Below are 53,250 nucleotides of genomic sequence, written 5' to 3' on the forward strand. Positions count from 1 at the left end.
CGGACGGCGCCGGCTTCCTGTTCGTGCCCGAGGGCGGCCTGCTGCCGGACGGCGAGTTCAGCATCACGCTGCGCACCGATGGCGGCAGCTTCATCAGCGTGGACGGCGAGGTGCTGGACGGCAACGACGACGGCCAGCCGGGCAGCGCCTTCAAGGCCCGCATGAGCGTCAAGCGTCCGGCCCTGCTGGGCCAGGCGCCGCTCGATCCGGCGCCCGGCGCGCTCGAGGCGGCCTGGTTCGCCACCGGCGGGCTCGGCGGCGCGGCCATGCTGGCCCTGGACGGCCGCCCGCGCCGCGACGATGCCGCCGACATCCGCCTGCGCCTGGAGCCCGGCCGCGTCGGGACGCCCACGGCCGGCGAGGACGAGCCCGCCGCCGGCTGGCTGGCCGCCTGGCTGGACGACAAGCCGGCCGCGGTCAACCGCTGGCGCATCGAACCCTGAACCTTCCCCTCGCTTCAGCCGATCCCAAGAACACCGGAGGACCTGATGATCATGTTCGAACCCCGCAAGCTCGCCGCCCGGCAGCGCACCCTGCTGTCGCTGCTGACCGCCGCGGCCGCGCTCGCCGTCACCGCCGCCCGGGCCGATACGCTGAGCGAGATCTACCTGCAGGTCCGCGCCAACGACCCGGTCTTCGGCGCCGCCCGGGCCCAGGCCGCGGCCGGCCGCGAAAAGGAGGCCCAGGGCCGCGCCGGCCTGCTGCCCAATGTCAGCGCCGGCGCCAGCCTGCAGCGCGTCGAGGAGCATTCGAGCTATGTCGAGGGCAATAAGCGCAGCTACTCGAACAAGCCCTGGAACCTGACCCTGAACCAGCCGCTGCTGCGCCTGGCCAATGTCAAGACCTACCAGCAGGGCGTGCTGCAGGCCGCGCTGGCCGACCAGCAGCTGCGCCTGGCCGAGCAGGAGCTGCTGCTGCGCACGGCCAAGGCCTATTTCGATGTGCTGCAGGCGCAGGACGCGATGACGGCGATGACGGCGCAGCTGGAGGCCTTTGCCCAGCAGCTGGCCCAGTCCAAGCGCAGTTTCGACGTCGGCCTGTCCAGCATCACCGAGCTGAACGAGGCGCAGACCCGCCACGACCTCGGCTTCGCCCAGGAGATCGCCGCGCGCAACGATCTGGAGGTCCGCCGCCGCACGCTGGAAAAGCTGCTCGGCCGCGAGCTGCCGCCGCTGGCGCCGGTCGATCCCGCTGCGCCGATCAATGTGCTGAGCCCCGCCGAGATCAAGCAGTTGCTGGAGCGCGCCCCGTTCGATGCGCTGCAGGTCGGCGCCGGCGAACTGGCCGAACAGGTGGCCGAGCTGGAAGTCGGCCGCCAGCGCGCCGCCCATGCGCCGACGGTCGATCTGGTGCTGCGCGCCGACGAGCGCAATGCCTCGGTCTATATCTCGCCGGGCAATTCGCGCAACTACACGGCCGGGCTGGAGCTGAATGTGCCGATCTTCCAGGGCGGCGCGATCTCGTCCTACACGCGCGAGGCCGAGGCCAATCTGGAGCGTGCCCGCCAGCAATTGCTGGACGCCCGCGCCCAGGCCACGCTGGAGGCCCGCCAGGCCTATCTGGGCGTGCAATCGGGCTCGGCCCTGTCCGCCTCGCTGCGCCAGGCGCAGGCCTCGGGCGAGACCCAGGTCAAGTCGACCACGCGCGGCTTCGAGGTCGGCACGCGCACCCGCGTGGACGTGCTGAACACCGTGCAGCAGCTCTATGCGACGCGTAAGGATCTGTCCGCCGCGCGCTACCAGACGCTGATGTCCAGCCTGCAGCTGAAGGCCGCGGCCGGCGCGCTCAGCGAGGGTGATCTGCGCGCGCTGGACCAGCTGCTGCTGCGCAACGCGCCGCAATGAGCGCCCCGGCGCCCTTGCCGCCGGGGACAGATCGTATTGATTTCAGGCGGCGCCAGCCCGTATAAGGGACGGGTCGCCCCCTCGCGGAATCCATGTCGCCCCTGCCTCCTCAGTCCGCCCAGACCGCCCTGCCCGCCGATGCCTGGCAGCTGCTTGCCCAGGCCCGCAGCGGCGACCAGCTTGCCCAGGCCTGGCTGACCGTGCTGTGCCAGGCCTTGCTGAAGGCCCGTGCCGGCCTGGTGCTGATGGCCCAGCCCGACGGCGCCTACGCGCCCGTGGCCGCCCTGCCGCCGGCGCGCGAGCTGCACTATCTGGCCGATATCGCCACCGAAGCCCTGCGCCAGCGCGCCGGCGTGCTGCGCCACAACGAAGCGGGCGAGGCCTTGCTGGCCTATCCGCTGACCTTGGCCGCCAGCCTGGCCGGCGCGGTCGTGCTGGACCTGGGCCCGGCCGATGCGGCGGCCGCCGAACGGGCGCGCCAGCTGACGCATTGGGGCGCCGGCTGGCTGATGGACCTGATGCGCCGGCTCGACCAGGCGCGCAGCGAGGCCGATGCGCGTCGCGCCCGCTTCCTGCTCGACACCGTGCTGGCGCTGCAGAACGAGGCCGGCACGCGCGAGGCCGCGATCGCGTTGGTGCATGCGGTCGGCCGCGAACTCGACTGCCGCCAGGTGCAGCTGGCGCTGGCCGAGGGCGGCAAGAAGACGCTGCGCCGGCTGGCCGTCTCGCATGCGGCCGTGTCCGACGACCGCAGCCGGCAGGCGGTGCAGGCGCTGCAGGCAATGCACGAGGCCTATGACCAGGGCCGGCCCCTGGTCTGGCCCGAGGCCCCGGCGGCCGACGGCGGGGCCGCCAGGATCACTGCCGGCCATGCGCGTTATGCCAGCGAAGCCGGCGCCAAGGCGCTGTGCGGCCTGCCGCTGACGGCCGCGCACGAGACGGTCGGCGTGCTGCTGCTGGAGCGCGACACGCCCTTCACGGCCGAGGAAGTCGAACTGCTCGAGGCGCTGGGCGCCGCCGTCGGCCCCTTGCTGCTCTTGCAGGGCGAGGCCGGCCAGGGCGTCGCCGGTCGCGCGCTGCGCTCGCTGCGCCGCGGCCTGGGCCGGGTCACCGACAGCTCGCATCCGGCGCTGAAGCTGGGCCTGGGCGCCGCCGCCCTGCTGCTTGTGCTGCTGGCCGTGGTGCCGGTGCCCTACCGCGTCACGGCCGGCGCCCTCGTCGAGGGGGCCCAGCAGCGCGCCGCCGTCGCGCCCTTCGAGGGCTATGTGCGCGAGGCGCCGGCCCGTGCCGGCGATACGGTCAAGGCCGGCCAGCTGCTGGCGCGGCTGGAGGACAAGGACCTGCTGCTGGAGAAGACGCGCTGGGAGTCCGAGCTGGACGTGGCCCTGCGCAAGGAGCGCGAGGCGATGGCACGCAGCAACCGCGTCGATCAGCGCCAGGCGGCCGCCCAGGCCAACCAGGCGCGCGCCCAGCTGGAGCTGGCCGGTTCCAAGCTGGAGCGCGTCGCCATCACCGCGCCCTTCGACGGCATCGTCGTCAAGGGCGATCTGTCGCAGCAGCTGGGCTCGCCGGTCGAACAGGGCAAGGTGCTGTTCGAGATCGCACCGCTGAATGCCTGGCGGGTGATCCTGAAGGTCGACGAGCGCGATATCGGCCGCGTCCAGACCGGCGCCGCCGGCACCTTGGTGCTGGCCAGCCTGCCCGGCCAGGACTGGCCCTTCACCGTCAAGAAGATCACGCCGGTCTCGGTGCCCGAGGACGGCCGCAACCAGTTCCGCGTCGAGGCCGAGCTGGGCGGCGAGGCGCCCAAGCTGAGCCCGAATATGGAGGGCGTCGGCAAGATCGAGGTCGGCCGGGCCAGTCTGCTCTGGGCATGGACCCATCCGCTGCTGGACTGGGCGCGCCTGGCCTGGTGGAAGCTGCTGCCATGAGCACGCGCGCGCTGCTGGCGCCGTACTGGTACCGGGTCGCGGCGCTGCGGCCGCGGCTGCGCGGCCATGTGCGCCTGCATCGGCACGAGTACCGGGGTCAGGTCTGGCATGTGTTCGAGGACCGCGCCAGCGGCCGCCACCACCGCTTCAATGCCCAGGCCTGGGGCGTCATCGGCCTGTTCGATGGCCGGCGCAGCCTGGACGAGATCTGGGCGCTGCTGTCGCGCGAGGTCAGCGACGCGACCCCGACCCAGGCCGACATCGTCAAGCTGCTGGGCCAGCTGCATGCGGCCGATCTGCTGCTCGGCGATGTCACGCCGGACACGGCCGAACTGTTCGAGCGGCGCGGCAAGCACGAGCGCAAGAAGTGGATGGGCCGGCTGGCCAACCCGATCTCGATGCGCTTCCCGCTCGTCGATCCGGACCGCCTGCTCGAGCGCCTGGCCGCCGCGCTGCGACCGCTGGGCGGACGCCTGATCCTGCTGGCCTGGCTGGCCGCCGTGCTGCCGGCGCTGCTGATGCTGCCCGCGCACTGGCGCGCGCTGACGCACAACTTCAGCGATCAATGGCTGGCCTCGGGCCAGCTGCTGATGCTGGCCGTGCTGTTCCCGCTGGTGAAGATCGCCCACGAACTGGGCCATGGCCTGGCCTGCAAATGGCTGGGCGGCGAGGTGCACGAGGCCGGCCTGCTGCTGCTGGCCTTCTACCCGGTGCCCTATGTGGACGTGACGAACTCGGCCGCCTTCGCCGGCAAATGGCAGCGTGCCCTGGTCGGTGCGGCCGGCATGCTGACCGAGCTCTTCATTGCCGCGCTGGCCTTCTATGCCTGGCTGGCGCTGGAGCCCGGCGTGGGCCGCGGCATCGCCCATGGCGTGGCGGTGCTGGCCAGCGTGACGACCCTGTTCTTCAATGCCAACCCGCTCTTGCGCTACGACGGCTATTACATCCTCGGTGACCTGATCGAGATCCCCAATCTGGGCCCGCGGGCGCGCCAGTACTGGCTGCAGCGGGTCGAGCAGCGCGTCTTCGGCGTGCAGCCCGAGGAGCCGATGAGCGTCACGCCCGGCGAGCGGCGCTGGTTCCTCGCCTACCAGCCGCTGTCGGCCGTCTACCGGCTGATGGTGTCGCTGGGCATCGCCCTCTTCGTCGCCCAGCGCTTCTTCTTCATCGGCGTGGCGCTGGCGGCGGTGAGCCTGGCCCAGGGCTTCGTCTGGCCGCTCGCCAAGGCGGTGCAGGCGCTGCTGACGGCGCCGCGCTTTGCCGCGCGCGGCCGGCGCGTGCGCCGGGTGCTGGGCGGCGGCGCCCTGCTCGCCGAACTGCTGCTCTTCGTCCTGCCGCTGCCCTATCACACCCATGCCGAGGGCGTGCTGTGGCTGCCCGAGCGCGCGATCGTGCGCGCGGCCACCGCCGGCTTCGTGCAGCAGGTGCTGGCCGAGCCGGGCCAGGCGCTGGCCGCCGGCCAGGCGGTGGTGCAGACGGTGGAACCGGCGCTGGAGGCAAGGCTGCAGGCGCAGGCGGCCAAGGTCGAGGAGACCGAGGCCCAGGTCGACGCCGCCTGGATCGCCTCGCAGGCCCATGCCCAGCAGCTGCTGAAGGACCTGGAGCGCGAGCGCGCCGCACTGGCCCGGCTGCAGGACGAGGCCGATCAGCTGACCCTGCGCGCCGGGGCGGCCGGCACCCTGCTGATGGACCGGCCCAGCGACCTGCCGGGCCGCTGGCTGCGCAAGGGCGAGGTGCTCGGCTATCTGCGCACCGGCGATGCGCCGCTGGTGCGCGTCGTCGTGCCGCAGTCCGACGTCGATCCGATCCGGCTGTCCACCGGCAAGGTCGAGCTGCGGCTGCCGCAGGCGACCGGGACGGTCTGGACGGCCTCCCTGCTGCGCGGCGTGCCGGCGGCCAGCCGCCAGCTGCCCAGCGCGGTGCTCGGCAGCCGCGGCGGCGGCCAGTTCATGACCGACCCGCAGGACGAGCAGGGCCTGCGCACCCTGGAATCGGTGTTCGAGTTCGAGCTGCTGCTGCCCAGCGAGGTGCCGCACGACTTCCTCGGCAGCCGCGTCCATGTGCGCTTCGAGCATCCGGCCGAGCCCATCGGCCTGCGTGCCTGGCGCGCGCTGCGTCGGGCCTTTCTGTCGACCTTGCATGTCTAGCGCCCTGCGACTGGCCCGCGGGGCCTTCCCCGAACGCGAGGACCGCGCGCCCTCGGCGGCCGACGCCTGGGCGCTGGAGCTGCTGGGCCGGCTGCGGCGCGGCCTGGCAGCGCCGGCTGCGCGCGAAGTCGCCCGGCTGGGCACCCTGCTGGCCGAGCAGGGCCCGCGCCTGCGCGCGCTGGACGAGGCGGCGCTGCTGGCCGAGCTGCGCGCGCTCGCGCCGGCCGCCGTGCGCGAGCTCGACACGCCCACGCTGCGCCGGGCGCTGCTCGCGATGGCCGAGCTGGCACGGCGCGCGCTGGGCCTGCTGCCCTACCCGGGCCAGCTGTTCGGCGCGATGACCCTGCTGCGCGGCCAACTGGCCGAGATGCAGACCGGCGAGGGCAAGACGCTGACGGCGGGCCTGGCCGCCTGCCTGGCCGGCCTCGCCGGCCTGCCGGTCCATGTGGTGACGGTCAACGACTACCTGGCCGGCCGCGATGCCGACAAGAACCGCGCGCTGTTCCAACGCGCCGGGCTGACGGTTGGTGTCGTCGCCCATGGCGTCGAAGCGGGGCAGCGCGCGCTGGCCTATGCCTGCGACATTTGCTACTGCACGAACAAGGAGCTGGTGTTCGACTATCTGCGCGACCGCGTCGCCATGGGCGGCCGCGCCAGCGCGGCGCAGCTGCGCGCGCGCCGCCTGGTCGGCGGGCCGGCGCGGCAGGGCGCCAGGCCGGCACAGCCGCTGCTGCGCGGCCTGCACTTCGCCATCGTCGACGAGGCCGACAGCATCTTCATCGACGAGGCCCGCACTCCGCTGATCCTGGCCATGCAGGCCGGCGAGGTCGATCATGCGGCCGCCCATGCGCAGGCGCTGGCGCTGGTGGCCGCCTTCGAGTGCGATGTCCATTACCGGCTCGACGCCGCGCGACGCGAGCTGCACCTGAGCGACGCCGGCCGCGCGGCGCTGGCCGCGGCCACGGCCGGCCTCGGCGCGCCCTGGACCGCCTCCCACCAGCGCGAGCACCTGGGCACGCAGGCGCTGCGCGCGCTGCATCTGTTCAGGCGCGACGAGCAGTACCTGGTCGACGCCGAGGGCAAGGTGCAGATCATCGACGAGTACACCGGACGCGTGCTGCCCGGTCGGACCTGGGAGCAGGGCCTGCACCAGATGATCGAGGCCAAGGAAGGGGTCGAGCTGAGCCAGCAGACGAGCACCCAGGCGCGCATCACCTACCAGCGCTTCTTCTGCCGCTATCTGCGCCTGTCCGGCATGAGCGGCACCGCGCGCGAGATGGCCGGCGAGTTTGCTGCCGTGTTCCGCCTGGCCACGGTGACCATTCCGACGCACCGGCCGAGCCGGCGCATCACGCTCGCGCCGCGCCTGCTGCCCGACGAGACGGCCAAATGGGCGGCGGTGGCCGAGTTCGTCGCCGAGCGCCACCGCGCCGGCCAGCCGGTGCTGGTCGGCACGCGCTCGGTGCGGTCCTCCGAGACCCTGGGCGCCCTGCTCTCGGCGCGTGGCCTGCCGCACCAGTTGCTGAACGCGCGCCAGGACGCCGCCGAGGCCGAGATCATCGCCGCGGCCGGCCGGCGCGGCGCGATCACGGTGGCCACCAATATGGCCGGCCGCGGCACCGACATCGGCCTGGGCGAAGGCGTGGCCGAGCTCGGCGGACTCTGCGTGGTGCTGACCGAATACCACGAGTCGCCGCGCATCGACCGCCAGCTGATCGGCCGCTGCGCGCGCCAGGGCGACCCCGGCAGCGCCATCGCCATCGTCGCGCTGGACGACGAACTGCTGCGCCAGCATGGCGGCAGCGAGGCCCGCCTGCTCGGCTGGGCCCTGGCCGGCGGCGCGGCCACCGTGCAGCGACTGCTGCAGCGCAGCCGCGCCGCCGCCCAGGCGCGGGCCGAGCGTCTGCATGCCCGCACCCGGCGCGAGACCATGCGCCAGGATCATCAACTCGACCGCATGACCGCCTTCTCCGGCGATCCCACATGAAACCGATGCCCGTCCGCCCCGCTGCTGCCGCACCTGCCGCACTTGCCGCCCTGACCCTGCTGCTGGCCGGCGTCCCTGCCCGCAGCGCCGAGCCCGGCTACACCTGCCTGATCGAGCCGATGCAGCGGGTCGAGCTGCGCAGCCCGGTCGAGGGGCGCATCGACGCGATCCATGTCGAGCGCGGCATGGAGGTCAAGAAGGGCCAGGTGCTGGTCGAGCTGGACACCGCCGTCGAGCGGGCCGCGCTGGAGGCGGCGCGCTTTCGCACCGTCATGCATGGCCAGGTGCAGAGCGCCGACAGCCGCCTCGCCGCCGCCAAGGAGAAGTTCCAGCGCCGCGACGCCCTGGTCAAGGAGCGCTATATCGCCACCCAGGACCGCGACGACTCGCTGGCCGAGATGCGCGTTGCCGAGGCCAATCTGGTCGAGGCGCAGGACAACCAGCGCCTGGCCGCGCTCGAGCAGCGCCGCCTGAGCGAGACCGTCGAGCAGCGCCGCCTGCGCAGCCCGATCAGCGGCGTCGTCACCGAGCGGCTGCAGGCGGTCGGCGAGGTTGCGCTCAGCGGCGACAACTCCAAGCCGGTGCTGCGCCTGGCCCAGACCGATCCGCTGCGCGTCGAGGTGGTGCTGCCGGTGGGCATGTACGGCAAGGTCAAGCGCGGCGACAAGGTCCAGGTCGATGCCGAGGCGCCGCTCGCCGGCCGCTACACCGCCAATGTCACCATCGTCGACCGCGTCGTCGACGCCGCCAGCGGCACCTTCGGCGTGCGCCTGGAACTGCCCAATCCCAAGGGCGAGATCCCGGCCGGCATCAAGTGCCGGGCACGCTTTTCCTGAGGCTGTCGCAAGGCCGCGCTCAGGGCGACGGTGCGCGCAGCAGCTGCCGCAGATCGTCCAGCCAGGCCGCATAAGCGCCCTCGCGCTCGGGCCCGACCAGGCGCAGCAGCGCCGACGGGTGTAGGGTCACCAGCACCGGAATGCCGTCCGCGCGATCGAACCAGTGGCCGCGCGCCTGCATCACCGGCACCGGCCGGCCCAGCAGGCTGCGTGCCGCGGTGGCACCCAGCGCGACGATGGCGCGGGGCCGGATCGCGGCGATCTCGCCCTCCAGCCATTGCGAGCAGGCCTCGGCCTCGCGCTGCGCGGGCGTCTTGTGCATGCGGCGCTTGCCGCGCAGCTCGTACTTGAAATGCTTGACGGCATTGGTGATGTAGACGGCCGCGCGCTCCAGCGCCAGCTCGCGCAGCGCCTCGTCGAGCAGGCGGCCGGCCGGGCCGACAAAGGGCCGGCCGGCCAGATCTTCCTTGTCGCCCGGCTGCTCGCCGACCAGCATCCAGCGCGAGCGCGCCGGGCCCTCGCCCCAGACCGTCTGGGTGGCGGGCGCCCATAGCGGGCAGTCACGGCAGCCGGCGGCCGCCTCTTGCAACTGCCTGAGCGTCGCTCGCATGGCCTTGGGCGGCAAGCGCCGTGTCGCGGTGGACGATCGCGCCGCGCGGCCCGCGCAGCAGGCTGCCCAGCGCCAGGCCGGAGGCAAAGGCGGCATAGACCAGCAACAGGCTGGACACGTCGATGCGGCGCTCGAAGCCCGGCGTCAGCCGCTCGGGCACCAGCTTGAGGTCGACGACGGCGGCCAGCGTCGTCACCGCCGCCGCGGTGCGCAGCGCCTGACGGGCATCGGGGCGGGCCTGCGCCGGCGAGGCCTTTTCATAGAAAAAGGCCCAGAACACCGAGGACAGGTGGTGGACCACCATGCCCAGCACGGTGTAGCGCAGGCTGGAGCGGTCCTGGCCGAGCGCGCGGGACCAGAGCCAGTGCGCCGGCGCGTTCAGCGGCGCCGCGCCGCTGCCGGCATCCCGGCGGCCGCGCCAGGCCAGCACCAGGGTCGACAGCGCGCTGGCCAGGCCACCGCTGAGCGCCGCATCGTCGAGCGCTTGCTTCCAGGGTTTCATCGGACGGCTCTCCTTGCAGGGGAACGAGGTTTGCCGATGTGGGGCAAGTGCCGTTCCTACTTCAGGAGATGCCGTGGTCGTGCTGCTGACCGGCGCCACCGGTTTTCTGGGCTCGCATCTGCTGTCGGCCCTGCTCGCCGCGCGGCACCAGGTCGTCTGTGTCGTGCGGCGCCCGAGCGAGGGAGACGCCGCAGAAGGCGTCCGTTATCTGCCGGGCGACTTCGCCCGCGACCACGCGGCCGCGGACTGGCTGCCGCGCCTGGACGGCGTCGACGCGGTGATCAATGCGGTCGGCATCCTGCGCGAACAGGGCGCCCAGCGCTTCGAGGCGCTGCATCTGCGTGCGCCGTCGGCACTGTTCCAGGCCTGCGCGCAGGCCGGTGTCCAGCGGGTGCTGCAGATCTCGGCGCTGGGTGCCGACGAGCAGGCAGCCAGCGCCTACCACCTGAGCAAGAAGGCCGCCGACGAGCTGCTACTCTCGCTGCCGCTGCCCTCGGTGGCGGTGATCCAGCCCTCGCTGCTCTATGGGCCGGGCGGCGGCAGCGCGCGGCTGTTCTCGCTGCTGGCCAGCCTGCCGATCTGCCCGCTGCCCGGCCAGGGCCGGCAACAGCTGCAGCCCCTGCATATCGATGACGCGGTCGAGGCGATCCTGGCCCTGCTCGCGCGGCCCGCTGCGGGCGGTCGCATCGCCCTGGTCGGCCCGGTGCCGCTAGCCTTGCGCGATTTCCTCGCCGCGCTGCGCGCCGCGCTGGGCCTCGGCCGGCCGCGCTTCCTGCCGCTGCCCGAGCGCCTGATGGCGGTTGCCGCCCGTGTTGGCGACCGCTGGCCCGCCAGCCTGTTCGACAGCGACTCCTGGCAGATGCTGCAACGGGGCAATACCGCCGATGCGGCGGCCACCAGCGCCCTGCTCGGCCGCCCGCCGCGCGCGCCGGCGCGCTTCATCGCCGAGCGCGACGCGGCGGCGCAGCGCTCGCTGGCGCTGCTGAGCTGGCTGCTGCCGCTGCTGCGCCTGGCCATGGCGCTGGTCTGGATCGTTACCGGCATCGTCTCGCTGGGCGTCTATCCGATCCCCGCGGGCCTGGCCCTGCTCGATCGCGCCGGCGTCCCGCCGGCGCTGGCGCCGGCGATGCTGTTTGGCGCCGCCCTGCTGGACATCGCGCTGGGCATCGCCAGCCTGATGCCGGGCCCGCGCCGCTGGCTGTGGATCGCGCAGGCCGCGCTGATCCTCTTCTACACCGCCGTGATCAGCCTGCGCCTGCCCGAGTACTGGGCCCATCCCTATGGGCCGATGCTGAAGAACCTGCCGATGCTGGTGGCGCTGTGGCTGCTCCATGCGCTGGAGCCGCCGCCGGCGCGGCGACGAGGGAGCGCGCGATGAGCAACGAATACCTGATCGTCAAATGGCTGCACATCCTGTCCTCGACCTTTCTGTTCGGCACCGGCGTCGGCTCGGCCTACTACCTGTTCTTCATCAGCCTTACCCGCGATACCGCGGCGGTGGCGGCGGTGACCGCCCGCCTGGTCAAGGCCGACTGGCTGTTCACTGCCACCACCATCGTGTTCCAGCCGCTCAGCGGCCTGTACCTGATGCACCTGGCCGGCTGGCCGATCACGCAGCGCTGGATCCTCTGGTCCTTCGTGCTGCTGGCGATCGCCGCGGCCTGCTGGCTGCCGGTGGTCTGGCTGCAGATGCGCATGCGCGATCTGGCCGCCGACGCGAAGGCGAAGGCGCAGCCGCTGCCGCCGCGCTACCAGCGCCTGTTCCTGGCCTGGATCGCCCTGGGCTTCCCGGCGCTGTTCGCCTTTCTGGCGGTGTTCTACCTGATGGTGGCCAAGCCGGTCTGAAGGCCTCAGCCCTGCCAGCGGTCGCGCCGCGCGCGCAGATGCGCAAGGGCCAGCATCAGCATCGCACCGACCGCCGCCGCCAGCAGGCCGGACCAGCTGGTCTCGGCGGCGAACCAGCGCTCGGCCGGCAGCGCCAGCATGCCGCCGCACAGGGCGCCCACGCCGCCGAAGACGGCATCGGTCAGCAGATGCCGCAAGGCCAGGCTGGTCTCCCGCCAGTTGGCCAGCAGACCGATCAGCGCACCGGTGCTGGCCCATAGAACCAGGTTCATCATCGTCTCCCGCGAATGTGCGAGACACCGGGCAAGCGCAGTGCCGCGGAATTCTTGCTGTAGTTCTCGCAGACAGTCTTGCCGCTTGCTGGGGCCGATTACCCGCTGGGGTCAGGACTTGATCGCCCCCGGCACGGGGCCTGCGGATTGCCTGTTAGGCACATCGCAGGAACCCGACAAGGACCACCGATGAAAGCCCTGACCTATCACGGCGCCAAGGACGTGCGTGTGGAAAACGTCGCGGACCCCATCCTGCAGCAGGACGACGACATCATCCTGCGCATCACCGCCACCGCGATCTGCGGCTCCGACCTGCACATCTACCGCGGCAAGATCCCCGGCATGAAGGGCGGCGACATCCTGGGCCACGAGTTCATGGGCATCGTCGAGGAGACCGGCCCCGGCGTGCAGCGCATCCGCCGCGGCGAGCGCGTCGTCGTGCCCTTCACCATCTCCTGCGGCGAATGCTTCTTCTGCAGCCGCTCGCTGTTCGCCGCCTGCGAGTCGACCAATCCGGGCCGCGGCGCGATCATGAACAAGAAGGACACGCGTGCCGGCGCCGGCCTGTTCGGCTACAGCCATCTGTACGGCGGCTATCCCGGCGGCCAGGCAGAGTACGTGCGGGTGCCCAAGGCCAATGTCGGCCCGCTGCCGATTCCCGATTCGGGCCTGGCCGATCCGCAGGTGCTGTTCCTGTCGGACATCCTGCCGACCGGCTACCAGGCGGCCATCAATGCGCAGATCGTCCCCGGCTCGACGCTGGCCGTGTTCGGCGCCGGGCCGGTCGGGCTGATGGCCTGCGCCTCGGCGCGCCTGCTGGGCGCCGAGCGCATCTTCCTGGTCGACCACCATCCCTACCGGCTGGAATTCGCCGCCGCCACCTATGGCGTGATACCGATCAACTTCGACCAGGTGGACGACCCGGCGGCGCAGATCATCGACGCCACCGACTTCCGCGGCGTCGACGCGTCCATCGACGCGGTCGGCTTCGAGGCCAAGGGCAGCACGATGGAGACGGTGCTGACGACGATGAAGCTGGAGGGCTCCAGCGGCGCGGCCTTGCGCCAGGCGATCGCCGCGACGCGCCGCGGCGGCGTCATCAGCGTGCCCGGCGTCTATGCCGGCTTCATCCACGGCTTCCTGTTCGGCGACGCCTTCGAGAAGGGCCTGACTTTCAAAGGCGGCCAGACCCATGTGCAGCGCTTCATGCCCGAGCTGCTCGAGCTCATAGCCCGCGGCGAACTGCACCCGGAGGCCATCGTCAGCCATATGCTGCCGCTGGAGGAGGCGGCGCGCGGCTATGCGATCTTCAACCAGAAGCAAGAGGATTGCCGCAAGGTCGTGCTGCTGCCGCAGGCGGGCAGCGGCACGACCCCGGACCTGCCGCCGGTCTAGGGCCCATGGCGCTCGTGTCAACGCGCTTAGTTCAGCTCATCGTCCTTCCAGGCCTTCAGCCCGGCGACCGCGGCGCCGACCTGCAGGCCGTTCTTGGTCAGCGCGTACTGCTTGCCGCCGCTGAACTCGCCGGCGCCGGCCCCGGCGGTCGCGCCGCTGCCGGCCGCGCCGACGCCCGCGGCGGCCCCGGCCGAGGCGTTCCAGCCATTGGCGATGAAGTCGGCCAGCACCTTGGCATCGTTGAAGACGAACAGATAGCGGGTGTCGGAGGCGCCGATCTGCAGTCCGGCGCTGGCCTGGGCGACGCTCATATAGACGTCCTTCTTGCTCTTGTTGTCGTGCGCGATGCCCTTGCCGCCGGCACCGCCGAGTCCGAAGCTGAGCCCGTAGGTGGTGAACACCGCATAGCCGGAGGCCTTGGCGACGGCGTCCTTCAGCTTGGGATCGGCCTTGTAGAAGTCCTGCAAGGTCTGCATGGCCTTGGTCCTGACCTCGGCCTGCTTGGCCGCCTTGTCCTGCGCGAAGGCCGGGCCTGCGCCCAGCAGCGCCATCGACGAGACCAGGGCGGCGCTGAAGAGAAACTGCTTGTGAACTTGCATGGAAGCCTTTCCTCGCGGTCTTTGCGAACCGCGTCAAGACTGCCGCGCGGCGGCGATCGTCGCGGCAGCCGGGGCCTGAAGTCGTTGCGCCGCGCTGGCCCGCAGATTCTAGGAAAAGCCCAACGCCAAGGGAACCCGCTTTAGCAGGCTGTTAAACGGTGGCCGGCGGCGGCGCCCGCGGCGGATCGCGCACCGGCGCCGGCGCGCCGGGCACCGGCGGATCGCTGATCGGCGGCACCTCCGGGCTCGCCGGGGCCGGTGGCGGGTCGCCGACCGGCTGCTCCGGATCGGAGGGCGGCAGCGGCGGCTGGGCGATCGCGCTCATGGCCAGGCCGCCGCCGTCGTGCCGCGCCGCAGGCTGGCGATGAAGGCGGTCACCGTGTCGGCATCGGCACGCAGGGCCGGATCGGTCTCGCTGCGCGGTGGGCAGACGAAGAGCCGCGGATCGGCCTCGCCGCTCGGCAGCATCATCGTCAGGCCGGCCGCGCCGAGCAGGCCGCTGGCGCCGCCCAGCGCCAGGATGGGCGTGCGGCGGCGGTGCTGCTCGCGGATGAAGTCCAGCGCCGGCCGCTGCCGGGCCAGCGGCGGCGGCTCGTTCGGAGCCGCTGCCCGGCCGCGCCCCTCGCACAGCACCAGCGCATCCCAGCGCCGCGTCGGCGCCGCCTCCAGCGCCAGTTGCTCGACCGCGCGGCCCGGGCGGACCGTCGGCTCTTCCAGCGGACCGGGCCGCGCACCGACGAAGCAGGGCAAGGCACCCGCCTTCAGCAGGGCCGTGTGCACCGCATCGAGGCTGGCCATCTCGGCCCCCTCCTCCACCAGCAGCGCGACGCGCGCGGCGGCGGCAGCGGCATGAAGCGCTGGGGCAGCGGCGTGGTGAGGGCTGGTGGACATGACGATTCGAGCAGCAAGCGGCGTGCCCGAGGGCTTGCCGGCACACCGCTTGCCTGAAACGCATCTCATATTCCACTTCTGCCGTCCCCATGAGCCGACGCCTCGCCATGCATCCGCTGCTTGCCGCCTCGGCGCTGCTGCTGACGCTGCTGCCGGGCGCCGCCCTCGCCCAGGCCGCGATGCCGCCCGGCTTCGGGCCCAACCCGGTGCTGCCGGCGCCGCAGCGCTCGTTGCTGCCGACCATTCATGTGGCCGATGCGGTCGGCTGGCGCAGTGGCGACAAGCCGACGCCGGCGCCGGGCCTGGCGGTCGCCGCCTTTGCCGCCGGGCTCGAGCATCCGCGCTGGCTCTATGTGCTGCCGAATGGCGATGTGCTGGTCGCCGAGACCAATGCGCCGCCCCGGCCCGAGGACGGCCAGGGCCTGCGTGCCTGGTTCCAGAAGCTGTTCATGAAGAAGGCCGGCGCGGCGACGCCCAGCGCCAACCGCATCACCCTGCTGCGCGATGCCGATGGCGACGGCCGAGCCGAGACGCGCAGCGTCTTCGCGGAGGGGCTCAATTCGCCGCTGGGCATGGCCCTGGTCGGCAATGACTTCTATATCGCCAACACCGATGCGGTCATCCGCTACCGCTATGCCGCCGGGCAGACCCGGCTCGAAGGAGAGCCGGTGCGCATCGCCGCCCTGCCCGCCGGCCCGCGCAACCACCACTGGACCAAGAGCCTGCTCGCCAGCCCCGACGGCACGCGGCTCTATGTCGGCGTCGGTTCTAACAGCAATGTGGCCGAGAACGGCATCGAGGCCGAGGAACAGCGCGCGTCCATCCTCGAGATCGACCTGAACACCGGTGCCCAGCGCGTCTACGCCTCGGGATTGCGCAATCCGGTCGGCCTGGCCTGGGAGCCCGGCAGCGGCCAGCTCTGGGCCGTCGTCAACGAGCGCGACGAGCTGGGCAACGATCTGGTGCCGGACTATCTGAGCTCGGTGCGCGAGGGCGGCTTCTACGGCTGGCCCTACAGCTACTTCGGCAGCCATCTGGACGAGCGCGTCGAGCCGCAGCGGCCCGAGTTGGTCGCCGCCGCCCTGGTGCCCGACTATGCGCTGGGCGCGCACACGGCCTCGCTGGGCCTGGCCAGCGCCGCCGGCAACAGGCTGCCGGCCGACTTTGCGAACGGCATGTTCATCGGCCAGCATGGCTCCTGGAACCGCAAGCCGCGCAGCGGCTACCGCGTGCTCTTCGTGCCCTTTGCCGACGGCCGGCCGCAGGGCCCGCCGGTCGAGGTGCTGGGCGGCTTCCTGAACGAGCAGCGCGATGAGGCCATGGGCCGGCCGGTCGGCGTCGCCATCGACCGCCGTGGCGCCCTGCTCGTCGCCGACGATGTCGGCAATGTGATCTGGCGCGTCACCGCCCAGCGCTGAGCCGGGGCCGACGCGGGCACCGCGTTTGCCGTTGCCGGGCATCGGATCCATCCCGGGAGAAACACATGCAGACGATGAACCGCAGCAGAACGGCGCTTGCCGCCCTGAGCTCGCTGCTGATCGCCGCGGCCGGCAACGCCGTCGCCGCCGATGCGGTCTCGCATGCCGACGCCTCGTTCATGAAGGATGCGGCGCATGCCGGCCATGCCGAGGTCTCGGCCAGCAAGCTGGCGCTGAGCAAGAGCAGCGACACCCAGGTCAAGGCCTTCGCCCAGCAGATGATCGACGACCATACCAAGGCGGCCGCCGAGCTGCAGAGCCTGGCCGATGCCAAGGGCGTCAAGCTGCCGACCGAGCCCTCGATGACGCAGAAGACCAAGGAGAAGATGACGCTGTCCACCGCCGACGGTGCCAACTTCGACTACCGCTATGCCGATTCGGCCGGCGTCTCCGCCCACGAAGACACGGTCAAGCTCTTCCGCAAGGCCGCGGCCGAGGCCAAGGACGCCGATGTGCGCGCCTTTGCCAGCAAGACGCTGCCGACGCTGGAGCACCATCTGCAGATGGCCAAGGAGCTGCAGGCGGCGACCGCGATTCGGGCCGGCAAGAAATAGGCGCGTGGGCCGCAGCGCCGCATCGCGCCCGCTGCTGCAGCCGACGCTGCCGCGCTCGCGCACCGTGCTGCTGCTGGTCGACTTCATCAACCCGCTGCAGTTCGACGGCGCCGAGGCGCTGGCCCCGCCGGCGCTGCAAGCCGCGGCCGCGGCGGCCGCGCTGAAGAAGACGCTGGCCGCGCGCGGCGTGCGCGCCATCTATGTCAACGACAACTTCGGCCACTGGCAGTCCGACTTCAAGGCCCTGCTGGCCGGCTGCCGGCGCCAGGGCGGCGCGGCGGCCAAGCTGGCCCGGCTGCTGGCGCCCGGCCCCGACGACCTGACAGTGCTGAAGCCGCGGCATTCGGCCTTTCTGGCCACCCCGCTCGACCTGCTGCTGACGCAGATGCAGACGCGCGAGCTGGTGATCTGCGGGCTGGCCACCGATTTGTGCGTGATGTTCAGCGCGATGGATGCTTTTGTGCGCGGCTACCGGCTCTGGCTGCCCGAGGATTGCACGGCCGCCGAATCGCCCGCGGCCAAGGAAGCGGCGCTGCAATGGATGGCCTGCGCGCTGAAGGCGCGCAGGCGGGCCAGCCTCTAGGGCCGGGCTAGCGGCTCAGCCGCGCCAGCAGCATGCCCAGGGCCGCCGCGGTCGCCAGCGCCGCCAGCGGATGCTCGCGCACCGAACCACGCAGGCTTTCGGTCCAGTCGGCGCAGATGTCGCGCAGGTGCTCGGCCTGCTGCTGCACCGCCTGGCCGGCATTGTCCAGCCCCTGCTGCAACTGATCGACCTTGGGCCCGACCTGCTGCGCGACCTGCTCGATCTTCTGGTGCGCGCTTTCGGCCATGCGGTCGACGAAGCGGCCCGTGTTCTCGTCGCCCGCCGGCTCCGCCGGCTTGCTCGATGGAGTCGAGGCGGACGGGGAGGCCGTGGACGAGGATGGGAAGGGGGAGGTCGAGGAAGACGTGGAAGGAGACGTCGAGGAGGATGTCGCGGGAGACGTCGAGGAAGACGGCTTGGAACTCGGATCGTTGGGCATGGCAGACCTCGTGCTGGGTGGATGAAGAAGGACGGGCGCAGAAACGCTTGCCGGAAGCCGGCAATCGCCATACCGGCCGCGGCGGCTCGTGATTCGGATCCCCGGGCACGCCTGTTGCCGGTAGAGGACGCGATGGCGTGCGCGCTGCGCAGTCCGGTGCTGAGCGGGCCGGCGGCAGCAAGCAGTCCATTCACATCCATTCATTGATCGATTCGCTTTAATATTTACCGGAGGTCACCATGAACAGCAGCAGTCCTCGCAACAAGTCCCTCAAATGGTTGGTGAGCCTCGGCACGGCCGGCGTGCTGGCCGGCGCCGGCGCGCTGGTGCTGGCGCAATCGACGACGGGCAGCAGCAGCACCAGCTCGTCGACCAACTCGGCCAGCGGCCCCTCGGCCGGCAATACCTCGAACAACAGCGGCACCGATTCCGGCAATACCAACCGCCCGGTCACCTCCGGCGCGGCCACCGGCAGCCTGGGCAATACCGGCGTCAACAGCACCGGCAGCAATAGCTCGACCGGCACGGGCAGCAGCACCAGCAGCACCACGGGCACCGGCAGCACCATGGGCAGCACCGCCGGCGCCGGCGGCGATAGCGGCAGCCGCCAGCAGAACGCCAATGTCGGCAACAACAGCGGCAGCATGGGCAGCACCAACCAGATGAACGACCAGATGCGCAACAACCCGACGAGCGCCGGCCGCAGCAGCAACAACAACACGACCGGCAGCGGCTCGAGCTACAACAGCAACAGCGGCGCGAGCGGCACGGGCGGCACCGGTAGCAGCAGCACCAGCAGCAGCTACAACAGCGACAACCCGAATATGAACCGCGCGGTGCGCAGCGACCGCAACTGAGCCAAGCCGCAGCGCCATCGGGATTTCAAGGGCCGCGAGCCCGGCGAGACATTTCGCCGGGCCGCGGCCTTTGTGCGCACAGCGCCGGGGCAAACGCGTAGAGGGAGCCGCCGGGGCATTCGGTATCCTCGCGGCCACCTTATTCATCAAGCTCCCGCCGCGCTCCTGCCTAGCCAGCGCACGGACGAAGCAACGCCCGATGCCGCAACCCAAGCCCCTGCGCGCGCCCCGCAATGGCCGCCGCCTCTCCCTCCTGTCCACCGCCCTGCTGCTGAGCCTGGCCTCCGCCCAGGCCGCCGAACCGGCCGACGCCGGCAGCAAGAAGCCGCCGGCCTGGAACGTCAACAAGCCGCCCGGCGCGGCGCGCGAGGTGCAGATCGACACCCGCAGCGGCACCTGGATGAGCGTGGACGTCAGCCCGGACGGCAAGACCCTGGTCTTCGACCTGCTCGGCGATCTCTACACGCTGCCGATCACCGGCGGCGAGGCCCGGCCGCTGACCCATTCGATCGCCTGGGAGCAGCAGGCGCGCTTCTCGCCGGACGGCAAGCGGATCGCCTTCCTCAGCGACGCCGGTGGCGGCGACAACGTCTGGGTGATGGACGCCGATGGCAGCAATGCACGCGCGGTCAGCAAGGAGGACTTCCGCCTGCTGAACAACCCGGTCTGGCATCCCAGCGGCAAGTACATCGCCGCGCGCAAGCATTACACCGGCACCCGCTCGGCCGGTTCGGGCGAGATCTGGCTCTACCACGTCGACGAGGCCGGCGGCACGACCAAGGGCCTGCAGCTCAACGAGAAGCCGAACTGGCAAAAGGACCTCGGCGAGCCGGCCCTGTCGCCCGACGGCAAGTACCTGTACTACTCGCAGGACACGACGCCGGGCCGGGTGTTCGAGTACAACAAGGACTCCAACAAGGAGATCTTCAAGATCTTCCGCCAGGACCTGGCCGACGGCTCGGTCGAACCCTTCGTCCAGGGGCCCGGCGGCGCGGTGCGGCCGACGCCCTCGCCGGACGGCAAGTACCTGGCCTTCGTGCGCCGCGTGCGCAACCAGAGCACCCTGTTCCTGAAGGACCTGCAGAGCGGCCGTGAGACGCCGGCCTGGGGCGGGCTGGACCGCGATCTGCAGGAGAGCTGGTCGATGTACGGCGTCTACCCGGCCTTTGCCTGGACGCCCGACGCGAAGAACCTGGTCGTCTGGGCCCAGGGCAAGCTGTGGCGGGTCGACCCCTTCAAGGGCACGGCGGCCGAGATTGCCTTTCACGTCAAGGACACGCGCGAAATCCGCGAGGCGCTGCGCCAGCCGCAGGAGGTGGCGCCGGAGCAGTTCGCCGTCAAGCAGCTGCGCTGGGTCAATGTGGCACCGGACGGCAGCAAGCTGGTCTATTCGGCGCTGGGCCATCTGTACCTGAAGGAATTGCCGAATGGATTGCCGAAGCGGCTGACCAAGCAGGACGAGCATTTCGAGTTCTTCCCCAGCTTTTCGCGCGACGGCAAGCAGCTGGTCTACGTCAGCTGGAACGACGACAAGCTGGGCGCGGTGCGCAAGATCGAGCTGGCCAGCGGCCGCGAGACCGTGATCACCCAGGCGCCGGGCAAGTACCTGGCGCCGAAGTTCTCGCCCGACGGCAAGAGCATCGTCTACAGCAAGAGCAAGGGCGGCTTCCTGACCACGCCCTGGCATGGCCTGGACAGCGGCATCTACCTGGCCGCCGCCGACGGCCGCGGCGCGCCGCAGCGCCTGTCCAAGGACGGCGACAGCCCGCAGTTCGGCGCCCGCAACGACGAGGTCTTCATCAGCCGCACGGCCAGCCTCGGCGAGGTCGACTCGCTGCGCAAGCTGTTCCGCATCGAGCTCGCGGACCGCAAGGAGACCGAGGTCGCGAAGAGCGAGTTCGCCAGCGAATTCGCGATCTCGCCGGATGGCCAGTGGCTGGGCTTCGTCGAGCGCTTCCACGCCTATGTGACGCCACTGCCGCTGACCGGCAAGCCGATCAGCGTAGGCCCGAAGATGGACGGCCTGCCGGTGCGCCAGCTGGACCTCAATGCCGGCGAATACATGCACTGGAGCGGCGACAGCCAGCGCCTGCATTTCGCGCTCGGCGACGAGCTGTTCACCACGGCGCTGTCGGCGGCCTTCGCGCCGGCCGAGGACAAACAAGCCGGCTTCAAGCCCGCCGAGTCGGGCCTGAAGATCGGCTTCATGCAGGCCAGCGACAAGCCGGCCGGCAAGATCGCGATCAGCGGCGCGACGATCGCGACGATGAAGGGGGACGAAGTGATCCAGGACGGCGTCATCGTCATCGACGCCAACCGCATCGTCGCCATCGGCAAGGCCAGCGAGGTGGCGATCCCGGCCGAGGCCAAGCGCGTCGACGCGCGCGGCAAGACCATCATCCCCGGCCTGATCGATGCGCACTGGCATGGCGGCATGGGCGAGAACGACATCGTGCCCCAGCAGAGCTGGGTCAACTACGCCTCACTGGCCTTCGGCCTGACGACCATCCACGACCCCAGCAACCGCAACGGCGAGATCTTCACCCAGGCCGAGCTGCAGCGCGCCGGCGCCGTCGTGGCCCCGCGCATCTACTCGACCGGCTCCATCCTCTACGGCGCCAAGGCCGGCGTGACCGCGGTCATCAACGGCTACGAGGACGCGCTGACGCATCTGAAGCGGCAGAAGGCCGAGGGCGCGATCAGCGTCAAGAGCTACCAGCAGCCGCGCCGCGAGCAGCGCCAGCAGGTGATCGCCGCCGGCCGCGAGACCGGCATGATGGTGGTGCCCGAGGGCGGCTCGATGTTCCAGCTGAACATGAGCATGATCGTCGACGGCCATACCGGCATCGAGCATGCGCTGCCCATTGCGCGGGTCTACGACGACGTCAAGCAGCTGTGGTCGCAGACCCAGGTCGGCTACACGCCGACCCTGAACGTCGCCTATGGCGGCCTCGACGGCGAGCATTACTGGTACTCGCACACCGAGGTCTGGAAGCATCCGCTGCTGAGCCGCTACGTGCCGCGCACCGTGCTGGAGGCGCGCAGCGTGCGCCGCGTGACCGCGCCCGACGAGGACTTCAATGTCGTGCGCGTCGCTGCCACGGCCGCCGAGCTGGAGCGCGCCGGCGTGCCCAGCAATATCGGCGCGCATGGCCAGCGCGAGGGCCTGGGTGCGCATTGGGAGATGTGGATGTTCGGCCTCGGCGGCAAGAAGCCGCTGGAGGCGATCCGCTCGGCCACGCTGAACCCGGCGCGCTATCTGGGCATGGAGCGCGACATCGGCTCGCTGGAGGTCGGCAAGCTGGCCGACCTCGTCATCATCGACGGCAAGGTGCTGGAAGACATCCGCCAGAGCGACCGCATCAGCCATGTGATGATCAACGGCCGGCTCTACGAGGCGCCGACGATGAACGAGGTGGTCTCGCGCGCCAGGCCGCGCAAGCCCTTCTTCTTCGACGGCGCCGACGGCGTGGGCATGCCGGTCCATGCGGAGACGCACAGCCATACCGAGGACTGAACCGAGGCCGAGGCTCGACGGCTTTGGCGCAAACGAAAAGGCGGCCTTCGCGGGCCGCCTTTTGCGTCTGGAACGGGCAATCGATCAGCGCTGCGCCGTCAGCAGCAATTGCTGCACATGCTCGCGGCGCACGCCCTGCAGCGCCGGCGCCAGTTCGGCGAAGCGCTGGTAAAGCGGTTCGGCCGCGGCGGCGTCGAAACCCTGGCTGAAGGCCAGCAAGGCCTGGCCCCGGGCGGCGACATCGGTCGGCTCGGGCAGTGCCTGCTCGCCCAGGCGCTGCTGCAGCGCGGCCTGGGCCTCGCCGAGCCGGCCCTGCACGGCGACGATCTGGCCCAGGGTGCGGCGCTGGGCGGCGGCGCCGTCCAGGCTCCAGCCCTGCGGCTGCAGCAACTCGGGCTCGGCATCGAGCAGCGCCCGCACCCGCTGGCCACCGGGAAAGCGCCGGCCCTCGCCCTTGATGCTGAGGCCCTCGGCAAGCGCCGGCCACTGGGCCTCCTTGCAGCTGAGGCGCAGCGTCTCGCCCGCCACGGTCGCGCGCAGGCCGCCGGGCGCCAGCGCCTGGTCGAGCCGCTGCACCAGCGCCGCGCGGCCCTCGGCCGGATCGAGCGTGACCGCGATCGGCGCCGCGACGCCGGGGATGGCGAAGCTGAGCGTCTCGGTGCCGGCCTCGTCCAGGCTGGCCAGGTCGAGGCCGCGCAGCGCGAAGCCCTGGCGCGCCTGGCCCGCATCGACCACGCGTAGCTGGCCGTCCACCATGCCGCCGGCCTGGCGGCGGCGCTGCAGCCAGGCGGTGCCGAACTCGCGCAGGGACTGCTCGCTCTGGGCCGTGCTGCCCGCGCCGGCCAGCTGCTGGCTGACCGATTTCTTCAGCCCTTGCAGCTTCTGCGCCAGGCCGTCCAGCCAGGCTAGGCCCTGCTGCGCGGCAGCCAGGTCCTGCTGCAGGCCCGGCTCGAAGAAGGGGCTGGCCAGCGGACCGGCGGCCGGCGCGGCCGCGGCCTCGCCGCGCTGGCCCTGCTCGCCCAGGTTTGTCGACGCGACGGCGCGGATCGCCTGCAGCGGCTGGCTGGGGCCGGTCGGCGATAGTCCCGTCGCACCGGGTGTTCCGCGCGGCCGTTGGACGGCCGCCGGCAAGGTCTGGATCTGCACCGTCTCGTCCCGCCCTTAAAGCACGTCGAACAGGCTCAGATTGCTGACGCGGCCATAGGCCTTCTGCGTCGCCTGCACCGCGATCGTGTAGCTGTTCAGGCGCACGGCGGCTTCGCCGTAGTCGAGCTGGCCCAGGGTCAGCGAGGCCTGCTTGTTGGACAGGCTCACCGCCGCCTGGTTGTCCTCGAGCGTCTGCAGCACGGTCTGCAGGCCGCCGAGGCTGCCGATCTTGCTGGTGACCGAATTCATCGTCGTGTCGAGCAGGTTCAGCGTGGCGGCCACCTGGGGTTGGGCCGCCGCGGCGCTCATCAGCGGCGGGCCCTTGAGATTGGTCGCCAGCGTGTCCAGCTGCTTGACCAGGGCGGCCATTTCTTCGAGCGTGACATTGGCCGGCACGGTGACGCCGGGGCCGACCGCGACCTCTTGCGTTGCCATGTTTCCGGCATAGACGAAGGCCGTGATCGGCGGCGTTGCCAGAGCATCTGACACCGCGGGGATCGGCGGCCTGTCGGTAAAGGTTCCGGAGAAAAGGAAGTGCCCCTCGCTGTCGCGGCTGTTGGCGGTGTGCAGCAGGCTGTCGCGCAGCGATTCCAGCGAGCTGGCCATCGCGGCCATGTCCGCGGGCGTGTTGGCGCCGTCGGCGGCCCAGACCAGCAGATCGCGCACCTGCAGCATGTCCTGGTTCAGGCTGGTCAGCAGGGTCTCGTTGTTCCGCAAGCGCGAACGCAGGGCGCCGATATTGTCCTGGTACTGGCTCATCGCGGCCTCTTCGCGCGACAGGCGCGACAGCCGCATGCTCGCGATCGTGTCGTCCGAGGGGCGCTGCACGCGCTGGCCCGAGGACATCTGCTCGATCACATGCGCCAGGCCGGTATTGGCCGTCTGCAGCGAGCTGTTCATGATCGCGTGGAACTGGGTGCTGGCGATACGCATGGGTCCGCTCCTCAGATCGCCGCCAGCGTGGCGTCGAACAATTGATTGGCCACCGAGATCACCTTCATATTGGCCTGGTACATCTGCTGGTACTGGATCAGGTTGGTGGCTTCCTCGTCGGTGTTGACGCCGCTGGTCGATTTCCAGCTCGCATCGGCCTGGTCGCGCACCGTCTGCGCCGTCTTCTGCGCACCGATGTTCAGCTGGCTCACCGTGCCCACCTTGCCGACCATCTGGGTGTAGGCGTCGCTCATCAGCACCGAGCTGGTCGTGGCCAGCGCATTGCCCTTGGCATCGAAGTCGGTGAAGGTCAGTTTCTGATCCTTCAGCGCGATCAGGGCTGCCAGGTTCTGGCTGTCGCCGACGCCTTGGCCCGACGCCGCGAAGGCCAGCTCGTCGGCCTTCAGCGCGGTCAGCTGCAGCGATTCGCCGGGCTTGGTCGGCGCGATGAACAGCGCATTGCCCGCCGGCGATGGGACGGGCGCCACGCCAGCGCCCAGCGTGGTGTTGAAGTTATTGGCAATGCCCTTGGCCAGCTCGAACACGGTCTGCTGCGTCGGTATCAGGCACTGGCGCTCGAAGTCGTCGAGCCCGCCGAGCTCGCCACCGAGATCCTCGCCCGCCACATTGAAACGGGCGCTGGCGAAGTCCAGCTGCAGCGTGTGCACGCCCGGCGTGCCGCTGCCCACCTGGGTCAGGGTCGCCGATTCGTTGCCGATCACCAGCGGCTGACCGTTCTTGAACGAGACATTGCAGGAGCCATCGGCCTGGTTCGTCACCTGCAGGCCCACCAGCCCTGCGAGCGAATCGATGCGCTGGTCGCGCGCGTCCATCAGGCCGGCCGGCGGCACGCCGATCGCCTGCGCGGCGCTGATCTTGGCATTCAGCGCGGCGATCTCGCTGCTCAGCGTGTTGACCTTCAGCAGCACCGAGTTGCGCTGATCGCCGACCGCCTCGATCTGGTTCTTCAGCAGCGTCTGCAGGCTGTTGAAGCGTTTGGCCAGGCCATCGGCCGCGATCAGCACCTGCTCGCGCAGCGGCCGCGAATCGGGCTGCACGCTGGCGGCGTTGAGTGCCGCGAAGAACACATCCATGCCCTTGTTGACATTGGAGGTGTCGTCCGACATGACCTGCTCGAGCTGGTCCAGATAGGCCTGCGGCGCATTGGCCTTGCCCAGATTCGAGGCGGCCGACCACATCTGCATGTTCTTGAAGCTGTCGTTGAAGCGCATCAGCGCCGTCACCGTCACGCCGGCCCCCGAGCCGGCGCCGCTGGCATTGGTCTGGCGGCTGTTCAGCAGCACGCCCTGGCGCGAGTAGCCCGGCGTCATCACATTGGCGATGTTCTGGCTGGCCGTGGACAGCGCGGCCTGCGAGGCCTGGGCGCCGGACAGCGCGTTGTTGATCATGCTCATGGGGCTGGCTTCTCTGGATAGGGGGCTCTGGAGCCAAGGGCGACCGGCCGGGCGCGAAACTTAAACCTTCAGACCTTCTTGTCCGGCGTGGGCAGCAGCTGGCGCAGGATCACGTCGGCGATGCCGAAGGCGCGCTGGCCGGCCAGGCTGTCGGCCATCTGCCCGTCGGCGAAGTCCTGCATGTCCTCGTTGATCTTGTTGCGCACCGGGCTGTCCTCGTCGGCCAGCGCACGCGTGCCGGCGCGCATCTGGCGCAGCATCTGGGCGATGAAGAAGGCCTCGAACTTCTCGGCTGCCTTGGCCGCCTGCTGGCGCAGCTTGGCGTCGTCGGCGTCGGCCGCCGCCGCGGCATTGTTGGGAGCATCGATACGCATCAGATCACCTGCAGTTCGCCATCGATCGCGCCGGCCTGGTCCAGCGCCTGCAGGATGGCCATGATGTCGTCCGGCGTCGCGCCGATGCTGTTGACGGTGTCGACGATGGCCTGCAGGCTGACGCCACCCTGCCAGCGGAACATCGTGCCCGAGCCCTGCTCGACCTGCACCCGCGACTGCGGCGTGACCCGGGTCTCGCCGCGGCTGAAGGGCTGCGGCTGGCTGACCTGCGGGCTCTCGCTGATGACGACCTTCAGGCTGCCGTGCGAGACGGCGGCCGGGCGCACCCGCACGCCCTCGGCGATGACGACGGTGCCGGTGCGCGAATTGAAGACGACGCGCGGCAGCTCGCTGCCGACCTCGACCGACAGGCCCTGCAGGCTGGCGATGAAGGCGACGCGCTCGGTCGGATTGGCCGGTGCCTGCACCTCGACGCTGGTCGCGTCGCGCGTGCTGGCGATCTCGCCCCAGCGCCGGTTGATCGTCTGCACGATATTGGTCGCGGTCTGGAAGTTCGGCCGCTTCAGGCTCAGGCGCACGCTGGGCATGCTGTCGAAATCGCTGTCAATCTCGCGCTCGATCGTCGCGCCGTTCGGCACCCGGCCGGCGGTGGGCGTGTTGACGGTGACGCTGGAGCCGCTCTGGCCCTGGGCCGACAGGCCGCCGACGACCAGGCTGCCCTGCGCCAGCGCATAGACCTCGCCGTCGGCCGCGCGCAGCTCGGTCAGCAGCAGCACGCCGCCGCGCAGACTTTTCGCGTCGCCCAGCGAGGAAACGGTGATGTCGATGGCCTGGCCGCGCCGGTAGCCGGGCGGGAACATGGCGCTGACCATCACGGTCGCGACGTTCTTCGATTTGGGGTCGACCCGCTCGGGCAGCTTGACGCCGAACTGCTTCAGCATATTGCTGACCGACTGGCCGGCGAACTTGATCTGCGTGCTGTCGCCGCTGCCGTTCAGGCCGACGACCAGACCGTAGCCGAGCAACTGGTTCTCGCGCACGCCCTCGACGGCAACCAATTGGCGCAGCGTCTGCGCGGCATGGACGGCACCGGTTGCGCTCAGACCCAAGGTCAGCAAAAGGACGAAAAGGAATTTCTTCATAGCGGCATCCAGGGGCTGGTGAAGAAGCGGGTCAGCCAGCCGGGCGAATTGGCGTCGGCCAGCGCGCCCTGCCCGCTGTAGGCGATGCGGGCATTGGCGATGCGCTGCGAAGAGACGCGGTTGTCGGAGTCGACGTCGGCGCCGCGCACATAGCCGGACAGGCGGATCATCTCCTCGCCCTGGTTCAGATAGAGGCTCTTCTCGCCCTGCACGCGCAGCAGGCCATTCGGCAGCACCTCGTGAACGACGACGGTGATCGCGCCCTGCAAGGTGTTCTGCTGGCTGCTCGAGGCGGTGCCGTTGAAGTCGCGCTGCACGCCGGCATTGGCGTCGATGCCGGTCGTCTTCGAGGCGGCGCTGATCGACGCATTGCTTTCCTTGCCGATGCGGGTGTCGGCCCTCTTGCTCGCCTGCGTCGTCTCCGACAGCACGACGGTCAGCACGTCGCCGGGGCGGAAGGCACGGCTGTCCGAGGTCAGCGTCCAGCCGCGCTCGGTGGCGAAGACGCCGCCGGCGCGACCCTTGGCGCCGGCCACGCTGGGCTGCAGCGCCAGCGGCACCGGCTCGATCGGCGGCTGCGGCGGCTGGATCGCCGCGCAGCCGCACAGCACCAGCGACAGCAGGACGACGGCGAGCGCCTTCATCAGCGCACCGCCTGCGCCAGGTACTGCAGCATATTGTCGGCCGCGCTGAGCACCTTGGTGTTCATCTCGTAGGTGCGCTGGGCGGCGATCATGTCGACCATCTCCTCGACCACCTGCACGTTCGAGCCCTCCAGCGCGCCCTGCTTCAGCTTGCCCAGGCCGTCGACGCCGGGCTGGCCCTCGTTCGGGTTGCCGCTGGCCGTCGTCTCCTGGTAGAGGTTGTCGCCCAGGGCCAGCAGGCCGGTCGGGTTGGCGAAATTGGCGAGGCGCAGCTGGCCGAGCTCGGTCGGCGTCGTGCTGCCGGAGACCATCGCCGAAACGGTGCCGTTCTCGGCGATCGTCACCGAGGTGGCAGTGGCCGGGATGGTGATCTCGGGCTGCAGGCGCAGACCCTGCGCGTTGACCAGCTGACCGTCGGCATTGACCTGCAGCTGGCCGGCGCGGGTATAGGCGGTCTTGCCGTTCGGGCCCTCGACCTGCAGAAAGCCCTGGCCGACGATGGCCACGTCGAGGCTCTGCGAGGTCGTCTGCAGATTGCCGGTCGTGAAGACCTTCTGCGTACCCACGACGCGCGTGCCATTGCCCAGCTGCACGCCGCCGGGCGCGGCATTGCCCTGCTCGTTCTGCGCACCCGGCTGGCGCTCGACCTGGTAGAACAGGTCCTCGAACATCACGCGGTCGCGCTTGAAGCCGACCGTGTTGACGTTGGCCAGATTGTTGGCGATCGCCTGCAGCTTGGCGTCCTGCGCCTGCACGCCGGTCTTGCTGATCCACATTGCGGGGTTCATAAGCGCTCCTTACTCTCGAATCAATCGGTTGCCGGCCTCGGCCATGCCGTCGGCGGCCTTCATCATCTTCATCTGCACCTCGAAGTCGCGGTTCAGCGACATCGTGGCGACCATCTCCTCGACGGCCGAGACATTGCTGCCTTCCAGATGGCCGGGGTTCAGGCTGACGCTCGCGTCGGCGGCCAGCGCGGCGCCATCGCGCGCGACCAGCAGGCCGGCCTCGTTCTTGGTCATCCCGGCCATCGTCGGCTTGACCAGCTTCAGCTTGTCGACCACCTGCAGCTCGGTCTCGCCCGGGGCCTGCACCGAGATCGTGCCGTCCTTGGCGATCTGCACGCTGCTGTGCTCGGGGATGACGATGGCGCCGCCCTCGCCCAGCACCGGATGCGAGCCGAACAGCAGCGCGCCATTGGCGTCGAGGCTGAAATTGCCGCCGCGGGTATAGGCCTCGCCGCCCTGGTACTGCAGCGTGAACAGACCGTCGCCCTGCACCGCCACGTCCAGATCGCGGCCGGTCTGGCGCTGCACGCCCTGACGGGCGCTGACCGCGTCGGCCTGCAGCTCGCTCAGATGGCGCGCCGCATAGCCGGGGCCGGCCACGGCCTTGCTGCTGGCCAGCTCCAGATTGGCGCGAAAGCCGCCGGTCTCCAGATTGGCCAGATTGTTCGCGTGCACCTGCTGGGCCCGCATGGCGCGCTCGGCGCCGGACATGACGGTGTAGATCAGCGCGTCCATCAGACGGCCTGCATCAGCGCTTGCATCATCTCGACCTCGGCCGTGATGACCTTGGTATTGGCCTGGTAGTTGCGCTGGGCGGACATCAGGTTGACCAGCTCGCCGGTCATGTCCACATTGGACTGCTCGATCGCGGCGACGGTCAGCTTGGCCGTCATGCCGGTGCCCGGCGTCGCGAACAGCGCCGCGCCCGAGCCTTCGCTGACAACCCAGCTGCCGCCACTGACGGCGACCAGCGCGTTCTCGTTGGCGAAGTTGGCCAGCGCCAGGGTGCCGATCGTCTGCTTCTGGCCGTTGCTGTACTGGGCGATGATGTCGCCGTTCTCGCTGATCTGGGTGCCCATCAGCGTGCCCGCGGCCAGGCCATCGGAGTTGTTGGCCAGGGTGGTGGCCTCGCCGGCGTACTGGGTACCGCCGGTGTAGTCGATCTCGATTTTCATCGTTTCCGCGCCCGTCGGGACACCCAGCGGATCGAGAGGGAAGCCGAGGGGAATGTCGGCCGTCGGCACCGGGTCACCAGGCAGCCAGGTGGCCGGCGGCGCTGTCGGAGCCGCATTCAAGCCCACGCCATTGATATTGCCCTTGGCATCGAAAGACAACTGGGTCTGTTGGCCAGCAACTTCCTTGCCGTCCAGCGCGTAACGCACCTCGACTGCCGTCGGACCCGTGCGGATGAAGTACTGGGTCAGCGTGTGGCGCTCGCCGCGAGAATCGTAGGCGACCGAGGTGATGGAACTGTTGAAGGACTGCGGATCGCTGACCGAGAAGGGCTTGCCCACTGGGGCCGGCGACACGTTGTCGATCGTGCGCCAGTCGGCCGACATATTGTTGACGAACTTCAGATTGGCGGTCGCCTGCGCGGCGATCTGGCCGTTGGGTACCAGCAGATCACCGAGCGCGCCTCGCGCCGCGCCGGGGACCGGGCGGCCCGCGCTGTCGGTGAAGGTCTTGTAGCCCTGCACGCGGCGGCCGGCCGTGTCGACGACGAAGCCGTCCTTGTCGACGTTCATGATGCCGACGCGTGAGTAGACCATCTCGCCATTGGTGTCGCGGGCGGCGAAGAAGCCGCGGCCCTGGATCGCCGCGTCCATGTCGCGGCCGGTGTTCAAGACGCCGCCGTTCTTGTCGATGCTCTGCGAGATCGAGCCGACCGAGGCGCCGTTGGGCGTGTTGCCGGCCACCATCGAGACGAAGTTGGCGCGGCTGGACTTGAAGCCGTAGGTGCCGGAGTTGGCGATGTTGTTGGAGATGGTCTCCAGGCTGGTGGTCACGGCACCAATACCCGACATTGCGATTTCAAAGCTCATGATCTGGTCCTCTTGTGTTTAGGAGTTGGTGGTGGCCATGCGGCCCTTGAATGCGGTGATGGCGCCCGGCAGCACATCGGCCAGGCCGCTCAGCGACAGCAGCGCGGTGCCGTTGCCGGTCAGGCGCACGCTCGTCAGCTCGGCCACGACTTCCAGCGGCATCGCCTGCTGGGCCTCGTTCTCGATGCGCACGCGATAGTCGCCCTCGGCCAGGCCCAGGGCCTGCGGGTCGAGCCTGTAGTCGTGGCTGCCGACGCCCAGATTGCCCAGGCTGACGCGGCGCTCTGCGCCATAGGCATCGGTCAGCACCAGCGTCGCCGGACTGGCCGAGCTTTGCAGCACGAAGCCGGTCTGCACCGCCTGCTTGCCCAGGTGGATCTGCTCGACCTGTGCCTGCACGGTGGATCCCACCTGCGAGCCCAGGCTCATCATCTGCAGGCTCGAAAGCATGCTGGCATTGGCCGCGCCCTGCTCGTTGAGCTTTTGCAGCGCTTCCATCTGGCTCATCTGCGTCAGCTGGGTGACCATGGCGGCCGGGTCCTGCGGGGACATCGGATCCTGGTTCCTGATCTGGGCCACCAGCAGCTTGGTGAACATGTCCTGCATCGCACCGTTGCCGCTGATGGCGTCGCTGACCGCGCCGCCGCTGCTGTTGTTGTTGACTGCCGTCGTCGTCATTTTCTTAACCCTCTCCCAGCTTCAGCAGCGATTGCTGCATGCCCTTGATACGGCCCAGCACCTCGACATTGCTCTCGAAGGCGCGCGAGGCGGACAGCATGTCGGTCATCTCGGCGACCGAGTTGACGTTCGGATAGAACACCATGCCCTGCTCGTTGGCGAGCGGGTGATTGGGCTCGTAGACCTGGCGCAGCGGCTCGGGGCTCTCGATCACGTCGAGCACCTGCACCCGCGCGCCGCCGTCGGCGCCCGGGATGGCGGCGAACACCGGCTTCTTGGCCCGGTAGGCCTCGGCCTCGCTGCCGGCGGCCGACTGCGCATTGGCCAGATTGCTGGCGATCGTGTTGAGCCGCGTCGCCTGGGCCGACATGGCCGAGCCGGCGATCTGGCTGATTTGCTTGAAGGACATGGTTGGGGGCTCCCTTATTGACCGGCGATGGCCTTCGCGAGGCCCTTCAGCTTGATGTTCAGGAATTGCAGGCTGGTGGCGAAATCCGAGGCGTTCTGCGAGAACGCCGCCTGCTCGACGCCGAGTTCCACCGTCGAGCCGTCCTGGGCCGGATGGAAGGGCACGCGATACTTGAGCTCGGCGTCGTCGCCGGCCATCAACGACAGGCCCGCTTCACCGTCCTGCTGCGACTGGCGCAGCGCGGCTGCAAAATCGATGTCGCGCGCCTGGTAGCCGGGCGTGCTTTCATTGGCCAGGTTGGACGCCAGAATCTTCGTCCGTTCGGCGCGCAGCTTGAGCGCATCCGGATGGACACCGGTCGCTTTCGTGAAATCAATACTCATGCTTGTCACTCCCGTTCCATCGAAATTGATTGCTTGTGCCTTGTTGCTGTCCCTGCCCGCGGCCCGGGCCGCCGGCCTGGAGGCGCAGGTCGCCGAATTCACCCGCCAGGCCCTGGTCGAGCAGGCGCAGCGCGAGGGCCTGCTCGAGCCGCAGGCCGAGGTGCGCGTGCAGCCGGCCCTGGGCCAGGCGGCGGCCCAGCGGCGTGCCGCGGCCGACTGCGCCCGCCCCTGGGCGCTGCAGGCGCAGGAACTGCGCACGCTGTCGCGGCTGAAGGTCAGCGCGAGCTGCCCGGGCGCGAACACCGCGCCGCTGGACTTCGTGCTGAAGGGCACGCTCAGCGCCGAGGTGCTGGTGGCCGCCACCGCACTGCCGGCCGGCAAGGCGCTGGCCGAGGCCGATCTGCTGCGCGAGCGGCGCGATCTGGCCCTGCTGCCCGACCCGCTGTCCGACGCCGACGCCGTCGTCGGCATGAGCCCGCGCTCCAGCCTGCGCGCCGGCCAGGCGCTGCAGAAGCGCCAGCTGGCCGAGGCCATCCTGGTCAAGCGCGGCGAGCGACTGCGCATCGTCGCCCGCAACGAGACGATCGAGGTGCAGGCGCCCGGCGAGGCGCTGGACAACGGCGCGCTCGGCGCGGTGATCCGCGTGCGCAACAGCAATACCGGCCGTGTGATCAGCGCCCGCGTGACCGGCGCCGGACTGGTCGAACCGAGCGAGCTGGGCAGGACGCCGTGACATCGTCGTTCCCATCTCAGCGCCCCGCCTGGATGCGCGCTGCCACGCGCTGCAGCTTGTCGGCATAGGCCGGGTCGCTGGCATAGCCGCCGCGCTGCAGGCCCTGCGCATAGGCCTGGGCGTCACTGCCGGTCTGCAGCGCGCCGCGGTAGCGCGGGTTGTCCAGCAGCAGCTGGGTGAAGTCGCGGAAGGCCGCGGCCTGATCCGGATAGGCGCGAAAGCCCTCGCGGCGGGTCAGCGGCTGGCCCTGCTCGTATTCGGTCGTCAGCGCCTGCGCGACCTCGCCGCGCCAGCTTGCGCCGGCCTTGATGCCGAACAGATTGTGACTGCTGCTGCCATCGGCCTGGCGGATCGGACGCTGGCCCCAGCCGGACTCGAGCGCCGCCTGGGCCGCCAGCAGATCGGGCGCGACGCCCAGCTTGGCGCCGGCCTCCTCGGCCCAGGGCGCGACCTGCTGCAGAAAAGCCTGCTGCTCGGCATTGACCGATTCGTCTCCACCGGCCAAGGCCTGCTGCACCCGCGCCTGGCTCCACTGGCCCTCGGGGCTCAGCGCCGCGGCGCCCGGCTTGCCGGCGGCGCCGGCGCTGCTGCTGCCGTTCTCGATGAAGCGCATTACCTCGCCGTGCAGCTCGCGGAACAGGCCCGAGGCCGCCGCGCCGTTGGCGCTCGGTGCGGTCGAGCCGGTCGCCGCCGTCGCGTGCAGGCCGAAGCCGACGTAGTCAGAGCTCCGCATAGGTGTCCTGCTCCATGCCCAAGAGCCGCTGCATCAGCGCCTGCTGCTGGACGATCAATTCGCAGTTGCGCGCGTTCAGCGCCTTGCAGTCGCGCACCTGCTGCTCCAGCGCGGACCATGTCTGGCCCAGCACCGCGCTGCTGGCCTGCGGCAGACGCTGCAGCAGCGCCGGCATCGACAGATCCTGGTCGCGGCCCAGCAGGCGCGCGACCAGCTGGCGGCGCGTCAGGCGCTGGCTGTTCAGCGTGTCGACGACGGCGCCGATGCGCTCGGCCAGCTTCATCAGCGGCTCGGCCTGGTGGCGCAGCGCCGCCTGGAACTGCTCCTCGAGCAGGGCCTGCAGCTGGGTGTAGCTGCGCCGGTCGGCATGCATGCCGCCGAGCAGATCGATCAGCAGCTGGGCGCTGCTCACGAGCGGCCTCCGTGGTAGCGCTGGATCAGCGCGGCCAGGCGGCCGGCGTCAAAGCTGATCTCGCCGCGCGCCAGCGCGTCGCGCAGCTCGGCGACCTTGGCGGCATCGATATCGGGCATGCCGGCCAGCGCCTGGCGGGCCGGCGTCAGCAGCGCCGATTCGGCCGCGCTGGCGCTGTCGACGGCGGCCGCGGCCGCGCCGGGGGCGAGCTCGTCGGCCGTCTTCGGGGCCGCCACTTCGGGCAGGCCGTTCAGGGGATTGGCACCGATCTTCATTCGATCACCTCTTGCTTTCGTCTTCATCGCCAGGCCCGCCTCAGTCCGCCTGATTGGCGGGCTTGGCCCGCAGTTCGCGCATCGCGTCGGCGGCCGGCAGGCTGGCCTCCAGCCCTTCGACCAGCGGCCAGCTCTCGCGCGGCGTGCCGAACATCGCGGCCAGCGCGCGCGACTGAGCGCTGGTCAGGATCAGCAGCTCGATGCGACGGTTGACGGCGGCATTCGGATTGACCGCGTCCATCGGCGCGCGCTCGGCCATGCCGGCCACCTGCAGCACGCTGGCGGCCGGCATGCCGCCTTCGAGCAGGTGCATGCGAGCGGCCATCGCGCGGTGGCTGGACAGCGCCGAATTGGAGAAACCGCCGGCGCCGGCGCTGGCGTACTGCAGCGCATCGGTGTGGCCGACGATGACCATCTGGTTCTCGATCTGGGCGAACATCGGGCCCAGCCGGCGCAGCAGGGTCTTGAAGCGCTCGCTGGGCATCGCGCTGCCGCGCTCGAACATGCCGCGCGACTCGGTGTCGTGCAGCATCAGGCGCAGGCCCTGCGGCGTGACGATGCCGGCGACATTGGCGGCCAGGCCGGTCTGCGCAGCGACCCGCTCGATCAGCCGCGACAGCTCCTTCATATCGCCGGGCGTCTCGTAGCGCGACTTGGTCAGGCGCGGGTCGGCGTCCGGCGTGTCGGCATTGGTGCTCTGCTTGGACTTGCCGCGCACCTGTACCTCGCCATAGGCCGGCACCGGATTGCGCTCGATCATGCTGCCGCGCGAGCCCGAGGCCAGCGAGTTGGTCACGCCATTGCCCTCTTCGAGCAGATTGGCGCCGGCCGATTTCATGATCACCTGCATGCGCTCGGAATTGCGCGAGGCAAGCAGCCACAGCACCAGGAACAGCGCCAGCAGGGCCAGGCAAAAGTCGGCGAAGGCGACCTTCCAGGCGCCGCCATGGACCTCGTCCTCGCTGCGGCGCGAGACGCGGCGCACGACGGTCTGGTGCAGGGCGTCGGATTTAGGCGGCACGACGCACCCCCTCGCCCGGCATGCGGTCGGTCGCGCGGCGGCGCGGCGTCGCCTCGGCATCGCCCGGGTTCTGCAGCTTGTTGATCCAGCCCTCCAGCTGGGCGAAGCTGGGCTTGATGTTCAGCTGCACCAGGCGGCGGCCGGCGTCGATCGCCAGCAGCGCCGGCTTGCCCGAGACATGGGTCACCAGCACAACCTTGACCGATTCCAGCGCGGCCAGCTCCTCGTTGACCAGCTGCTTCATCATGTTGGCCAGCGGATCCAGCACCGCGTAGCAGAAGAAGATGCCGATGAAGGTACCGACCATGGCGGCGGCGACGCTGACGGCGATCTCGCCGGTGCCGGCGCCGTCGGCGACCGAGTTCATCGCCATCACGATGCCCAGCACCGCGGCCAGGATGCCGAAGCCCGGCATCGCCTCGGCGATCTTGTGCAGGCTCTTGGCCGGCTGCGCCATCTCGTCGTGAATCGCCTCGAGCTCCTGCTCGAGCACGCCCTCCAGCTCGTGCGCATTGATCTTGCCCATCGCCATCAGGCGGAAGTTGTCGACAATGAAGTGCAGCAGCTTGGGCTCGGTCAGCACCAGCGGATAGCGCTTGAACAGCACGCTCTCGTGCGGCGCCTCGACATGGGCGTCCAGCGCCTTCAGACCGCCGGCGGCCGTCTGCAGCAGCTCGTACATCAACAGCAGCAGCTGGCGCTGGAACTCCTCGCCGTTCTTCTTGCGCGTCACCACCTTCTTCAGCTGCAGCACCATCTCGGACAGCACATGCTTGGGATTGCCCAGCACGATGGCACCCAGGCCGGCGCCGCCGATGATTAGCAGCTCGACCGGCTGCCAGATGACCTTGAAATTGCCGCCATGGATGAAGAAGCCGCCGAAGACGCAGCCCAGGACGATGACGATGCCGATGAACGGTTGCATGGTGCTTGCTCTCTACTCTTTGCTCAGGCGGGCTGCAGGAACTGCTTCATCTTGCGCAGCGCCCCCTTGTTGATCTGCGACACCCGCGCCTCGGTCAGGTCCAGCACGGCGGCGATTTCCTTCAGGTTCAGCTCGTACTCGTAATAGAACTGGATCACCTGCTGCTCGCGCTCGTCCAGCGCCCCCAGCGCCTGCTCGATGCTGCGGCGGACCATCAGCTGGTCCTCCGGCGTGCGCAGATCGCTGGGCAGATTGCTGAGCTCCTGCACCAGCTCGTCGAAGCTGGCCAGCTCCTCGGCGTTCTCGTCCTGCTGGTAGGCCTGGTAGGCCTGGGCCGTGATGCCCAGCGCCTTGATGATCTCGGCCTCGCCGGGCTCGCGGCCCAGGCGGCGGCGCAGCTCGCGCACGCCGTCGCGCAGCTTGTGGCTTTCCTGGCGCACCGAGCGCGGGCGCCAGTCCTGGCGGCGCAGCTCGTCGAGGATGGCGCCGCGCACGCGCAGCGAGGCGAAGGGGCCGAAGCCCTCGTCCGGCGGACCGTAGCGGCGCAGCGCCTCCAGCAGGCCCATCAGGCCGACCTGCTCCATGTCCTCGCGGTCCATGATCGCGCTGACCTGGCTGTTCAGCTGGCGCGCGATGCGCTTGACCAGCGGCGCATAGGCCAGCAGCTGGCGCTGCTCGTCGACGGCATCGAGGCCGGACGCGGCGCCGAAGTCGGCGTAGGCGGCAGCGGTGGACGAGGTGGCCATCAGCATCGGGGTCGTCCGTCGCTCACTCGATGATCAGCTTGCCGATCAGCGCCTCGGCGAACGGCGCCTCACGGTGCTCGGCCGCATAGGCGTCGGTATAGGCGCGGTTCAGCTCGTCGGCCAGCTGGTCGACCGTCATCGCGGTGGCCGCGTCGACGCTGTAGCTGGACATCGCCTTGACGGCGACCGTGCGCAGCAGCGGCAGATGGTCCTTGGTGCGGCGCTCGTTCTCGGGCAGCGCCTTGAACACCAGGTCGACGGCCATGTAATGCGTGACCGACTCGCCCTGGCGGCCGCGCAGCATCACCAGCACCTTGTCCAAGCTGACATAGCGGTAGTCGGGGCTGGGCTTGGGCGGCTCGGCCTCGGTGGCTTCCTTGGGCTTCAGCCCCCACCAGACGGCGGCGGCGGTGCTACCGGCGGTCAGCAGGCTGGCCAGCAGCACCAGCAGGGCAATCTTGGTCTTGTTCATCGTCATTTCTCGTCCTTCGGGGCTCAGGCCAGCGCGAACGGCGCGCCGGCGTCGTCGGCCTCGGCCTGCAGCGCACGGCCCGGTTCCTGGCTCTCGCGATCGGGCGCCTGGCGCTGGCCGCCCTGGCGCGCATCGGCCTCGCGGCCGCTCGACGCCTGGGCGCCGGCCGGAGCGGCCGCGACCTGCACGCTCACCTCGCCGCTATGGCGTTGCGCCAGGTCCCAGCGCATCTGTTCGCTGACGCTGTGCAGCTGACGCAGCACCTCGCCATGGCTGGCGCTCAGGCTGATCTGCAGATTGCCGGCCTCGTGGCGCAGCGCGATATCGACCCGACCCATCTGCGGCGGGTCGAGGCGGATATGGGCCTGCTCGCTGCGCGCGGCGATCTGCAGCTGGATGCGGTCGCCGAGCGCCTGCAGCAGCGGCGACTGCCATTGCCGGCTCTCGCCATTGGGTAGGCGCAGGGTCGGCGCCGGCGGCAGTTCGGCCGCGGCGGCCGTCGCATCGATCGGCGCGGCGGCAGCGGGCGCTGCGGCGCCGTCGAGCGCAAACACCTGGCCCAGTACGCCGCTCTGCGAGGATTGCCGGCCCTCGTCCCGAGGCTGGCGCGGATTCGCCGTCGCCACGCTCGCCAGGGCCGCTGCGCCCGCGCCCGCCGCCAGCGGCGCGCCTGACTGGACCTCGGCGACGCTCGCCGTAGCCGCCGCAAAGCTCGGGGCGGCCGACCGGGCGGCCTCGCCACGACCCGGCTGGCGAGCCAGGACCGGATTCGATGCAATCGACGGCTGGGCCAGCGTGGCCGCCGCCACCGGCTGGGCGAGCTCGACCGGCGTCTGCGGCAGAGTCGGGGTCAGGGGCTGCGCCGCGGGCTGGGTCGGCAACTGCGAGGAGAGCTGAGTGGGCAACTGGACCGGCTGCTGCGCCGGCATCGGCAGCAGGCCGAGCAGGCCCATCACATCGAGCGCCATGGCCGCTTCATCGCGCGGCGCCTCGGGCTCGGCAACGCCCGGCAGCTCCTGCAGCGCCGTCGTCTGTTGCAGCGCGCTGGCGAAGCTCGGGGCCTCGGCCGCGGCCAGCAGGCCCGCCTCGGGCGTCGCCGGTGCGCCAATCAGCTGGGCCAGCAAGGCGGCGCCCTGCGGCGGCCGGGCCTCGGCGCCTGCGGCCGCGAGCGACGCGTCCAGCGGCGGCGCAAGCGGCAAGGCCGGCTGCAGGGTGCTGCTCGCCGGCAGTTCCGCCGGCAGGGTGTTGATCAGGGGGCGCATCAGCGGCTGTCCTCCCAGTTATTACTTTGGGAATAGGCCTGCCAGCGACCCTGGCGGCTGTTGATCTGTTCGAGGGTCTGTTCCAGCCCCTTCAGCTCGGCGCGGCATTGCGCGCTGGCGTCGCCATGGGCCTGGCGCAGCTGCGCCAGCGCGCGCAGCTCGCCGGCGCTGAAGCTCTGGCCCTCCCACTGGCGCGCCTGCGCGGCCAGTTCGGCGTCGATGCGGCCCAGCGCCTGCCAGTCGCGGCGGCTGCTGGCATGCTGCAGGCGTTGGGCAAGACCGAGCATCTGGGCCTGCTTATCCATGACGGGCCTGCACACCCTGCCAGCCGGAGCGCAGGGTCTGGATCAGGGTCTGCACCTCGTCGACGATGGCGCAGTCCATCTCGACGCCGGCGCGGTAGAGCCGCTCGGCGCAGTGATCGTAGAGGCGGGCCAGGTTGGCGACGACCTCGCCGCCCGCCTCGATGTCCAGCGCGCTGGACAGGCCCATGATGATGCTGACGCATTTGTCGAGGCTCGCCGCCTTCAGCTCAAAGCGGCCTGCCTCGATATGGCTGCGCGCGCGCGCCAGCTCGTCGAGCAGGCCGTCCATCAGCACCAGCACCAGCTGCACGGGCGAGGCCTGGGCGATCTGGGCGTTCAGATTGACGGACTGATAGCTTTGATAGGCGTCGTAACTCATGGGTCAGGGATTCAGGACGTTGAGGCCGTCGGGACGGCCAGGCTGGCCAGCAGACCGCTGGTGTCGCCGAGTCGCGACTGCAGTTCCTGCAGCGCGCTGAACTGGCGCAGATAGCGGTTGTAGGCCTGGGTGTACTGAGTATCGAGCCGGGTCTGGCGCACGCCGATCGCCTTCTGCATCGACTGGACCGAGTCCTGCCGCTGCTTGATGAAGCCGGTGCCGCCATTGGTCCACTGGTCGACGGTCTTGCCGAGGTCGCCGAACAGGCCGCTCGGTGCCGTCAGCGAGGCGCTGCCGAAGACGGTGTCCAGCGCGGCGGGGTTCTTGGCCAGCGCGCTCGACAGCTTGGCCGAATCGAGCGACAGCGAGCCGCTGCGGTCGATCGTGATGCCCAGGCCGCGCAGATTGAGGCCGCCGAAATCCTGGCGCAGCAGGTTGGACAGGCGGCTGCGCAGCGCGCGCACGCCGGAGTCGCTGGCCAGCGCACCGGCGGCGATGCCGCCGCTGGCATTGGCGGTCAGGTCGTCGAGCGCCTTCTCCAGCGTGTTGTAGGCATCGATGAAGCTCTTCACGTTGCCGGTCGTGCCGCTCTCGTCCTTGCTGACGGTGAAGTTGGTCGGCGCGGCGCCGGGGGCGCTGACCTTCGTCAGCGCGATGCTGACGCCGTCGATCGCCGTCAGCGTGTTGTTGGCCTGCTCGATGCGCATGCCGCTGCCCTGGGCGCCCATCCAGACGACGGCGTTCTCGGCCGCGACCAGCTCGGTCTGCTGGCTGGCATCGAGTGCCGTGCGCAGCGCGCCATTGGGCACGCCACCGGCGGCCGGATCGCCGAGGTCGACGCTGATCTTGCCGCCCTTGCCGCTGACGCCGGAGCTCAGCAGCAGCTGGGTCTTGCCGCCGCCGCTGATGACCTGGGCCGTCACATTGCCGCCATTGCCACCGGCCTGGTTGATCGCGCGCGCCAGCTCGACCTGGGACAGCGTACCGTCGCCGTCGCCGTCGGCATTCGACAGGTCGACGACGAAGTTCGCGCCATTGTCCAGGCGCAAGGTCATATTGACCGGGCCGCTGGGCCAGGCCGGCACAGCGGGCAGGTCGTTGAAGGCAACCTGGTGCGAGCTGGCCAGCTTCTCCACATAGATCTGGTAAGTGCCGGGCAGCGCGCTGGCGACGACGCTGGCCGTGCCGAAGCTCGCGTCGGCGAAGGCGCCGGCGAGCTCGTTCAGCGACTTCTTGCCCGACAGGCCGGCCACGGCGGTGTTGAAGGCACGCAGCGAGCTGCTCAGCTTGGCCAGGCCGCTGGCCGTCGCCTGGCTGCTCTTGCTCTGCGAGTCGAGCAGGCTCTGGGTCTGCTGGGTATAGACGGTGGCCAGCTGCTGGGCCATCGAGGCGGGATTGATTTCAGCCATGGCGGGACGCTCCTCTCGGGTAGATTGCGGGACTACCTGAGTACGAGGCGACGGCGCGGGCGCCGAGCTTAAAAAGGCGGCGCTTCATGCCCGTTGCCCCCTGAGCCACATCTGGGCGCCGAGATCGTCCTGCTGCTTCTGCTGCTGGCGCTGCTCGGCGCTGGACAGCCGGACCTGGCTCTGCGCCAGCACCTGACCCAGCACCTGCTGCTGCAGCGCCACCTGCTTCACCGCCGCGCGGCATTCGCCCATTTCGGCCTGCTTCTGCAGCAGCTCGCGGCGCTGGCCCTCAGCCATCTGCCGCACCGCCTGCTTGTAGGCGACGCAGTTCTGGGCCAGGCCCAGCGACAGCGGCTCGCCACCACCGGCGCTGGCACCCTGGTGCAGCTGGTCCAGACGTTCGATCGTCTTCTCGACCCGGGCGCACAGCGCCTGCTGGCGAGCCAGCTCGGCCTGGCGCCGCTCCAGCTCGCGCGTGCGCAGTTCGATCAGGGTGCCCAGATTCTTCTGCAGCTGCTTGGCGGGATTCTTCATGCGAGCAGCTCCTCGAGTTGGCGCAGCACCGCATCCATCGGCGCCGCCTCATGGGTGCCCTGGTGCAGAAAGGCCTCGATGCGCGGGAACAGCGCCACCGCGCGATCGGTCAGCGGGTCGGCGCCGGGCACATAGGCGCCCAGCGGCAGCAGATCGCGCACCTGCTCGAAGCGCGCCGTCAGCTGCTTCAACTGGCGCGCCGCCGCCAGATGCGGCTTCGTCGCGACCAGCGCCATGCAGCGGCTGATCGACTGGGCGATGTCGATCGCCGGGTAATGGCCGCGCTCGGCCAGCGCGCGCGACAGCACGATATGGCCGTCGAGGATGGCCCGCGCGGTGTCGACGACCGGATCCTGCTGGTCGTCGCCCTCGGCCAGCACCGTGTAGATGGCGCTCATGCTGCCCAAGGGATGCTCGCCGTTGCCGGCGCTCTCGACCAGCTCGGGCAGCACCGAGAACACCGAGGGCGGGTAGCCGCGCGTCGCCGGCGGCTCGCCCAGCGCCAGCGCGACCTCGCGCTTGGCCATTGCGTAGCGGGTCAGCGAATCGACCAAGAGCAGCACATGCTGACCCTGGTCGCGGTAATGGGCGGCGATCGTGTGGCACAGCTCGGTCGCCATCAGCCGCATCAGCGGCGACTCGTCGGCCGGCGCGACGACGACGACGGCGCGCGCCAGGCCCGCCTCGCCCAGGCTCAGGTCGATGAACTCGCGCACCTCGCGGCCGCGCTCGCCGATCAGGCCGACGACGACGACATCGGCGACCGTCTGCCGCGTGATCAGGCCCAGCAGGACGCTTTTTCCCACGCCGGAGCCGGCCATCAGGCCGACGCGCTGACCGCGGCCCAGGGTCAGCATGCTGTTGATCGCCCGCACGCCGACATCGAGCGGCTCGTGCACCGGCTGCTTGCGAAGCGGGTTGATCTTGGGCGGCTGGGTCGGCAGCGGATGATCGCCGCCGAGCTTGCCCAGGCCGTCGATCGGCTCGCCGAGGCCGTTGACGATGCGGCCGAGCCAGCTCGTGCCGATCATCTGCGTCGCCCGCTCGGGCGCCGGCAGCACGCGCGCGCCGGTCAAGAGCCCTTCCGGCTTCTTGAACGGCATCAGGTAGGAGATCTCGTTGCGGAAACCGACCACCTGGGCGGCCATCCAGTCGCGGCCCTCGGCTTCGATCATGCAGCGCTGGCCGGTGCGCAGCGCGCAGCCGACGCTTTCCAGCAGCAGGCCGGAGGCGCCGACGAGACGGCCGGTCGGCGTCGCGACCGGCACATCGTCGAGCTCCAGGCGGCGCAGCGCGGCGGTGATCACTCGGCGGCCTCCGTCGTCTCGAGCGGTTCGAGCAATTGCGTCTCGACCTGCTCCATGCAGGCGGCCAGGCGCTGGCGGCAGCCGGCATCGGCCTCGCGGCCGCCGGCCTGCACGCGACACTCGCCGCTGTCCAGCCGCGCATCGGCCAGCAGGGTCCAGGCGCGGGCGCGCTCGGGCGCCAGTTCCTGGATGCGCTGCAGGTCCTCGGGATTCAGATGCACCTCGATGCCATCGCGCGCCGGCGGCATGCTGGCCAGCGTCTCGTCGACCAGGGCCAGCAGCTGGGTCGGCTGCAGGGTCAGCTCGCAGCGGATCACCTGGCGCGACACGCGGGCGACCAGCTCGACCATTTCCTTGCGCAGCGCCGCCTCGTAATCGACGCGCACCCGGCCGAGCTCGGCGAACAGCGCGTCCAGCGGGGCGGCCAAGCGCTCGAAGCGCTCCAGCACCTCGCGCCGGCCCTGCTCCAGGCCGCGCGCGTGGCCGGCCTGCTGGGCGGCCTCGCTGCCGGTCTGCAGACCGCTGGCATGGCCTTCCTCATAGCCCTTGGCGACGCCCTGCTGGAAGCCGTCCGCGACGGCCTGCTGCACGGCGGCGGCCGAGTTCGGCGGCAGCGCCTGGCCGCCGCCCTGGTGCACTTGCGCCAGCGGCGGGAAGCGATGCGGACGCAGGGCCTTCATCATCATCATTCGACCGTCGCCTCGGCGAACAGCTGGACCTGGATCTCGCCGGCATCGACCAGCGCCTTGACGCGGGCCATCACCTCGACGCGCGCCTGCTCGACGCGGCTCATCGGCACCGGGCCGCTGCGGCGGATCAGCTCCTCGAAGCTCTGCGCCTGGCGGCGCGGCATCGCGGTCAGGATCGCATCGCGCACCGGCGCCTCGGCGCCCTTCAGCGCGATCGCCCACAGCTCCAGCGGCACCTCCTCGAGGATGCGGGTCAGCGCGGCCTCGGGCTGGCGCGACAGCAGGAAGAAGTCATACATGCTGACCTCGATCTCGCTGACGACATCGGCATCGTGCGCGCGCAGCAGCTCGACCATCTGCTGGCGGTCGCGCGGCAGGCGGTTGATGATCTCGGCGGCCTGGCGCACGCCTTCGACGCTGGCGCTCTGGCGGCCGAGGCCGGCCAGGCAGCGTTCGACCAGCTCTTCGAGCTCGCCCAGCAGCTCGGCATCGACCTCGCTCAGCCGCGCCACGTTCAGCAGCACCAGATCGCGGCCCTCGGCCGGCAGCGCGGCGATCACGTCGCCGGCCAGGGCCGGCGGCAGGAAGGCCAGGAACACCGCCTGCATGCGCACATGCTCGTGCACGATGTGCTCGGCCAGCCAGCGCGGCGAGGCCCATTGCAGCCGCGCCATCTTGGGCCGGATCGCGTCGCCATAGATGCTTTTCAGCACGCTGTTGGCGATGTCGCCGCCGAGCGCCAGGCCCAGCGAGCGCTGCAGATAGCTGCGCGAGGCGCCATGCACGCCGCTTTGCTGGCGGTAGTCGTCGAAGAATTCCTGCAGCGCCGTCTTGACCGAGTCGACCTTGATGCCGCTCATGCGCGACATGACCTGCGTCACGTCGAGCAGTTCCTCGCGCGTCAGGCAGCGCAGCACGGCCGCGGCCGGCTCCTCGCCGATGCTCAAGAGCACGATGGCGGCCTGTTCGACCGGGCTCAGTTCGCCGTATTCCTGCGGATTAGCCATTTTTCTTCTGCACCCATTGCTTGACGACCTCGGCGACGCGCTCCGGCTCCTTGGCCGCCAGCACGCGCAGGTGATCGACCATCACATCGACCGGCGAACCCGGCGGCGGCAGGTCGAAGTTCTCCAGCAGCGGCACGACCGGCATCGCACGCTGCTCGTTCAGCAGTGCCGGCGGCAGCGCCGCACTAGCCGCGAGCGGCTCGTCGGTGTCGGCGGCCGGCAGCGCGATCGGCTCGAGCGAGGCCGCCTGCGACGCCTGCTGCGGGGCCGGCGTCAGCGCCTTGTTGGCCAGGCGCAGCAGCGGCCGCGCCAGCAGCAGATAGCCGAACAGCAGCGCCAGGCCGTAGCCGACATAGCCACCCAGATCGATCAGGGTGTCGCGCTGCTCGTACCAGGGCTGCGGCGCCGGACGCGCCGGGAAGCTCATCGGCGAGACGGTCAGCTTGTCACCACGCTCGGCATTGATGCCCAGGCCGCTGGCCAGCACGCGCTCGAGCCGGCCCAGCTCGTCGGCCGACCATTGTTTGTTGCCCGAGGGCGCCGCCGCGTTGTTCAGCACGACGGCGACGTTCAGCCGTGCCAGCCGGCCGCGGCTGCGCTTGATCTGGGTGATGTTGCGGTCGTAGGCGTACTGGCGCGTGCTGGCGTTCTTGCGCGCGCTGGCGCCGCTGTCGCCCTCGGCGCCGGAGGCGGCATTGGCGGCCGCATTGACCGGCCGGTTGCTCAGCGAGCCCGGCACGCCCAGCGCGAGCTGCTGGCGGTCCAGCTCCTCGCGCGAGGCCTCGTTGGTGATCTTCGGCGCATCGCCGAACTGCTCGCGCGTCTCCTGCACGCGGTCGTTGTCGACCTCGGCGGTGACGCTGAGCTTGTAGTTGTCCTCGCCCAGCACAGGGGCCAGGATGTCGCGCACATTGCGGCGCACCTCGTCCTGGAAGCGCTTGGCGGCGTCGTTGCCCTGCATCGCGATGCCCTCGGCGCCCTCGCTGAGGTCGACGCGGGCCGACAGCAGATTGCCGGCCTGGTCGACCAGGCTGACGCGCTGCGGATCGAGGCTGGCGACGCTGCCGGCGACCAGATTGATCGCCGCAGCGATCTGCTCGTTGGCCAGCGTGCGGCCCGGCTTCAGGGTCAGCACGACCGAGGCCGAGCTCTTCTGACCGTCACCGACGACGAAGGACGAGGACTTGGCGATCGACAGATGCACGCGCGCGCTCTCGACGGCGTCCAGCGCCATCATGCTCTGCGCCAGCTCGCCCTCGAGGCCGCGGCGGAAGCGCACGTCCTGCACGAACTGGCTGACGCCCAGCGGATCGTTGCGGTCCATCAGCTCGAGGCCGCCCGGCAGCTTGGCGACGACGCCCTTGGCCGCCAGCAGCATGCGCACCCGGCCCAGCTGGCCCTCGGGCACCAGCACCTGGCCCGACTCCGGGTGCAGGCGGTAGGGGATGTGCTCGGCATCGAGCACCGTCATCATGTCGGCGGCGACGACCTTCTCGCGCTGGCCGAACACCGGCTTGTAGTTCGCCTGATCGCGCCACATCAGCATCAGCGCCAGCGCCGTGCCGACAACGGCCAGCGCCAGCAGCGGCGCCAGGCTCTTCAGCAGGCCGGGCGGCAGGCTGGGGCGCAGCTTCAGCGATGGGCCCAGGCGGGCAAGCAGGGGTTTCAGCATGGAAATCGGGGAATGAGGCGGAATTCGGAGGCGGTGGCTGGCTTAGAACAGGCCTCAGAGCTGCAGCTTGATCAGCTCGTCCATCGCGCCCATGACCTTGTTGCGGACCTGCATCAGCATCGAGAACGAGAGGCTGGCGTCCTGGCTGGCCAGCATCGCGCCGACCAGATCGTCACTGGCGCCGGTCTCGACGGCGGCCATCTTCTCGCTGGCGTCCTGGTCCTTGGCGTCGACCCGACGCAGCATGTCTTCCATGCTCTGGGCAAAGCCGCCGGCCGGTGCCTGCAGCGTGGCCGGTGCGACCGCGCCGCCCAGATGGGCGGCATCGCCGGCAATGCGTCCCAGCGACTGCTGGATCGAGGCCTCGAATGCGGCCCCGCTGGTATTCAAGGGAATGCTCACGGTAATCCTGTCCTGCTCGCCAAACTACGGGGGCGAGCCGCCCATCTACTCCGGGCAGGAGCGATGATAATTCGCTATCGAAAACCCGAATACTCAATCTGGACGTGATCCAGAGTGGTTATCGGCCGATCGCCGGAACTCTTTAGTTGACGACCAGGAAACCAGTCCGGGTGACGTGATTTCAATATCGAATTTGCGCGCTTTTAAATCGCCGGAAATGAGGCGCCAAATTTGCCCATATCGTTCGATACGGCGGCGGCGTTTAAGTTCTCGGCGGCGGCGGTCGCCTAGGCTCGACGAAGCGCAGGGCGCGACGAAAGCACCGGCAGGTGCTGCGACAGACTTCGGAGGAGGTGGTTGCGCTGACTCATCTTCTGGCTCGCCTTCTTCGTTGGGTTGGCGTGAGAGAAGCAGTCCAAGCATCGGCCAGGGGGCCACAACGGAGCACGGTAGCACTCCGGCAGACGAGCGTCCGCAGGCGGCACGCGTCACGTGCTGCAACAGACTTCAGGTCTGGCAACCCCGCTATCGTGGCCGGCAATCCATCTTGAATCGATCGATCGCCCGGCGGTAGACCGGAGGCTTTGCGACCCCGGCTTTCGCTCGGGTGTGCCCTGATGTAGCCAACTGTATCGACAGCCCAGGGGCGCCGCAACGCCGGCCGCAAAGATTTGTAAGCGCCGATGAACCCTTCGTGATCTTGTGCACGAACGATAGGGCGACGGCCATCGCTTTGATGTGTCGCAAATCCATCAATGGGGCGCCGCGGGCTGTCCGGGCCGCGAAGATTTCACCGCCCGACAGCGGCCGGGCGGTGGCGGGATTCTCTGTTTCTCAGCCATCCCAGACCGTTCAATGGCGACCGGTGCGGTGAATATCTGAAACGAGCCGCCCGATTTTCCGTGAGTTATTTCCGCGCCCGCCCATTTGAATCGCCGGCACCCCTTATTAACCATCCGGGTCATCCCTAAAATCAGCGCGCCCGCCCTTTTCAGGGCTTACGAGCCAATGATGACTCCCAAGCCAAACCCTTATGAGCCGCTGGATCCGCGCAGCCTCGGGCGCCCGGTCCATCTGCTGCGGGACTTCGCGGCCCAGCTGGGCGAATTGCTCAACGACCTGTTCCGCCAGCAGCTGAACCGCCGCTACCGCGCCGCCTACGAGCTCGATCCGCCGGTGATCGAGCCGTTCGGCAGCGCCATGCCCGCCGGCGCCTGGCTGTCGGCGCAGACGGCGCAGGGCCGCGTTTCCTGCCTGCTCGAACGCGGCCTGGTGCTCAGCGTGATGGGCTACCGCTACGGTACGCAGGAGCATGCCGGCGACGCGGCGCCCGAGACGACGACCGAGGAGCGACTGCACGGCCTGCTGGGCCGCCAGCTGCTGCAGGGCCTGGCCGCGCGCCTGGCGCCGGCGGCCGACGAGGAAGCCCCTGCCCTGCTGCCGGTCAGCGTGCAGGCGCCCGCCGCCGATGCCTGCCTGATCCGCGTGCAGGTGCGCGAAGGCCGCAGCGGCCTGCGCAGCCAGTTCTGCATCGCGCTCGATCCGGACTGGATGGCCGCGCTGCTGCGCGAGCGGGCAGTGCCGCGCAACAAGCCCAGCGCCGCGCTGCCGGACGGCCGCACGCTGGCCGCGCAGCTGAAGCTGAAGCTGGTGGCGCGCCTGCTGCAGACCGAGCTGCCGCTGGGCGAGCTGCTCGAGCTGCGCCCGGGCTCGGTGATCCCGGTGCGGCTGCAGGCGACCGAGGTGCTGGTGGACGGCTCGCGCCTGTTCACCGCCTCGGTGGCCGAGCACCAGGGCAAGCTGTGCCTGACCTCTTTCGAAGATGCCGAGTGAACGCCCGTTGAGCGGCGAAGCAACGACCAGGAAACCCAAGCGATGACGATGATGAACGATGCCAATGCGCTGGAGGCCCTGCTGGCCGATCTGCCGGCCCAGGATGTCCAGGAAGTGGCCCCGCCGCCGGCCGCGCCGACGCGCGATCTGCCCAAGCTGATGCGCAAGATCCCGGTCACCCTGACCTTGGAGGTCGGCGAGGCGCGCGTCTCGCTGCAGGACCTGCTGGCGATCGGCGCCGACAGCGTGATCGAGCTGAACACGCTGGCCGGCGAGCCGCTGACGCTGAAGGCCAATGGCACGACGATAGGCCGTGCCGAGGTCGTCGTGTCGGGCGAGAACTATGGACTGAAGGTGATCGAGATCGCCGGCCTGGACCTGGACAGCCTGGCGCCATGAAACGGCTGTGGGGCCCGGTCCTGGGCCTGTTCCTGCTGCTGCAGCAGCAGCCGCTGTTCGCGGCGACGCTGAAGATCACCGGTGCCACCGAGGGTGGCGCCGCCAATGAATTCACCGTCAAGACCCAGGTCCTGATCATCATGACCCTGCTCGGGCTGCTGCCCGTGCTGGTGCTGATGATGACCAGCTTCACCCGCTTCGTCATCGTGCTGTCGCTGCTGCGCCAGGCGCTGGGCCTGCAGCAGGGCCTGCCGAACCGGCTGATCACCGGCGTCGCGCTGATCCTGACGATTCTGGTGATGCGGCCGGTCGGCACGCAGATCTATACCGAGGCGATGCAGCCCTACGACCAGGACAAGATCGGCCTGGAGACGGCGCTGAAGATCGCCGAGGCGCCGCTGTCGCGCTTCATGCTGGCGCAGACGCACAAGAGCGCGCTGGCCCAGGTTTCCAGCCTGGCCGGCGAGGCGCCGGTGGCCAAGCCCGAGGAGCATGGCTTCACCGTCAAGCTGGCCGCCTTCGTGCTGTCGGAGCTGAAGACGGCGTTCCAGATCGGCTGCATGCTCTTCATCCCCTTCCTGGTCATCGACCTGGTCGTGTCCTCGGTCTTGATGGCGATGGGCATGATGATGCTCTCGCCGCTGGTGATCTCGCTGCCGCTGAAGCTCCTGCTGTTCGTGCTGGTCGACGGCTGGACCCTAACCGTCAATACGCTGGTGACCAGCGTGAGGCCCTTCTGATGCTGGCCCTGGCGCTGACGCCGGAGGTCGCCGTCGATCTGGTCGGCGAGAGCCTGCACGTGGTGATGCTGCTGGTCACGCTGCTGGTCGTGCCGGGCCTGATCGTCGGCCTCTTGGTCAGCCTGTTCCAGGCCGCCACGCAGATCAACGAGCAGACCTTGAGCTTCCTGCCCAAGCTCTTGGTGACCCTGCTGGTCGTCGGCCTGGCCGGGCGCTGGATCGTCGGCTATCTGATGGATTTCTGCGTCTCGATCTTCGAGCGGGCGGCAACCCTGGTCGTCTGATGGACCAGCTCGCCTTCAGCCAGATCGTCGTGGGCCTGAGCGCGCTGTGGTGGCCGTTCTGCCGCGTGCTGGCCTTCCTCAGCGCCGCGCCGCTGCTGGGCGACCATATGCTGCCGGTCACCGTGCGGGTGCTGCTGGCGCTGGTGCTGGCCGTCGCGCTCTTGCCGGCGTCCAGCCACACGGCGCAGACGATCAACCCGATGTCGCTGCAGGCCATCGTCGCCACCGCCGAGCAGGCGCTGCTGGGCTTCGCGCTGGGCCTGGCCTTCCATCTGGTCGTGGCGGTGATCACGGTGCTCGGTTTCCTGCTGTCCTCGCAGCTAGGCCTGGCGATGGCGGTGATGAACGATCCGATGAACGGCTCCTCCTCGGACGTGATCTCGGGCCTGCTGAACGTGCTCTGCATGCTGGTGTTCTTCGCCGTCGACGGGCACCTGCTCCTGACCGGCGTCGTCGGCGCCAGCTTCAAGGCCTGGCCGGTCGGCGCCGGCCTGGCGCAGCTGTCGATGCAGACGCTGGTCTACAACATCGCCTGGGTGTTCTCGGCCGCCCTGCTGCTGGCGCTGCCGGTGATCTTCTCGACCCTGGTCGTGCAGATCGGCATGGGCTATCTGAACCGGGTCGCGCCCAGCCTCAATCTGTTCTCGCTGGGCTTCGCCCTGGTCACGCTGTTCGGCCTCTTCATGCTGACGCAGCTGCTGGCCTCGGTGCCCGAGCATTACCTGCAGCTGACGAACCGGGTGCTGGAGATGATCGAAAGGGATCTCCATGGCTGAGCAGGGCAGCGGCGACAAGACCGAGAAGCCTTCACAGCAGAAGCTGAAGAAGGCCAAGGAGCAGGGCCAGGTCGTGCGCTCGCGCGATCTGGCCACCGCCGTCGGCGTGCTGCTGAGCCTGAAGCTACTGCTGGTGCTGATGCCCGGCTATCTGGACGACTTCGCCGCCCTCTTCCAGCTCGCCTATGCGCCGCTGGACAGCGAGGGCGCGCTCGACAATCTCGGTTCGACCCTGCTGATGGACGCGCTGCTGCTGGTCGTGAAGATGGTCGCGCCGCTGGCCATCGTGCCGGCCGCCGTCGTCCTCAGCTCGCTGCTGCCGGGCGGCTGGGTCTTCAGCAGCGCCAACTGGGCACCCAAGTTCGGCCGCCTGAGCCCGGTGGCCAATCTGGGCCGGCTGTTCGCGGCCAAGCATTTCAGCGAGCTGGCGCAGTCGATCCTGAAGGTCGGCTGCCTGCTGCTGGCGCTGGCCCATGTCGCGCAAAGCATGTCGGTCGGCTATGTGGCGCTGCAGGGGATGAGCCTGGACCGCGCGCTGCTGGCCGGCGCCGACATGATGGTGTCGGCCGTGATGAGCCTGGCCGCCGTATTCCTGCTGTTCGCGCTGATCGATGTGCCGCTGCAGAGCTTCTTCTTCCTGCAGGGCCAGCGCATGAGCAAGCAGGAGGTCAAGGAAGAGCACAAGAGCCAGGAAGGCAGCCCCGAGGTGCGCCAGCGCATCCGGCAGCTGCAGCGCGCGCTGTCGCGGCGCGGCGTGCGCCAGGCCGTGCCCGGCGCCGACGTCGTGATCGTCAACCCCGAGCACTACGCCGTCGCGCTGAAGTACGACGAGAAGCGCGCCGAGGCGCCCTTCGTGCTGGCCAAGGGCGTCGACGAAATGGCTCTCTATATCCGCGAGGTCGCGAAGGAACACCAGGTGCAGGTGCTGACCCTGCCGCCCCTGGCCCGCGCGATCTACAACAGCAGCCAGGTGCGGCAGCAGATTCCCGCCTCGCTCTACAAGGCCGTGGCCCAGGTGCTCGGCTATGTGATGCAGCTGCAGGCCTTCCGCCGCGGCGCCCGAACCAGCGAGCCACCGCTGCCGACCGATCTGCCGGTGCCCGCCCATCTGACCTGACGACCGTATGAATTACCTGCAACGCCTTGCCGCCGAGATGCGCCGCCACCGCATCGCCAGCCCGCTGTTCCTGATGGCCATCCTGGCCATGGTGATCCTGCCGCTGCCGCCGGTGCTGCTGGACGTGCTGTTCACCTTCAATATCGTGCTGGCCCTGGTCGTGATCCTGGTCAGCGTGAACAGCAAGCGGCCGCTGGACTTCTCGGTCTTCCCGAGCATCATCCTGGCGACGACGCTCTTGCGGCTGACCTTGAACGTCGCCTCGACCCGGGTCGTGCTCTTGCACGGCCATGAGGGCACCCATGCGGCCGGCCAGGTGATCGAATCGTTCGGCAATGTCGTCATCGGCGGCAACTTCGTCGTCGGCCTGGTCGTCTTCATCATCCTGATGGTGGTGAACTTCATCGTCGTGACCAAGGGCGCCGAACGGATCTCCGAGGTCTCGGCCCGCTTCACCCTGGACGCCCTGCCCGGCAAGCAGATGGCGATCGACGCCGACCTGAACGCCGGCCTGATCAACCAGGAGAAGGCGCAGCAGCGCCGCAAGGATGTCGGCGCCGAGGCCGACTTCTACGGCGCGATGGACGGCGCCAGCAAGTTCGTGCGCGGCGATGCGATCGCCTCCATCCTGATCCTCTTGATCAATATGGTCGGCGGCGTCGCGATCGGCGCCTTCATGCACGACCTGTCCTTCGCCGACGCCTTCCGCCAGTACGCGCTGCTGACGATCGGCGACGGTCTGGTCGCGCAGATCCCGGCGCTGCTGCTGTCGGCGGCCGCCGCCATCATCGTCACCCGCATCAGCGATGCCGGCGATGTCGAGGACCAGATCGGCGAGCAGCTGCTGGCCTCGCCGACGGTGCTCTATGGCGCCGCCGCCGTGATGGTGGCGCTGGCCGTGATCCCCGGCATGCCGACGCTGACCTTCCTCGGCTTCGCCGCCGTGCTCGGCTTCGTCGGCTGGCGCATGGGCTCGCGCCTGGACAAGCCGGCCGTGCCGCCACCGAGCTTCGAGGCCGCGCTGCTGACCGAGGCGACGCCGGAGCTCGACTGGCGCGCGCTGCCGGTCGTCGAGCCGCTGGCCGTCGCGGTCGGCTACAAGCTGGTCGCGCTGGTCGACCCGGCCCAGGGCGCACCGCTGTTGAAGCGCGTCAAGGGCATGCGCCAGTCGCTTAGCGAAACGATGGGCCTCTTGCTGCCGGCGATTGCCGTGCGCGACGATCTGTCGCTGAAGCCGACGCAGTACTCGATCCTGCTCAGCGGCAGCGTCGTCGCCCAGGCCGAGGTCTATGCCGACCGGCTGATGGCGATCGCCTCGGCCCAGGTCTATGGCGAGCTGGACGGCATCCCCGGCCTCGATCCGGCCTATGGCCTGCCGGTGATCTGGATCGAGACGGCCAACAAGGCCCATGCGCTGGGCCTCGGCTATCAGGTCGTCGACGTGCCCAGCACCATCGCCACCCATCTGTCCAAGGTGATCCGCGACCAGCTGCCCGAGCTCTTGCGCTTCGAGGACATCTCGGCCCTGCTGGAGCGCCTGGCCGCGCTGTCGCCCAAGCTCTCGGCCGCGCTGGAGAAGGCCTACAACCCCAGCCAGCTGCTGAAGATCCTGCGCC

At 69.9% G+C, this 53,250-nt stretch carries 59 protein-coding genes and 1 riboswitch (2 of these 60 running past the window's edge); of the genes, 23 read left to right on the forward strand and 36 right to left on the reverse strand.

Annotated elements, in window-relative coordinates:
* From QWJ38_RS14615 to QWJ38_RS14640, 6 genes are all read left to right on the forward strand, one after another.
* Positions 1-443: the final stretch of an Ig-like domain-containing protein gene (locus QWJ38_RS14615; RefSeq protein ID WP_290359847.1), read on the forward strand. The gene continues 42,373 nt to the left of window position 1, outside the view; 443 of the gene's 42,816 nt are visible here — the last part of the coding sequence; the start codon falls outside the window, past its left edge; its stop codon occupies positions 441-443.
* Between the two features lie 51 nt (positions 444-494).
* Positions 495-1,844, forward strand: a complete 1,350-nt coding sequence (locus tag QWJ38_RS14620; protein WP_290359848.1) for a TolC family outer membrane protein — start codon at positions 495-497, stop codon at positions 1,842-1,844.
* A gap of 92 nt (positions 1,845-1,936) precedes the next feature.
* Complete coding sequence (locus QWJ38_RS14625; protein WP_290359849.1) at positions 1,937-3,775, forward strand: GAF domain-containing protein; 1,839 nt, start codon at positions 1,937-1,939, stop codon at positions 3,773-3,775.
* Positions 3,772-5,922, forward strand: coding sequence for a PqqD family peptide modification chaperone (locus QWJ38_RS14630; protein ID WP_290359850.1), 2,151 nt, complete (start codon positions 3,772-3,774; stop codon positions 5,920-5,922). Before QWJ38_RS14625 ends, QWJ38_RS14630 begins: the two co-directional genes overlap by 4 nt.
* Positions 5,915-7,909 carry a preprotein translocase subunit SecA gene (locus tag QWJ38_RS14635; RefSeq protein WP_290359851.1) on the forward strand — a complete coding sequence of 665 codons (1,995 nt, stop codon included), beginning with the start codon at positions 5,915-5,917 and terminating at the stop codon, positions 7,907-7,909. Before QWJ38_RS14630 ends, QWJ38_RS14635 begins: the two co-directional genes overlap by 8 nt.
* Positions 7,906-8,745 (forward strand): efflux RND transporter periplasmic adaptor subunit, encoded by an 840-nt coding sequence (locus QWJ38_RS14640; protein ID WP_290359852.1) that lies wholly within the window; start codon positions 7,906-7,908, stop codon positions 8,743-8,745. Before QWJ38_RS14635 ends, QWJ38_RS14640 begins: the two co-directional genes overlap by 4 nt.
* Before the next feature lie 19 nt (positions 8,746-8,764).
* On the opposite strand, the gene QWJ38_RS14645 is transcribed toward QWJ38_RS14640, so the two are convergent.
* Complete coding sequence (locus tag QWJ38_RS14645) at positions 8,765-9,334, reverse strand: UdgX family uracil-DNA binding protein (RefSeq protein WP_290359853.1); 570 nt, start codon at positions 9,332-9,334, stop codon at positions 8,765-8,767.
* On the reverse strand, positions 9,306-9,857 hold the full coding sequence (locus QWJ38_RS14650) for a hypothetical protein (protein ID WP_290359854.1): 552 nt from the start codon (positions 9,855-9,857) through the stop codon (positions 9,306-9,308). The genes QWJ38_RS14645 and QWJ38_RS14650 overlap by 29 nt, the downstream gene beginning before the upstream one ends.
* Before the next feature lie 73 nt (positions 9,858-9,930).
* Here QWJ38_RS14650 and QWJ38_RS14655 point away from each other — a divergent pair, with 73 nt between their 5' ends.
* Together QWJ38_RS14655 and QWJ38_RS14660 are read left to right on the forward strand one after the other, a co-directional pair.
* Positions 9,931-11,235, forward strand: a complete 1,305-nt coding sequence (locus QWJ38_RS14655) for an SDR family oxidoreductase (RefSeq protein ID WP_290359855.1) — start codon at positions 9,931-9,933, stop codon at positions 11,233-11,235.
* Positions 11,232-11,702, forward strand: coding sequence for a DUF2269 family protein (locus QWJ38_RS14660; RefSeq protein WP_290359856.1), 471 nt, complete (start codon positions 11,232-11,234; stop codon positions 11,700-11,702). Before QWJ38_RS14655 ends, QWJ38_RS14660 begins: the two co-directional genes overlap by 4 nt.
* A gap of 5 nt (positions 11,703-11,707) precedes the next feature.
* On the opposite strand, the gene QWJ38_RS14665 is transcribed toward QWJ38_RS14660, so the two are convergent.
* Entirely contained in the window at positions 11,708-11,974 is a 267-nt protein-coding gene (locus QWJ38_RS14665) for a hypothetical protein (RefSeq protein ID WP_290359857.1), read from the reverse strand.
* A 189-nt stretch (positions 11,975-12,163) separates the two neighbouring features.
* Here QWJ38_RS14665 and QWJ38_RS14670 point away from each other — a divergent pair, with 189 nt between their 5' ends.
* On the forward strand, positions 12,164-13,369 hold the full coding sequence (locus tag QWJ38_RS14670; protein WP_290359858.1) for a zinc-dependent alcohol dehydrogenase: 1,206 nt from the start codon (positions 12,164-12,166) through the stop codon (positions 13,367-13,369).
* 26 nt (positions 13,370-13,395) lie between these two features.
* Here the strand turns inward: QWJ38_RS14670 and QWJ38_RS14675 are convergent, their stop codons facing one another.
* From QWJ38_RS14675 to QWJ38_RS14685, 3 genes are all read right to left on the reverse strand, one after another.
* Positions 13,396-13,968, reverse strand: a complete 573-nt coding sequence (locus QWJ38_RS14675; protein ID WP_290359859.1) for a lipid-binding SYLF domain-containing protein — start codon at positions 13,966-13,968, stop codon at positions 13,396-13,398.
* 151 nt (positions 13,969-14,119) lie between these two features.
* Positions 14,120-14,293, reverse strand: a complete 174-nt coding sequence (locus QWJ38_RS14680) for a hypothetical protein (protein ID WP_290359860.1) — start codon at positions 14,291-14,293, stop codon at positions 14,120-14,122.
* Positions 14,290-14,859: a type 1 glutamine amidotransferase family protein gene (locus QWJ38_RS14685; protein ID WP_290359861.1), complete on the reverse strand. Its 570-nt coding sequence runs from the start codon at positions 14,857-14,859 to the stop codon at positions 14,290-14,292. The genes QWJ38_RS14680 and QWJ38_RS14685 overlap by 4 nt, the downstream gene beginning before the upstream one ends.
* Positions 14,860-14,948: 89 nt before the next feature.
* On the opposite strand from QWJ38_RS14685, the gene QWJ38_RS14690 reads away from it, so the two are divergent.
* From QWJ38_RS14690 to QWJ38_RS14700, 3 genes are all read left to right on the forward strand, one after another.
* The gene (locus tag QWJ38_RS14690) at positions 14,949-16,277 is read left to right on the forward strand and encodes a PQQ-dependent sugar dehydrogenase (protein ID WP_290359862.1); all 1,329 of its coding nucleotides are present in this window, start codon (positions 14,949-14,951) and stop codon (positions 16,275-16,277) included.
* A gap of 74 nt (positions 16,278-16,351) precedes the next feature.
* Complete coding sequence (locus QWJ38_RS14695; protein ID WP_290359863.1) at positions 16,352-16,891, forward strand: DUF4142 domain-containing protein; 540 nt, start codon at positions 16,352-16,354, stop codon at positions 16,889-16,891.
* Between the two features lie 4 nt (positions 16,892-16,895).
* Positions 16,896-17,474, forward strand: coding sequence for a cysteine hydrolase family protein (locus tag QWJ38_RS14700; protein WP_290359864.1), 579 nt, complete (start codon positions 16,896-16,898; stop codon positions 17,472-17,474).
* A 7-nt stretch (positions 17,475-17,481) separates the two neighbouring features.
* Here QWJ38_RS14700 and QWJ38_RS14705 read toward each other — a convergent pair whose 3' ends face one another.
* Entirely contained in the window at positions 17,482-17,721 is a 240-nt protein-coding gene (locus QWJ38_RS14705) for a hypothetical protein (protein ID WP_290359865.1), read from the reverse strand.
* On the opposite strand from QWJ38_RS14705, the gene QWJ38_RS14710 reads away from it, so the two are divergent.
* The 3 genes from QWJ38_RS14710 to QWJ38_RS14720 all read left to right on the forward strand — a co-directional run bounded on the left by QWJ38_RS14710 (position 17,720) and on the right by QWJ38_RS14720 (position 22,287).
* Positions 17,720-17,938 carry a hypothetical protein gene (locus tag QWJ38_RS14710; RefSeq protein WP_290359866.1) on the forward strand — a complete coding sequence of 73 codons (219 nt, stop codon included), beginning with the start codon at positions 17,720-17,722 and terminating at the stop codon, positions 17,936-17,938. The genes QWJ38_RS14705 and QWJ38_RS14710 overlap by 2 nt on opposite strands.
* A gap of 214 nt (positions 17,939-18,152) precedes the next feature.
* Positions 18,153-18,770, forward strand: coding sequence for a hypothetical protein (locus QWJ38_RS14715; protein ID WP_290359867.1), 618 nt, complete (start codon positions 18,153-18,155; stop codon positions 18,768-18,770).
* Between the two features lie 199 nt (positions 18,771-18,969).
* The gene (locus QWJ38_RS14720; RefSeq protein WP_290359868.1) at positions 18,970-22,287 is read left to right on the forward strand and encodes an amidohydrolase family protein; all 3,318 of its coding nucleotides are present in this window, start codon (positions 18,970-18,972) and stop codon (positions 22,285-22,287) included.
* An 84-nt stretch (positions 22,288-22,371) separates the two neighbouring features.
* Here QWJ38_RS14720 and QWJ38_RS14725 read toward each other — a convergent pair whose 3' ends face one another.
* From QWJ38_RS14725 to flgB, 12 genes are all read right to left on the reverse strand, one after another.
* Positions 22,372-23,433: a hypothetical protein gene (locus QWJ38_RS14725; protein WP_290359869.1), complete on the reverse strand. Its 1,062-nt coding sequence runs from the start codon at positions 23,431-23,433 to the stop codon at positions 22,372-22,374.
* Positions 23,434-23,448: 15 nt separating this feature from the next.
* A complete protein-coding gene (gene flgL / locus QWJ38_RS14730; protein WP_290359870.1) occupies positions 23,449-24,366 on the reverse strand; it encodes a flagellar hook-associated protein FlgL in 918 nt (305 codons plus the stop codon).
* 11 nt (positions 24,367-24,377) lie between these two features.
* A complete protein-coding gene (flgK, locus tag QWJ38_RS14735; RefSeq protein WP_290359871.1) occupies positions 24,378-25,781 on the reverse strand; it encodes a flagellar hook-associated protein FlgK in 1,404 nt (467 codons plus the stop codon).
* Positions 25,782-25,849: 68 nt separating this feature from the next.
* On the reverse strand, positions 25,850-26,155 hold the full coding sequence (locus QWJ38_RS14740; protein WP_290359872.1) for a rod-binding protein: 306 nt from the start codon (positions 26,153-26,155) through the stop codon (positions 25,850-25,852).
* The gene (locus QWJ38_RS14745; protein WP_290359873.1) at positions 26,155-27,258 is read right to left on the reverse strand and encodes a flagellar basal body P-ring protein FlgI; all 1,104 of its coding nucleotides are present in this window, start codon (positions 27,256-27,258) and stop codon (positions 26,155-26,157) included. The genes QWJ38_RS14740 and QWJ38_RS14745 overlap by 1 nt, the downstream gene beginning before the upstream one ends.
* Entirely contained in the window at positions 27,255-27,902 is a 648-nt protein-coding gene (gene flgH, locus QWJ38_RS14750) for a flagellar basal body L-ring protein FlgH (protein WP_290359874.1), read from the reverse strand. Before flgH ends, QWJ38_RS14745 begins: the two co-directional genes overlap by 4 nt.
* Positions 27,902-28,690, reverse strand: a complete 789-nt coding sequence (gene flgG, locus QWJ38_RS14755; protein WP_290359875.1) for a flagellar basal-body rod protein FlgG — start codon at positions 28,688-28,690, stop codon at positions 27,902-27,904. Before flgG ends, flgH begins: the two co-directional genes overlap by 1 nt.
* 9 nt (positions 28,691-28,699) lie before the next feature.
* Complete coding sequence (locus QWJ38_RS14760) at positions 28,700-29,425, reverse strand: flagellar basal body rod protein FlgF (protein WP_290359876.1); 726 nt, start codon at positions 29,423-29,425, stop codon at positions 28,700-28,702.
* Positions 29,425-30,732: a flagellar hook-basal body complex protein gene (locus tag QWJ38_RS14765; RefSeq protein WP_290359877.1), complete on the reverse strand. Its 1,308-nt coding sequence runs from the start codon at positions 30,730-30,732 to the stop codon at positions 29,425-29,427. Before QWJ38_RS14765 ends, QWJ38_RS14760 begins: the two co-directional genes overlap by 1 nt.
* 18 nt (positions 30,733-30,750) lie before the next feature.
* The gene (locus QWJ38_RS14770; protein WP_290359878.1) at positions 30,751-31,410 is read right to left on the reverse strand and encodes a flagellar hook assembly protein FlgD; all 660 of its coding nucleotides are present in this window, start codon (positions 31,408-31,410) and stop codon (positions 30,751-30,753) included.
* 4 nt (positions 31,411-31,414) lie between these two features.
* A complete protein-coding gene (flgC, locus tag QWJ38_RS14775) occupies positions 31,415-31,819 on the reverse strand; it encodes a flagellar basal body rod protein FlgC (RefSeq protein WP_290359879.1) in 405 nt (134 codons plus the stop codon).
* A gap of 14 nt (positions 31,820-31,833) precedes the next feature.
* Positions 31,834-32,202 carry a flagellar basal body rod protein FlgB gene (gene flgB / locus QWJ38_RS14780; RefSeq protein ID WP_290359880.1) on the reverse strand — a complete coding sequence of 123 codons (369 nt, stop codon included), beginning with the start codon at positions 32,200-32,202 and terminating at the stop codon, positions 31,834-31,836.
* A gap of 40 nt (positions 32,203-32,242) precedes the next feature.
* Here flgB and flgA point away from each other — a divergent pair, with 40 nt between their 5' ends.
* Positions 32,243-32,935 (forward strand): flagellar basal body P-ring formation chaperone FlgA, encoded by a 693-nt coding sequence (flgA, locus tag QWJ38_RS14785; RefSeq protein ID WP_290359881.1) that lies wholly within the window; start codon positions 32,243-32,245, stop codon positions 32,933-32,935.
* A gap of 16 nt (positions 32,936-32,951) precedes the next feature.
* Here the strand turns inward: flgA and flgJ are convergent, their stop codons facing one another.
* The 17 genes from flgJ to fliE form a co-directional block, all read right to left on the reverse strand.
* The gene (gene flgJ / locus QWJ38_RS14790) at positions 32,952-33,668 is read right to left on the reverse strand and encodes a flagellar assembly peptidoglycan hydrolase FlgJ (protein ID WP_290359882.1); all 717 of its coding nucleotides are present in this window, start codon (positions 33,666-33,668) and stop codon (positions 32,952-32,954) included.
* Positions 33,655-34,080, reverse strand: coding sequence for a flagellar protein FlgN (locus QWJ38_RS14795; protein ID WP_290359883.1), 426 nt, complete (start codon positions 34,078-34,080; stop codon positions 33,655-33,657). Before QWJ38_RS14795 ends, flgJ begins: the two co-directional genes overlap by 14 nt.
* The gene (gene flgM / locus QWJ38_RS14800; protein ID WP_290359884.1) at positions 34,077-34,355 is read right to left on the reverse strand and encodes a flagellar biosynthesis anti-sigma factor FlgM; all 279 of its coding nucleotides are present in this window, start codon (positions 34,353-34,355) and stop codon (positions 34,077-34,079) included. Before flgM ends, QWJ38_RS14795 begins: the two co-directional genes overlap by 4 nt.
* A 40-nt stretch (positions 34,356-34,395) precedes the next feature.
* Positions 34,396-35,376: a flagellar motor protein MotB gene (locus QWJ38_RS14805; protein WP_290359885.1), complete on the reverse strand. Its 981-nt coding sequence runs from the start codon at positions 35,374-35,376 to the stop codon at positions 34,396-34,398.
* Entirely contained in the window at positions 35,366-36,301 is a 936-nt protein-coding gene (gene motA, locus QWJ38_RS14810; protein ID WP_290359886.1) for a flagellar motor stator protein MotA, read from the reverse strand. Before motA ends, QWJ38_RS14805 begins: the two co-directional genes overlap by 11 nt.
* Positions 36,302-36,324: 23 nt before the next feature.
* The gene (locus QWJ38_RS14815; protein WP_290360402.1) at positions 36,325-37,047 is read right to left on the reverse strand and encodes a FliA/WhiG family RNA polymerase sigma factor; all 723 of its coding nucleotides are present in this window, start codon (positions 37,045-37,047) and stop codon (positions 36,325-36,327) included.
* Positions 37,048-37,069: 22 nt separating this feature from the next.
* The gene (locus tag QWJ38_RS14820; RefSeq protein ID WP_290359887.1) at positions 37,070-37,519 is read right to left on the reverse strand and encodes a flagellar basal body-associated FliL family protein; all 450 of its coding nucleotides are present in this window, start codon (positions 37,517-37,519) and stop codon (positions 37,070-37,072) included.
* A gap of 23 nt (positions 37,520-37,542) precedes the next feature.
* Complete coding sequence (locus QWJ38_RS14825; RefSeq protein ID WP_290359888.1) at positions 37,543-38,781, reverse strand: flagellar hook-length control protein FliK; 1,239 nt, start codon at positions 38,779-38,781, stop codon at positions 37,543-37,545.
* Positions 38,781-39,086 (reverse strand): hypothetical protein, encoded by a 306-nt coding sequence (locus tag QWJ38_RS14830; RefSeq protein ID WP_290359889.1) that lies wholly within the window; start codon positions 39,084-39,086, stop codon positions 38,781-38,783. The genes QWJ38_RS14825 and QWJ38_RS14830 overlap by 1 nt, the downstream gene beginning before the upstream one ends.
* Positions 39,079-39,465: a flagellar export chaperone FliS gene (gene fliS / locus QWJ38_RS14835; RefSeq protein ID WP_290359890.1), complete on the reverse strand. Its 387-nt coding sequence runs from the start codon at positions 39,463-39,465 to the stop codon at positions 39,079-39,081. Before fliS ends, QWJ38_RS14830 begins: the two co-directional genes overlap by 8 nt.
* Before the next feature lie 11 nt (positions 39,466-39,476).
* On the reverse strand, positions 39,477-40,874 hold the full coding sequence (gene fliD, locus QWJ38_RS14840) for a flagellar filament capping protein FliD (RefSeq protein ID WP_290359891.1): 1,398 nt from the start codon (positions 40,872-40,874) through the stop codon (positions 39,477-39,479).
* An 84-nt stretch (positions 40,875-40,958) separates the two neighbouring features.
* A complete protein-coding gene (locus QWJ38_RS14845; protein WP_290359892.1) occupies positions 40,959-41,408 on the reverse strand; it encodes a flagellar FliJ family protein in 450 nt (149 codons plus the stop codon).
* Positions 41,405-42,715, reverse strand: a complete 1,311-nt coding sequence (gene fliI, locus QWJ38_RS14850; protein WP_290359893.1) for a flagellar protein export ATPase FliI — start codon at positions 42,713-42,715, stop codon at positions 41,405-41,407. Before fliI ends, QWJ38_RS14845 begins: the two co-directional genes overlap by 4 nt.
* Positions 42,712-43,404, reverse strand: a complete 693-nt coding sequence (gene fliH / locus QWJ38_RS14855) for a flagellar assembly protein FliH (protein WP_341850502.1) — start codon at positions 43,402-43,404, stop codon at positions 42,712-42,714. The genes fliI and fliH overlap by 4 nt, the downstream gene beginning before the upstream one ends.
* On the reverse strand, positions 43,401-44,411 hold the full coding sequence (locus QWJ38_RS14860) for a FliG C-terminal domain-containing protein (protein WP_290359894.1): 1,011 nt from the start codon (positions 44,409-44,411) through the stop codon (positions 43,401-43,403). The genes fliH and QWJ38_RS14860 overlap by 4 nt, the downstream gene beginning before the upstream one ends.
* A complete protein-coding gene (fliF, locus tag QWJ38_RS14865; protein WP_290359895.1) occupies positions 44,404-46,083 on the reverse strand; it encodes a flagellar basal-body MS-ring/collar protein FliF in 1,680 nt (559 codons plus the stop codon). Before fliF ends, QWJ38_RS14860 begins: the two co-directional genes overlap by 8 nt.
* 54 nt (positions 46,084-46,137) lie before the next feature.
* Positions 46,138-46,440, reverse strand: coding sequence for a flagellar hook-basal body complex protein FliE (gene fliE / locus QWJ38_RS14870; protein WP_491572022.1), 303 nt, complete (start codon positions 46,438-46,440; stop codon positions 46,138-46,140).
* 557 nt (positions 46,441-46,997) lie between these two features.
* Positions 46,998-47,109, reverse strand: a riboswitch (cyclic di-GMP riboswitch).
* Between the two features lie 387 nt (positions 47,110-47,496).
* On the opposite strand from fliE, the gene QWJ38_RS14875 reads away from it, so the two are divergent.
* The 7 genes in view from QWJ38_RS14875 to QWJ38_RS14905 are tightly spaced (at most 42 nt apart) and all read left to right on the forward strand, a layout consistent with a single transcriptional unit that may run on beyond the window.
* Positions 47,497-48,318, forward strand: a complete 822-nt coding sequence (locus tag QWJ38_RS14875) for a FliM/FliN family flagellar motor switch protein (protein ID WP_290359896.1) — start codon at positions 47,497-47,499, stop codon at positions 48,316-48,318.
* Between the two features lie 42 nt (positions 48,319-48,360).
* A complete protein-coding gene (locus QWJ38_RS14880; protein ID WP_290359897.1) occupies positions 48,361-48,717 on the forward strand; it encodes a FliM/FliN family flagellar motor switch protein in 357 nt (118 codons plus the stop codon).
* Entirely contained in the window at positions 48,714-49,457 is a 744-nt protein-coding gene (fliP, locus tag QWJ38_RS14885; protein ID WP_290359898.1) for a flagellar type III secretion system pore protein FliP, read from the forward strand. The genes QWJ38_RS14880 and fliP overlap by 4 nt, the downstream gene beginning before the upstream one ends.
* Positions 49,457-49,741 carry a flagellar biosynthesis protein FliQ gene (gene fliQ / locus QWJ38_RS14890; RefSeq protein ID WP_290359899.1) on the forward strand — a complete coding sequence of 95 codons (285 nt, stop codon included), beginning with the start codon at positions 49,457-49,459 and terminating at the stop codon, positions 49,739-49,741. The genes fliP and fliQ overlap by 1 nt, the downstream gene beginning before the upstream one ends.
* The gene (fliR, locus tag QWJ38_RS14895; RefSeq protein WP_290359900.1) at positions 49,741-50,517 is read left to right on the forward strand and encodes a flagellar biosynthetic protein FliR; all 777 of its coding nucleotides are present in this window, start codon (positions 49,741-49,743) and stop codon (positions 50,515-50,517) included. The genes fliQ and fliR overlap by 1 nt, the downstream gene beginning before the upstream one ends.
* Positions 50,510-51,634, forward strand: a complete 1,125-nt coding sequence (locus QWJ38_RS14900; RefSeq protein ID WP_290359901.1) for an EscU/YscU/HrcU family type III secretion system export apparatus switch protein — start codon at positions 50,510-50,512, stop codon at positions 51,632-51,634. The genes fliR and QWJ38_RS14900 overlap by 8 nt, the downstream gene beginning before the upstream one ends.
* Before the next feature lie 7 nt (positions 51,635-51,641).
* On the forward strand, positions 51,642-53,250 hold the 5' portion of the coding sequence (locus tag QWJ38_RS14905; RefSeq protein ID WP_290359902.1) for a flagellar biosynthesis protein FlhA. Its footprint extends 482 nt past the window's final position; the window shows 1,609 of its 2,091 coding nt (coding positions 1-1,609); it begins with the start codon at positions 51,642-51,644; its stop codon lies off the right edge, out of view.

Origin of the sequence: Roseateles violae, from assembly GCF_030410485.1 — a bacterium.
In the GTDB taxonomy this organism is placed as follows: domain Bacteria; phylum Pseudomonadota; class Gammaproteobacteria; order Burkholderiales; family Burkholderiaceae_C; genus Roseateles_D; species Roseateles_D violae.

Coding starts and splice junctions, on each gene's coding strand:
- QWJ38_RS14620 (WP_290359848.1), top strand. CDS start 495: ATGTTCGAACCCCGCAAGCTCGCCGCCCGGCAGCGCACCCTGCTGTCG.
- QWJ38_RS14625 (WP_290359849.1), top strand. CDS start 1,937: ATGTCGCCCCTGCCTCCTCAGTCCGCCCAGACCGCCCTGCCCGCCGAT.
- QWJ38_RS14630 (WP_290359850.1), top strand. CDS start 3,772: ATGAGCACGCGCGCGCTGCTGGCGCCGTACTGGTACCGGGTCGCGGCG.
- QWJ38_RS14635 (WP_290359851.1), top strand. CDS start 5,915: ATGTCTAGCGCCCTGCGACTGGCCCGCGGGGCCTTCCCCGAACGCGAG.
- QWJ38_RS14640 (WP_290359852.1), top strand. CDS start 7,906: ATGAAACCGATGCCCGTCCGCCCCGCTGCTGCCGCACCTGCCGCACTT.
- QWJ38_RS14650 (WP_290359854.1), bottom strand. CDS start 9,857: ATGAAACCCTGGAAGCAAGCGCTCGACGATGCGGCGCTCAGCGGTGGC.
- QWJ38_RS14660 (WP_290359856.1), top strand. CDS start 11,232: ATGAGCAACGAATACCTGATCGTCAAATGGCTGCACATCCTGTCCTCG.
- QWJ38_RS14665 (WP_290359857.1), bottom strand. CDS start 11,974: ATGAACCTGGTTCTATGGGCCAGCACCGGTGCGCTGATCGGTCTGCTG.
- QWJ38_RS14670 (WP_290359858.1), top strand. CDS start 12,164: ATGAAAGCCCTGACCTATCACGGCGCCAAGGACGTGCGTGTGGAAAAC.
- QWJ38_RS14675 (WP_290359859.1), bottom strand. CDS start 13,968: ATGCAAGTTCACAAGCAGTTTCTCTTCAGCGCCGCCCTGGTCTCGTCG.
- QWJ38_RS14680 (WP_290359860.1), bottom strand. CDS start 14,293: ATGAGCGCGATCGCCCAGCCGCCGCTGCCGCCCTCCGATCCGGAGCAG.
- QWJ38_RS14685 (WP_290359861.1), bottom strand. CDS start 14,859: ATGTCCACCAGCCCTCACCACGCCGCTGCCCCAGCGCTTCATGCCGCT.
- QWJ38_RS14690 (WP_290359862.1), top strand. CDS start 14,949: ATGAGCCGACGCCTCGCCATGCATCCGCTGCTTGCCGCCTCGGCGCTG.
- QWJ38_RS14695 (WP_290359863.1), top strand. CDS start 16,352: ATGAACCGCAGCAGAACGGCGCTTGCCGCCCTGAGCTCGCTGCTGATC.
- QWJ38_RS14710 (WP_290359866.1), top strand. CDS start 17,720: ATGCGGTCGACGAAGCGGCCCGTGTTCTCGTCGCCCGCCGGCTCCGCC.
- QWJ38_RS14705 (WP_290359865.1), bottom strand. CDS start 17,721: ATGGCCGAAAGCGCGCACCAGAAGATCGAGCAGGTCGCGCAGCAGGTC.
- QWJ38_RS14715 (WP_290359867.1), top strand. CDS start 18,153: ATGAACAGCAGCAGTCCTCGCAACAAGTCCCTCAAATGGTTGGTGAGC.
- QWJ38_RS14720 (WP_290359868.1), top strand. CDS start 18,970: ATGCCGCAACCCAAGCCCCTGCGCGCGCCCCGCAATGGCCGCCGCCTC.
- flgL (WP_290359870.1), bottom strand. CDS start 24,366: ATGCGTATCGCCAGCACCCAGTTCCACGCGATCATGAACAGCTCGCTG.
- flgK (WP_290359871.1), bottom strand. CDS start 25,781: ATGAGCATGATCAACAACGCGCTGTCCGGCGCCCAGGCCTCGCAGGCC.
- QWJ38_RS14740 (WP_290359872.1), bottom strand. CDS start 26,155: ATGCGTATCGATGCTCCCAACAATGCCGCGGCGGCGGCCGACGCCGAC.
- QWJ38_RS14745 (WP_290359873.1), bottom strand. CDS start 27,258: ATGAAGAAATTCCTTTTCGTCCTTTTGCTGACCTTGGGTCTGAGCGCA.
- flgH (WP_290359874.1), bottom strand. CDS start 27,902: ATGAAGGCGCTCGCCGTCGTCCTGCTGTCGCTGGTGCTGTGCGGCTGC.
- flgG (WP_290359875.1), bottom strand. CDS start 28,690: ATGAACCCCGCAATGTGGATCAGCAAGACCGGCGTGCAGGCGCAGGAC.
- QWJ38_RS14760 (WP_290359876.1), bottom strand. CDS start 29,425: ATGGACGCGCTGATCTACACCGTCATGTCCGGCGCCGAGCGCGCCATG.
- QWJ38_RS14765 (WP_290359877.1), bottom strand. CDS start 30,732: ATGAGCTTTGAAATCGCAATGTCGGGTATTGGTGCCGTGACCACCAGC.
- QWJ38_RS14770 (WP_290359878.1), bottom strand. CDS start 31,410: ATGACGACGACGGCAGTCAACAACAACAGCAGCGGCGGCGCGGTCAGC.
- flgC (WP_290359879.1), bottom strand. CDS start 31,819: ATGTCCTTCAAGCAAATCAGCCAGATCGCCGGCTCGGCCATGTCGGCC.
- flgB (WP_290359880.1), bottom strand. CDS start 32,202: ATGAGTATTGATTTCACGAAAGCGACCGGTGTCCATCCGGATGCGCTC.
- flgJ (WP_290359882.1), bottom strand. CDS start 33,668: ATGCGGAGCTCTGACTACGTCGGCTTCGGCCTGCACGCGACGGCGGCG.
- flgM (WP_290359884.1), bottom strand. CDS start 34,355: ATGAAGATCGGTGCCAATCCCCTGAACGGCCTGCCCGAAGTGGCGGCC.
- motA (WP_290359886.1), bottom strand. CDS start 36,301: ATGCAACCGTTCATCGGCATCGTCATCGTCCTGGGCTGCGTCTTCGGC.
- QWJ38_RS14815 (WP_290360402.1), bottom strand. CDS start 37,047: ATGGCCACCTCGTCCACCGCTGCCGCCTACGCCGACTTCGGCGCCGCG.
- QWJ38_RS14820 (WP_290359887.1), bottom strand. CDS start 37,519: ATGAACAAGACCAAGATTGCCCTGCTGGTGCTGCTGGCCAGCCTGCTG.
- QWJ38_RS14825 (WP_290359888.1), bottom strand. CDS start 38,781: ATGCGCCCCCTGATCAACACCCTGCCGGCGGAACTGCCGGCGAGCAGC.
- QWJ38_RS14830 (WP_290359889.1), bottom strand. CDS start 39,086: ATGGATAAGCAGGCCCAGATGCTCGGTCTTGCCCAACGCCTGCAGCAT.
- fliS (WP_290359890.1), bottom strand. CDS start 39,465: ATGAGTTACGACGCCTATCAAAGCTATCAGTCCGTCAATCTGAACGCC.
- fliD (WP_290359891.1), bottom strand. CDS start 40,874: ATGGCTGAAATCAATCCCGCCTCGATGGCCCAGCAGCTGGCCACCGTC.
- QWJ38_RS14845 (WP_290359892.1), bottom strand. CDS start 41,408: ATGAAGAATCCCGCCAAGCAGCTGCAGAAGAATCTGGGCACCCTGATC.
- fliH (WP_341850502.1), bottom strand. CDS start 43,404: ATGATGATGATGAAGGCCCTGCGTCCGCATCGCTTCCCGCCGCTGGCG.
- QWJ38_RS14860 (WP_290359894.1), bottom strand. CDS start 44,411: ATGGCTAATCCGCAGGAATACGGCGAACTGAGCCCGGTCGAACAGGCC.
- fliF (WP_290359895.1), bottom strand. CDS start 46,083: ATGCTGAAACCCCTGCTTGCCCGCCTGGGCCCATCGCTGAAGCTGCGC.
- QWJ38_RS14875 (WP_290359896.1), top strand. CDS start 47,497: ATGACTCCCAAGCCAAACCCTTATGAGCCGCTGGATCCGCGCAGCCTC.
- QWJ38_RS14880 (WP_290359897.1), top strand. CDS start 48,361: ATGACGATGATGAACGATGCCAATGCGCTGGAGGCCCTGCTGGCCGAT.
- fliP (WP_290359898.1), top strand. CDS start 48,714: ATGAAACGGCTGTGGGGCCCGGTCCTGGGCCTGTTCCTGCTGCTGCAG.
- fliQ (WP_290359899.1), top strand. CDS start 49,457: ATGCTGGCCCTGGCGCTGACGCCGGAGGTCGCCGTCGATCTGGTCGGC.
- fliR (WP_290359900.1), top strand. CDS start 49,741: ATGGACCAGCTCGCCTTCAGCCAGATCGTCGTGGGCCTGAGCGCGCTG.
- QWJ38_RS14900 (WP_290359901.1), top strand. CDS start 50,510: ATGGCTGAGCAGGGCAGCGGCGACAAGACCGAGAAGCCTTCACAGCAG.